Annotated in this window: 54 protein-coding genes (2 of these 54 only partly in view); 32 read left to right on the forward strand and 22 right to left on the reverse strand. The window is 61.5% G+C overall.

Annotation, left to right across the window (positions count from 1 at the left end; genetic code table 11):
* Together flgM and flgA are read right to left on the reverse strand one after the other, a co-directional pair.
* Positions 1-174, reverse strand: partial view of a flagellar biosynthesis anti-sigma factor FlgM gene (gene flgM / locus L6D81_RS03340; protein WP_236177890.1) — the 5' portion only. It extends 153 nt beyond the left edge of the window; only the first 174 of its 327 coding nucleotides appear in the window; it begins with the start codon at positions 172-174; its stop codon lies beyond the left edge, outside the window.
* Between the two features lie 206 nt (positions 175-380).
* The gene (gene flgA, locus L6D81_RS03345) at positions 381-1,142 is read right to left on the reverse strand and encodes a flagellar basal body P-ring formation chaperone FlgA (RefSeq protein ID WP_236177891.1); all 762 of its coding nucleotides are present in this window, start codon (positions 1,140-1,142) and stop codon (positions 381-383) included.
* Positions 1,143-1,224: 82 nt separating this feature from the next.
* On the opposite strand from flgA, the gene L6D81_RS03350 reads away from it, so the two are divergent.
* The 6 genes from L6D81_RS03350 to flgE all read left to right on the forward strand — a co-directional run bounded on the left by L6D81_RS03350 (position 1,225) and on the right by flgE (position 6,214).
* Positions 1,225-2,157 carry a chemotaxis protein CheV gene (locus tag L6D81_RS03350; protein ID WP_007960326.1) on the forward strand — a complete coding sequence of 311 codons (933 nt, stop codon included), beginning with the start codon at positions 1,225-1,227 and terminating at the stop codon, positions 2,155-2,157.
* Positions 2,158-2,204: 47 nt separating this feature from the next.
* Complete coding sequence (gene cheR, locus L6D81_RS03355; protein WP_007960327.1) at positions 2,205-3,032, forward strand: protein-glutamate O-methyltransferase CheR; 828 nt, start codon at positions 2,205-2,207, stop codon at positions 3,030-3,032.
* A 239-nt stretch (positions 3,033-3,271) separates the two neighbouring features.
* Positions 3,272-3,679 carry a flagellar basal body rod protein FlgB gene (gene flgB / locus L6D81_RS03360; RefSeq protein ID WP_007960328.1) on the forward strand — a complete coding sequence of 136 codons (408 nt, stop codon included), beginning with the start codon at positions 3,272-3,274 and terminating at the stop codon, positions 3,677-3,679.
* Between the two features lie 3 nt (positions 3,680-3,682).
* The gene (gene flgC / locus L6D81_RS03365) at positions 3,683-4,126 is read left to right on the forward strand and encodes a flagellar basal body rod protein FlgC (RefSeq protein WP_236177892.1); all 444 of its coding nucleotides are present in this window, start codon (positions 3,683-3,685) and stop codon (positions 4,124-4,126) included.
* Positions 4,127-4,141: 15 nt separating this feature from the next.
* Positions 4,142-4,870 (forward strand): flagellar hook assembly protein FlgD, encoded by a 729-nt coding sequence (gene flgD / locus L6D81_RS03370; RefSeq protein WP_236177893.1) that lies wholly within the window; start codon positions 4,142-4,144, stop codon positions 4,868-4,870.
* A gap of 30 nt (positions 4,871-4,900) precedes the next feature.
* Positions 4,901-6,214 carry a flagellar hook protein FlgE gene (gene flgE / locus L6D81_RS03375; protein WP_039772113.1) on the forward strand — a complete coding sequence of 438 codons (1,314 nt, stop codon included), beginning with the start codon at positions 4,901-4,903 and terminating at the stop codon, positions 6,212-6,214.
* Between the two features lie 519 nt (positions 6,215-6,733).
* Here the strand turns inward: flgE and L6D81_RS03380 are convergent.
* On the reverse strand, positions 6,734-9,628 hold the full coding sequence (locus tag L6D81_RS03380; protein ID WP_011335505.1) for a ribonucleoside-diphosphate reductase subunit alpha: 2,895 nt from the start codon (positions 9,626-9,628) through the stop codon (positions 6,734-6,736).
* 735 nt (positions 9,629-10,363) lie between these two features.
* Here L6D81_RS03380 and L6D81_RS03385 point away from each other — a divergent pair.
* Both L6D81_RS03385 and L6D81_RS03390 read left to right on the forward strand, forming a co-directional pair.
* Entirely contained in the window at positions 10,364-11,086 is a 723-nt protein-coding gene (locus L6D81_RS03385; RefSeq protein WP_201816000.1) for a response regulator, read from the forward strand.
* Entirely contained in the window at positions 11,083-12,693 is a 1,611-nt protein-coding gene (locus L6D81_RS03390; protein WP_236177894.1) for an ATP-binding protein, read from the forward strand. Before L6D81_RS03385 ends, L6D81_RS03390 begins: the two co-directional genes overlap by 4 nt.
* 6 nt (positions 12,694-12,699) lie before the next feature.
* Here L6D81_RS03390 and L6D81_RS03395 read toward each other — a convergent pair whose 3' ends face one another.
* On the reverse strand, positions 12,700-13,425 hold the full coding sequence (locus L6D81_RS03395) for a 4'-phosphopantetheinyl transferase family protein (protein WP_236177895.1): 726 nt from the start codon (positions 13,423-13,425) through the stop codon (positions 12,700-12,702).
* A 141-nt stretch (positions 13,426-13,566) separates the two neighbouring features.
* Positions 13,567-14,358, reverse strand: coding sequence for a dienelactone hydrolase family protein (locus L6D81_RS03400; RefSeq protein ID WP_236177896.1), 792 nt, complete (start codon positions 14,356-14,358; stop codon positions 13,567-13,569).
* Positions 14,359-14,498: 140 nt separating this feature from the next.
* Here L6D81_RS03400 and L6D81_RS03405 point away from each other — a divergent pair, with 140 nt between their 5' ends.
* The 3 genes from L6D81_RS03405 to L6D81_RS03415 all read left to right on the forward strand — a co-directional run bounded on the left by L6D81_RS03405 (position 14,499) and on the right by L6D81_RS03415 (position 17,228).
* On the forward strand, positions 14,499-15,104 hold the full coding sequence (locus L6D81_RS03405; RefSeq protein ID WP_115078893.1) for a hypothetical protein: 606 nt from the start codon (positions 14,499-14,501) through the stop codon (positions 15,102-15,104).
* Positions 15,105-15,207: 103 nt separating this feature from the next.
* Entirely contained in the window at positions 15,208-15,885 is a 678-nt protein-coding gene (locus tag L6D81_RS03410) for a response regulator transcription factor (protein ID WP_236177897.1), read from the forward strand.
* Positions 15,882-17,228, forward strand: coding sequence for an ATP-binding protein (locus L6D81_RS03415; RefSeq protein ID WP_236177898.1), 1,347 nt, complete (start codon positions 15,882-15,884; stop codon positions 17,226-17,228). Before L6D81_RS03410 ends, L6D81_RS03415 begins: the two co-directional genes overlap by 4 nt.
* Positions 17,229-17,333: 105 nt before the next feature.
* On the opposite strand, the gene L6D81_RS03420 is transcribed toward L6D81_RS03415, so the two are convergent.
* Both L6D81_RS03420 and L6D81_RS03425 read right to left on the reverse strand, forming a co-directional pair.
* A complete protein-coding gene (locus L6D81_RS03420) occupies positions 17,334-18,395 on the reverse strand; it encodes a S8 family peptidase (protein ID WP_236177899.1) in 1,062 nt (353 codons plus the stop codon).
* Positions 18,396-18,554: 159 nt separating this feature from the next.
* Positions 18,555-19,553 (reverse strand): AraC family transcriptional regulator, encoded by a 999-nt coding sequence (locus tag L6D81_RS03425; protein WP_236177900.1) that lies wholly within the window; start codon positions 19,551-19,553, stop codon positions 18,555-18,557.
* A 353-nt stretch (positions 19,554-19,906) separates the two neighbouring features.
* Between L6D81_RS03425 and L6D81_RS03430 the strand changes: the two genes are divergently transcribed.
* Entirely contained in the window at positions 19,907-21,241 is a 1,335-nt protein-coding gene (locus tag L6D81_RS03430) for a dicarboxylate/amino acid:cation symporter (protein WP_236177901.1), read from the forward strand.
* Between the two features lie 145 nt (positions 21,242-21,386).
* Entirely contained in the window at positions 21,387-22,568 is a 1,182-nt protein-coding gene (locus L6D81_RS03435) for a CaiB/BaiF CoA transferase family protein (protein ID WP_236177902.1), read from the forward strand.
* Between the two features lie 58 nt (positions 22,569-22,626).
* On the opposite strand, the gene L6D81_RS03440 is transcribed toward L6D81_RS03435, so the two are convergent.
* Positions 22,627-23,121, reverse strand: coding sequence for a SprT family zinc-dependent metalloprotease (locus L6D81_RS03440; protein ID WP_236177903.1), 495 nt, complete (start codon positions 23,119-23,121; stop codon positions 22,627-22,629).
* A gap of 158 nt (positions 23,122-23,279) precedes the next feature.
* Entirely contained in the window at positions 23,280-23,882 is a 603-nt protein-coding gene (locus L6D81_RS03445) for a Yip1 family protein (RefSeq protein ID WP_007957761.1), read from the reverse strand.
* Positions 23,883-24,171: 289 nt separating this feature from the next.
* Between L6D81_RS03445 and ttcA the strand changes: the two genes are divergently transcribed.
* Positions 24,172-24,996 (forward strand): tRNA 2-thiocytidine(32) synthetase TtcA, encoded by an 825-nt coding sequence (gene ttcA, locus L6D81_RS03450; protein ID WP_011335493.1) that lies wholly within the window; start codon positions 24,172-24,174, stop codon positions 24,994-24,996.
* A 68-nt stretch (positions 24,997-25,064) separates the two neighbouring features.
* Entirely contained in the window at positions 25,065-25,739 is a 675-nt protein-coding gene (locus tag L6D81_RS03455) for a DNA-3-methyladenine glycosylase I (protein ID WP_236177904.1), read from the forward strand.
* Between the two features lie 62 nt (positions 25,740-25,801).
* Here the strand turns inward: L6D81_RS03455 and L6D81_RS03460 are convergent, their stop codons facing one another.
* The 3 genes from L6D81_RS03460 to arsC are packed head-to-tail and all read right to left on the reverse strand — an operon-like array spanning position 25,802 to position 27,175.
* The gene (locus L6D81_RS03460) at positions 25,802-26,227 is read right to left on the reverse strand and encodes a DUF2069 domain-containing protein (RefSeq protein ID WP_236177905.1); all 426 of its coding nucleotides are present in this window, start codon (positions 26,225-26,227) and stop codon (positions 25,802-25,804) included.
* A gap of 1 nt (position 26,228) precedes the next feature.
* Positions 26,229-26,825 carry an NAD(P)H:quinone oxidoreductase gene (wrbA, locus tag L6D81_RS03465; protein ID WP_236177906.1) on the reverse strand — a complete coding sequence of 199 codons (597 nt, stop codon included), beginning with the start codon at positions 26,823-26,825 and terminating at the stop codon, positions 26,229-26,231.
* Positions 26,822-27,175, reverse strand: coding sequence for an arsenate reductase (glutaredoxin) (gene arsC, locus L6D81_RS03470; RefSeq protein ID WP_236177907.1), 354 nt, complete (start codon positions 27,173-27,175; stop codon positions 26,822-26,824). The genes wrbA and arsC overlap by 4 nt, the downstream gene beginning before the upstream one ends.
* Positions 27,176-27,289: 114 nt before the next feature.
* Here arsC and L6D81_RS03475 point away from each other — a divergent pair, with 114 nt between their 5' ends.
* The gene (locus L6D81_RS03475; protein ID WP_236177908.1) at positions 27,290-27,757 is read left to right on the forward strand and encodes a TlpA disulfide reductase family protein; all 468 of its coding nucleotides are present in this window, start codon (positions 27,290-27,292) and stop codon (positions 27,755-27,757) included.
* A gap of 69 nt (positions 27,758-27,826) precedes the next feature.
* On the opposite strand, the gene L6D81_RS03480 is transcribed toward L6D81_RS03475, so the two are convergent.
* Positions 27,827-28,231 (reverse strand): META domain-containing protein, encoded by a 405-nt coding sequence (locus L6D81_RS03480; protein WP_236177909.1) that lies wholly within the window; start codon positions 28,229-28,231, stop codon positions 27,827-27,829.
* Positions 28,231-28,665: a hypothetical protein gene (locus L6D81_RS03485; RefSeq protein ID WP_236177910.1), complete on the reverse strand. Its 435-nt coding sequence runs from the start codon at positions 28,663-28,665 to the stop codon at positions 28,231-28,233. Before L6D81_RS03485 ends, L6D81_RS03480 begins: the two co-directional genes overlap by 1 nt.
* 133 nt (positions 28,666-28,798) lie before the next feature.
* On the opposite strand from L6D81_RS03485, the gene L6D81_RS03490 reads away from it, so the two are divergent.
* Positions 28,799-29,239, forward strand: coding sequence for a hypothetical protein (locus L6D81_RS03490; protein ID WP_236177911.1), 441 nt, complete (start codon positions 28,799-28,801; stop codon positions 29,237-29,239).
* Positions 29,240-29,249: 10 nt separating this feature from the next.
* Here the strand turns inward: L6D81_RS03490 and L6D81_RS03495 are convergent, their stop codons facing one another.
* Entirely contained in the window at positions 29,250-30,239 is a 990-nt protein-coding gene (locus tag L6D81_RS03495) for a 2-hydroxyacid dehydrogenase (RefSeq protein ID WP_236177912.1), read from the reverse strand.
* Between the two features lie 83 nt (positions 30,240-30,322).
* Complete coding sequence (locus L6D81_RS03500; RefSeq protein ID WP_236177913.1) at positions 30,323-33,085, reverse strand: response regulator; 2,763 nt, start codon at positions 33,083-33,085, stop codon at positions 30,323-30,325.
* Between the two features lie 216 nt (positions 33,086-33,301).
* On the opposite strand from L6D81_RS03500, the gene L6D81_RS03505 reads away from it, so the two are divergent.
* From L6D81_RS03505 to L6D81_RS03535, 7 genes are all read left to right on the forward strand, one after another.
* Positions 33,302-34,024, forward strand: coding sequence for a response regulator transcription factor (locus tag L6D81_RS03505; RefSeq protein ID WP_236177914.1), 723 nt, complete (start codon positions 33,302-33,304; stop codon positions 34,022-34,024).
* On the forward strand, positions 34,011-35,435 hold the full coding sequence (locus tag L6D81_RS03510) for a HAMP domain-containing sensor histidine kinase (protein ID WP_236177915.1): 1,425 nt from the start codon (positions 34,011-34,013) through the stop codon (positions 35,433-35,435). Before L6D81_RS03505 ends, L6D81_RS03510 begins: the two co-directional genes overlap by 14 nt.
* Before the next feature lie 170 nt (positions 35,436-35,605).
* Positions 35,606-36,508: a cysteine synthase CysM gene (gene cysM, locus L6D81_RS03515; RefSeq protein WP_236178106.1), complete on the forward strand. Its 903-nt coding sequence runs from the start codon at positions 35,606-35,608 to the stop codon at positions 36,506-36,508.
* Complete coding sequence (gene rlmD, locus L6D81_RS03520; RefSeq protein ID WP_236177916.1) at positions 36,508-37,893, forward strand: 23S rRNA (uracil(1939)-C(5))-methyltransferase RlmD; 1,386 nt, start codon at positions 36,508-36,510, stop codon at positions 37,891-37,893. Before cysM ends, rlmD begins: the two co-directional genes overlap by 1 nt.
* A gap of 88 nt (positions 37,894-37,981) precedes the next feature.
* Positions 37,982-40,225 (forward strand): GTP diphosphokinase, encoded by a 2,244-nt coding sequence (gene relA / locus L6D81_RS03525; protein ID WP_007957789.1) that lies wholly within the window; start codon positions 37,982-37,984, stop codon positions 40,223-40,225.
* Complete coding sequence (gene mazG / locus L6D81_RS03530; RefSeq protein WP_236177917.1) at positions 40,222-41,064, forward strand: nucleoside triphosphate pyrophosphohydrolase; 843 nt, start codon at positions 40,222-40,224, stop codon at positions 41,062-41,064. Before relA ends, mazG begins: the two co-directional genes overlap by 4 nt.
* Positions 41,065-41,090: 26 nt before the next feature.
* Entirely contained in the window at positions 41,091-41,633 is a 543-nt protein-coding gene (locus L6D81_RS03535) for a DUF2058 domain-containing protein (RefSeq protein WP_011335479.1), read from the forward strand.
* 99 nt (positions 41,634-41,732) lie between these two features.
* On the opposite strand, the gene L6D81_RS03540 is transcribed toward L6D81_RS03535, so the two are convergent.
* The 6 genes from L6D81_RS03540 to L6D81_RS03565 all read right to left on the reverse strand — a co-directional run bounded on the left by L6D81_RS03540 (position 41,733) and on the right by L6D81_RS03565 (position 49,089).
* Entirely contained in the window at positions 41,733-41,921 is a 189-nt protein-coding gene (locus tag L6D81_RS03540; RefSeq protein WP_039772867.1) for a hypothetical protein, read from the reverse strand.
* Positions 41,922-42,199: 278 nt separating this feature from the next.
* Entirely contained in the window at positions 42,200-43,420 is a 1,221-nt protein-coding gene (gene fabB, locus L6D81_RS03545; protein WP_007957797.1) for a beta-ketoacyl-ACP synthase I, read from the reverse strand.
* Between the two features lie 11 nt (positions 43,421-43,431).
* Positions 43,432-43,947 (reverse strand): 3-hydroxyacyl-[acyl-carrier-protein] dehydratase FabA, encoded by a 516-nt coding sequence (fabA, locus tag L6D81_RS03550; protein WP_003227150.1) that lies wholly within the window; start codon positions 43,945-43,947, stop codon positions 43,432-43,434.
* Positions 43,948-44,194: 247 nt separating this feature from the next.
* Positions 44,195-46,096, reverse strand: a complete 1,902-nt coding sequence (locus tag L6D81_RS03555) for an ATP-binding protein (protein ID WP_236177918.1) — start codon at positions 46,094-46,096, stop codon at positions 44,195-44,197.
* A complete protein-coding gene (locus L6D81_RS03560; protein WP_236177919.1) occupies positions 46,093-47,025 on the reverse strand; it encodes an ABC transporter substrate-binding protein in 933 nt (310 codons plus the stop codon). The genes L6D81_RS03555 and L6D81_RS03560 overlap by 4 nt, the downstream gene beginning before the upstream one ends.
* Positions 47,026-49,089, reverse strand: coding sequence for a TonB-dependent receptor plug domain-containing protein (locus L6D81_RS03565; protein ID WP_373874286.1), 2,064 nt, complete (start codon positions 49,087-49,089; stop codon positions 47,026-47,028).
* Positions 49,090-49,345: 256 nt separating this feature from the next.
* Here L6D81_RS03565 and L6D81_RS03570 point away from each other — a divergent pair, with 256 nt between their 5' ends.
* From L6D81_RS03570 to L6D81_RS03605, 8 genes are all read left to right on the forward strand, one after another.
* Positions 49,346-50,371 carry an NAD(P)H-dependent glycerol-3-phosphate dehydrogenase gene (locus tag L6D81_RS03570; RefSeq protein WP_236177921.1) on the forward strand — a complete coding sequence of 342 codons (1,026 nt, stop codon included), beginning with the start codon at positions 49,346-49,348 and terminating at the stop codon, positions 50,369-50,371.
* 18 nt (positions 50,372-50,389) lie between these two features.
* Entirely contained in the window at positions 50,390-50,737 is a 348-nt protein-coding gene (locus tag L6D81_RS03575; RefSeq protein WP_236177922.1) for a DUF4389 domain-containing protein, read from the forward strand.
* Positions 50,734-51,186 carry a phosphohistidine phosphatase SixA gene (sixA, locus tag L6D81_RS03580; RefSeq protein WP_236177923.1) on the forward strand — a complete coding sequence of 151 codons (453 nt, stop codon included), beginning with the start codon at positions 50,734-50,736 and terminating at the stop codon, positions 51,184-51,186. The genes L6D81_RS03575 and sixA overlap by 4 nt, the downstream gene beginning before the upstream one ends.
* Positions 51,187-51,267: 81 nt before the next feature.
* The gene (locus L6D81_RS03585) at positions 51,268-52,923 is read left to right on the forward strand and encodes an AMP-binding protein (RefSeq protein WP_236177924.1); all 1,656 of its coding nucleotides are present in this window, start codon (positions 51,268-51,270) and stop codon (positions 52,921-52,923) included.
* 31 nt (positions 52,924-52,954) lie between these two features.
* Positions 52,955-53,398, forward strand: coding sequence for a hotdog fold thioesterase (locus L6D81_RS03590; RefSeq protein ID WP_085610695.1), 444 nt, complete (start codon positions 52,955-52,957; stop codon positions 53,396-53,398).
* A gap of 118 nt (positions 53,399-53,516) precedes the next feature.
* Complete coding sequence (locus L6D81_RS03595) at positions 53,517-54,323, forward strand: alpha/beta fold hydrolase (protein WP_039772855.1); 807 nt, start codon at positions 53,517-53,519, stop codon at positions 54,321-54,323.
* Positions 54,320-55,174 (forward strand): alpha/beta hydrolase, encoded by an 855-nt coding sequence (locus L6D81_RS03600; protein ID WP_236177925.1) that lies wholly within the window; start codon positions 54,320-54,322, stop codon positions 55,172-55,174. Before L6D81_RS03595 ends, L6D81_RS03600 begins: the two co-directional genes overlap by 4 nt.
* 127 nt (positions 55,175-55,301) lie before the next feature.
* On the forward strand, positions 55,302-55,908 hold the 5' portion of the coding sequence (locus L6D81_RS03605) for a DUF4892 domain-containing protein (RefSeq protein ID WP_236177926.1). The gene runs 200 nt beyond the window's last position; only the first 607 of its 807 coding nucleotides appear in the window; the start codon lies at positions 55,302-55,304; the stop codon falls past the right edge of the window.

Consider the following 55,908-nt stretch of genomic DNA (forward strand, 5'->3'; position numbering starts at 1 on the left):
TTGAGCCTCATTGCTGAGGTGTACCGATTCCCCGCTTTTTGCGGTACTGGCCTGTTCGGCCGGGGTATTCAGCGGCGCGGAGGTGCCGGTTTCGGCGGTTTCCTTGGCGTTGCTGGTACGTGTACTGCCCGTAAGTGACGAGGAGCTGTTCAAACGGCTGAAATCGATGACCATGTTAAAAACCTCTGGGAATTTGGACGCTTGCCATGTTCTCGGCCATCCCCTGGAAAACTTTAGGCTCATTTAGCAATGAGCTTGCATGCGCCGTAGCAGATCCTGCTGCGGCACAGTTTAGGGAACAGCTCTGGTCAGCGCCAGTTTTCTGCTTGAGTACTCAGGGGCTTTTCAAATATCCGTTCATCCTGCCGCTCACATTACCGCTACATGGCCACTTCCACCTGGCCGGGCGCGATCACCTGCGCCTTGATAACCCGTTGGGAATTGAGGTTTTTCACCCGAATCTGTTCTTTCAGGCCACCGTTGGACAGGGCTTCGCCCGGCATCCGGACGGCGAGGGTGCCGCTGCGGGCGATGATCACCACTTGATCGCCCTTGCGAACCACTTCCGCCTGTTCCAGATGCACCAGGGTAATGACTTGATCGGCGACCGTTGGTCGGGTCAATTTCTGCCCGATGGCTTCATCTACCGACGTCAGGAAACCCTGGTTGATCGTGCTGACGTCGCGCTCGCGCAAGGTCACGTCCTGGGGCTCGATAATGCCGGCGCGCTTGAGTGGCCGCGTGGTGGTGACAATCTCGCGAAACAGGCGGACTTGAGCGGGCACGAACACCGTCCAGGGGGAGGCGCCTTCGCAGCGGACCTTGACCGTGACACGGCCCAGAGGACGTGCCGGACTCTCCAGTGTCGCTGTCAATTCCTTGTCGCACATAGGCATGCGCATGCGTGGATCGAGCTGGTTGACCTCGATTTCATATCGGCCTTCCGTTTGACTGGTGGCCAGATAGTCTTCTACGGTGAATTCAAGAAAGCCCTGAGTGACGCCGATAAGCATGTCAGGCAAGGTAACCGCATCAGCAATGGCAGGGCTGCCAGCGAAAAACAGGCAAACGGCGGACATCGCGCAAAGCCCTCTGCGGAGGGGAGATGTCAGGCGTCGGAAAAATGTCGTTTGAGCGTTCATACGAGTTAAAAAGCAAGCGCCGTGCCGTTTAGCAATGAATGTGCGTCGCAACAACACTTGGCGTTGGTGTAGGAGTCTGGGCATGGCTGGTGTAATGGATTCGGTGAACCAGCGCACGCAACTGGTGGGGCAGAATCGCCTGGAGCTGTTGTTGTTCCGTCTCGACGGTCAGCAGCTCTACGGGATCAACGTGTTCAAGGTTCGGGAAGTGCTGCAGTGCCCGCAACTGACGCTGATGCCCAAGTCCAGTCCTGTCGTGTGCGGGGTGGCGAATATCCGGGGGGCGACCATTCCGATCCTTGATCTGGCGATGGCGACCGGCTCCGGTGCTTTGAAAGACAAGAACAGTCCGTTTGTGATCATCACGGAATACAACACCAAGACTCAGGGTTTCCTGGTGCGCTCGGTGGAACGTATCGTGAACATGAACTGGGAAGAGATTCATCCGCCGCCCAAGGGCACCGGACGCGATCATTACCTGACCGCTGTGACTCGGGTCGACAATCAGTTAGTCGAAATCATCGACGTCGAGAAGGTGCTGGCGGAAGTCGCGCCGACCCCGGAAGCGATTTCGGTCGGCGTGGTGGATGTCGAGACCCAGAGCAAGGCGTTGTCGTTGCGGGTGCTGACGGTCGATGACTCGTCGGTGGCGCGCAAGCAGGTGACGCGTTGCCTGCAGACGGTCGGTGTCGAAGTGGTGGCGTTGAACGACGGCAAGCAGGCGCTGGATTACCTGCGCAAGCTGGTCGACGAGGGCAAGAAGCCGGAAGAAGAGTTCCTGATGATGATCTCCGACATCGAAATGCCGGAGATGGACGGGTACACCCTGACGGCCGAGATCCGCAGCGACCCTCGCATGCAAAAGCTTCATATCATCCTGCATACTTCGTTGTCGGGTGTGTTCAATCAGGCGATGGTCAAGAAAGTCGGTGCCGATGACTTCCTGGCCAAGTTCCGTCCTGATGACCTGGCATCCCGGGTAGTCGACCGGATCAAAGCAGCAGACATCAGCTAAGGGCCTTCTGCCCCTGGCGTTCAACACGATTTAAGAGGCGGCATCATTTGTCTACGGGTAATTTGGATTTCGAACAGTTCCGGGTCTTCCTGGAAAAAGCCTGTGGCATTTTGCTCGGTGAAAACAAGCAGTATCTGGTGTCGAGCCGTCTCAACAAACTGATGGAGCAGCAAGGCATCAAGTCCCTGGGTGAGCTGGTTCAGCGCATCCAGACCCAGCCGCGCAGCGGTTTGCGCGAGCAGGTGGTCGATGCCATGACGACCAACGAAACCCTGTGGTTTCGCGACACCTATCCGTTTGAAGTCTTGAAGAACAAGGTGCTGCCCGAAGCGATCAAGGCTGCTCCCAACCAGCGTCTGCGGATCTGGTCGGCAGCCTGCTCGTCGGGTCAGGAACCCTATTCGCTGTCGATGTCGATCGACGAGTTCGAGCGGACCAACATCGGTCAGTTGAAGATGGGCGTGCAGATCGTCGCCACCGATCTGTCCGGCAGCATGCTGACCAACTGCAAGACCGGCGAGTACGACAGCCTGGCGATTGGTCGCGGTCTGTCCGCCGATCGTCTGCAGCGCTACTTTGACCCAAAAGGGCCGGGGCGCTGGGTGATCAAGGCGCCGATCAAGAACCGGGTGGAGTTCCGCTCGTTCAACCTGCTCGACAGTTATGCAAGTCTGGGCAAGTTCGACATCGTGTTCTGCCGCAACGTGCTGATCTACTTCTCCGCCGAGGTGAAGAAGGACATCCTGTTGCGCATTCACAGCACGCTGAAGCCCGGCGGTTATCTGTTCCTTGGCGCTTCCGAAGCGCTGAATGGTTTGCCGGATCATTACCAGATGGTGCAGTGCAGCCCGGGGATCATCTACCAGGCGAAGTGAAACACCGGCGACACAAGAAACGGGAGTCCTCAGGGGCTCCCGTTTTTTTATGCCTGAAGGTTTTGCCGGTGGCAGGTGGCGGCAGAAAAGCGGCATCCGGCGGAAACCGGTTGCCGCTTTTCTGGCATTGCCGCGTTGCCGGTTCCGCGCAAAGCCCCGTAATCCGGGGCTTTCTCAAACTGGCACGACGCTTGCTATAGCCCAGTTACGAAAAATCCGGTCACCTGAAGGTTCCCGACATGAGCATCAGCTTCGATAAAGCGCTCGGCATTCACGAAAAGGCTTTGGGCTTCCGCGCCCAGCGTGCCGAAGTGCTGGCCAACAATATCGCCAACGCCGACACCCCGAACTACAAGGCGCGGGATCTGGAGTTCTCCAAAGTGCTCGAAGCACAGAGCCAGAAGAACGCTAACGGCACCATAGCCCTGAACATGACCAACAGCCGTCACATCGAAGCTGAAGGCCTGGGCAATGGCGACGAGTCGCTGATGTATCGCACGCCGATGCAGCCTTCGATCGACCAGAACACCGTGGACGCCCAGCTGGAACAGTCGAACTACGCGGAAAACGCCGTCGGCTTCCAGGCCAGCTTCACCCTGCTCAACAGCAAATTCAAAGGGCTGGTGTCAGCCCTGCGCGGAGAGTAATCCATGTCCCTGTCCAGCGTTTTCAACATTGCCGGCAGCGGCATGAGCGCCCAGACCACCCGTCTCAACACCGTGGCCTCGAACATCGCCAACGCCGAGACCGTCTCGTCGAGCATCGACCAGACCTATCGTGCCCGTCATCCGGTGTTTGCCACCATGTTTCAGGGCGGCCAGAGCGGCGGCAGCAATTCGCTGTTCCAGAACCAGGACGCGGTCGGTCAGGGCGTGCAGGTGCTCGGTGTGGTCGAAGACCAGAGCAACCTCGAAGCGCGCTACGAGCCGAACCATCCGGCGGCCGACGCCAAGGGCTACGTCTACTACCCGAACGTCAACGTGGTGGAAGAAATGGCTGACATGATTTCCGCGAGCCGTTCGTTCCAGACCAACGCTGAAATGATGAACACCGCCAAGACCATGATGCAGAAGGTACTGACCCTCGGTCAGTGATAAGGGGCGACTGCCATGAGTGTTACCGATACCACCAGCAGCCTGACGATGAACGACATACTGGCCAACTCTTCGAAGAAGACCAGTAGCACCACCACCGGCGGCATCGCTTCGGCCACCAACAGCTCGACCGGCGGCCAGGCCCTGGGCAAGGACGCGTTCCTGCAACTGCTGGTGACCCAGCTGAAAAACCAGAACCCGCTCGACCCGCAGGACAACAGCGCATTCGTTGCCCAGCTGGCGCAGTTCAGCAGCCTCGAGGGGATCACCACCCTCAACAGCACCGTCAGTTCGCTGGCCGGCAACTACAACTCGTCGCAAGCGTTGCAGGCGTCGTCGCTGGTGGGTCGCAATGTGATTGTGCAGACCAACACGGTTCAGCTGGACGATCCGAGCAAAGGCATGACCGGTTCGGTCACCGTCCCGTCGTCGATTGCCGGCGGTACCGTCACCATCACCGACAGCAGCGGTGCCACCGTTCGTACCATCGATCTGGGCAGTCGCGCCGCCGGCAATGCGAGCTTCACCTGGGACGGCAAGGACAAGGACGGCAATCTGGTGAAAACCGGTACCTACACCGTCAAGGCCAACGCCTCGATCAACGGCACCGCGACCGACCTGGCGACCTACCTGCCCGCCACGGTCACCAGCGTGACGATCAGCCAGACCGGTGGCGAGTTGATGCTCAACCTGTCCGGCAAGGGCACCGTCGCCCTGTCCAAAGTACAAACCATTGGTATATAGAGCCGACCAACCGGCACAAAGGAGTGGAATATGTCTTTCAATATCGGCCTTAGCGGTCTCTATGCAGCCAACAAGCAACTGGATGTGACCGGCAACAACATCGCCAACGTCGCGACCGCCGGTTTCAAATCCTCCCGTGCAGAATTCGAAGACGTCTACTCGGCGACTCGCCTGGGCAGCGGCAGCAAGGTCATCGGTAACGGTGTGCGCCTGGCCAACGTTTCCCAGCAGTTCACCCAGGGCGACATCAACAACACCGGCAACGTGCTGGACATGGGGATCAACGGTTCGGGCTTCTTCACCCTGAGCAACAACGGTTCGATCTCCTACACCCGTGCCGGTACGTTCAAGGTCGACAAGGACGGCTTCATTACCAACACCGACTACACCTCGCGTCTGCAAGGCTACGGTGTGGATTCCAACGGCAAGATCATCAACGGCGTGTTGACCGATCTGAAGATCGACACCTCGAACCTGGCGCCGAAGTCCACCTCGCTGGTGACCTCGACCATCAACCTGAACTCGACCGCTCCGGTGATCGACGACACAGTAGCGGCCGGCAAGTTCGACCCGACCAACCTTGCGACCTACACCAAGTCGTTCAGCACTCCGATCTATGACAGCCAGGGCAACTCCCATGTCATGGATCAGTACATGGTGAAGACCGGCGCCAACACCTGGAAGGTCTACACCCTGGTGGACGGTCGCAACCCGGATGCTACCGGCAGCGATCCGAAAGTCACTGCGCCTGTCGCATCGACCATGACCTTTGACTCCACTGGCAAGCTGACTCAGGTCAGCACTCCGCCTGCCGTGATCAGCAGCGACCTGAAACTCACTGGCTGGGTACCGGGCACTGTCACCAACGGTGTGTGGACGGCCAACGGTGCTTCGGCTAACCCGGCCGGCATTACCATTTCGATGGCCAAGACCACTCAATACAACGCTGACACCGCGCGTTCGATCCCGACTCAGGATGGTTACGCCACTGGCCAGATCACCAACCTGACCATCGACGGTACCGGTACGCTGTTCGCCAACTTCAGCAACAACCAGAGCAAGGCCATCGGCCAGGTTGCGCTGGCGAGCTTCACCAACGAGCAGGGCCTGCAGCCGATCGGTGGTACCAGCTGGAAAGAGACTTTCGCTTCGGGTATTCCGGGCTACGATGCGCCGGAGACCGGTACGCTGGGTTCGGTGGTTTCGAACTCGCTGGAAGAGTCGAACGTTAACCTGACCAATGAGCTGGTTGATCTGATCAAGGGTCAGAGTAACTATCAGGCGAATGCCAAGACCATCTCCACTCAGAGCACCATCATGCAGACCATTATTCAGATGACCTGATTCTGAGTTTTGGCTGGTTAAGGAGCCCCTCTTTTTGAGGGGCTTTTTTTGCCTTGGGATTGAGGATATATCCGTTGCTCCGGGTGCTGCCGCTGGCGGTTTCGCCCTGACGGCGAGTCCCTTTTTCAGACGCCGGAATGCCGGCCCAGCAAAAAGGAACCAAAAGGCTGGGCCCCGGCGTTCGGCCCCTCGCTGGGGCTCGGTGTTCCTTCGTTCCGATGGGGCCGGCACGTCAAAAGCTTTACTCGAGCTAACGCTCATCGTGTTCAGTGGTGAAAGCAAAGGCAGGCGCGGGATGTTTGCTTTTTAAGACTTGAGTTCAACTCGGTATTTCACGTCGGCGTATCTTTTCAAAGCAACTCGGTCGGTTCCCTCTCCCTCTGGGCGGTCCGACGTTTCGGGAGGGCTAGGGTTAGGGGGCTTTTGCTTTTTCGCGGGCAAAAGAAAACCCCCGACAAACCAGAAGTCTGTCGGGGGTTTCTCGGATCAGGTGTTTCGCAACGCCTGATTCAGCTCAGCTTATTGGCAAGCTTCGCAATCCGGCTCGTCGATGGCGCAAGCCTTCGGTACTGGAGCCGGGCCGGCAGGGGCTGCCAGGACCGAGTCGTCGCCGTGGTTGCCGCCGCTGGATACAGCGTTCAGCTTGCCGGTGTTGATGGTCGACTTCTCGGTGCTGGTCGCGGCCAGGGCACGGAGGTAGTAAGTGGTTTTCAGACCACGGTACCAGGCCATGCGGTAGGTCACGTCCAGCTTCTTGCCCGAAGCGCCGGCGATGTACAGGTTCAGCGACTGGGCCTGGTCGATCCACTTCTGACGACGGCTGGCGGCGTCAACGATCCACTTGGTGTCCACTTCGAACGCGGTCGCGTAGAGCTCTTTGAGTTCTTGCGGGATGCGCTCGATCTGCTGAACCGAACCGTCGTAGTACTTCAGGTCGTTGATCATGACCGAGTCCCACAGGCCGCGAGCCTTCAGGTCGCGAACCAGGTAAGGGTTGATCACGGTGAATTCGCCCGACAGGTTCGATTTCACGTACAGGTTCTGGTAGGTCGGTTCGATCGACTGCGAGACGCCGGTGATGTTGGCGATGGTCGCGGTCGGTGCGATGGCCATGATGTTCGAGTTACGGATGCCTTTCTGTACACGGGCGCGAACCGGTGCCCAGTCCAGGGACTCGGTCAGGTCGACGTCGATGTACTTCTGGCCACGTGCTTCGATCAGGATCTGTTGCGAATCCAGCGGCAGTACGCCTTTGGACCACAGCGAACCCTGGAACGTCTCGTACGAGCCGCGCTCGTCGGCCAGGTCGCAGGAAGCCTGGATCGCGTAGTAGCTGACCGCTTCCATCGACTTGTCGGCGAACTCGACGGCAGCGTCGGAACCGTACGGGATGTGCTGCAGGTACAGCGCGTCCTGGAAGCCCATGATGCCCAGACCGACCGGGCGGTGGCGGAAGTTGGAGTTCTTCGCCTGCGGCACCGAGTAGTAGTTGATGTCGATCACGTTGTCGAGCATGCGCACGGCGACGTCGATGGTGCGCTTGAGTTTGGCGGTGTCCAGCTTGCCGTCGACGATGTGGTTCGGCAGGTTGATCGAGCCCAGGTTGCAGACCGCGATCTCGTCCTTGTTGGTGTTCAGGGTGATCTCGGTGCACAGGTTCGAGCTGTGAACGACGCCGACGTGCTGCTGCGGGCTGCGCAGGTTGCACGGGTCCTTGAACGTCAGCCATGGGTGGCCGGTTTCGAACAGCATCGACAGCATCTTGCGCCACAGGTCTTTGGCCTGAATGGTCTTGAACAGCTTGATCTTGCCCGGGTATTCGGTCAGGGCTTCGTAGTATTCGTAGCGCTCTTCGAAGGCCTTGCCGGTCAGGTCGTGCAGGTCCGGTACTTCGGACGGCGAGAACAGGGTCCACTTGCCGTCATCGAAGACGCGCTTCATGAACAGGTCAGGGATCCAGTTGGCAGTGTTCATGTCGTGGGTACGACGACGGTCATCACCGGTGTTCTTACGGAGTTCGATGAACTCCTCGATGTCCATGTGCCAGGTTTCCAGGTAGGCACAGACAGCGCCTTTGCGCTTGCCACCCTGGTTAACGGCGACGGCGGTGTCGTTCACCACTTTCAGGAACGGAACCACGCCCTGTGACTTGCCGTTGGTGCCCTTGATGTACGAGCCCAGCGCACGAACCGGGGTCCAGTCGTTGCCCAGGCCGCCGGCGAATTTCGACAGCATGGCGTTGTCGTGGATCGCGTGGTAGATGCCCGACAGGTCATCCGGCACGGTGGTCAGGTAGCAGCTCGACAGCTGTGGACGCAGGGTGCCGGCGTTGAACAGGGTCGGGGTCGAAGCCATGTAGTCGAACGAGGACAGCAGGTTGTAGAACTCGATCGCACGGTCTTCTTTCTGCTTCTCTTCGATGGCCAGGCCCATGGCCACGCGCATGAAGAAGATCTGTGGCAGTTCGAAACGCACGCCATCCTTGTGGATGAAGTAACGGTCGTACAGGGTCTGCAGGCCCAGGTAGGTGAATTGCTGGTCGCGCTCGTGGTTGATCGCCTTGCCCAGTTTTTCCAGGTCGAAGGAGGCCAGCACAGGGTTCAGCAGTTCGAACTCGATACCTTTGGCAACGTAGGCCGGCAGGGCCTTGGCGTACAGGTCGGCCATTTCGTGGTGAGTGGCGCTCTCGGCCACGCCCAGGAAGCCCAGGCCTTCGGCACGCAGGGTATCCATCAGCAGGCGGGCGGTCACGAACGAATAGTTCGGCTCGCGCTCGACCAGGGTGCGGGCGGTCATCACCAGCGCGGTGTTGACGTCGTTCAGGGCCACGCCGTCGTACAGGTTCTTCAGGGTTTCGCGCTGGATCAGGTCGCCGTCGACCTCGGCCAGACCTTCGCAGGCTTCGGTGACGATGGTGTTCAGGCGGCCCATGTCCAGCGGCGCGAGGCTGCCGTCGGCGCGGGTGATGCGGATCGACGGGTGCGCCTGTACCGGAGCTTCGGCGGTGGTGCGGGTGGCGCGTTCCTTGGAACGGGCGTCACGGTAGATCACGTAGTCGCGGGCGACTTTCTGCTCGCCGGCACGCATCAGGGCCAGTTCGACCTGGTCCTGGATTTCTTCGATGTGGATGGTGCCGCCCGACGGCATGCGACGCTTGAAGGTCGCGGTGACCTGTTCGGTCAGACGGGCAACGGTGTCGTGGATTCGCGACGAAGCGGCAGCGGTGCCGCCCTCAACTGCGAGAAACGCTTTGGTGATAGCGACGGTGATCTTGTCATCGGTGTAAGGAACGACAGTGCCATTACGCTTGATCACACGCAGTTGGCCAGGCGCGGTGGCAGCCAGATCCGAATTCGAATCGGCGGCCTGCGGCAAGGTGCCCTGCGGGTTCTCGCGAGTTGTGTCGGTTTGCATGGGTGTCTCCACGTTCTCTATGTTTGTTTGGGCACCATCACGGTGCCCACCGTTCCGTCCTGAAGCACTACAACCGGCAGTTGCCGGGTAACGACTTCGGGACAGTTCAGGAAGGGGGCCTTGTGGGCGCCGCTTCCATGCCGAAGTCTTCGGTTCGCGCGATACGCGTGAAACCGCATTCCTTTCGGGGAGCAGTTTCGGACTGCAACACCCGTACCGTTTACGCCGTGATCGGCTGAAAAACGGTAGCCATCCGCAGGCGCGGTTTGGTCTTCTGAAAATACGTTTGGTTCAACCCGACAATGGCAATAAAAAGCCTTGAATTCACTGTCCGGTTTGTGTTTGGTTTTTTGGCCTCAACCCCTACATGTAGGGTTTTTTCAAGCGCGGGCTACAAGATAATGCGTTTTGGGGGAGGATTGCAACGGACAGCCTGTGGATAACCCTGTGCGTAAATTGTGTGCGAAATGTCGAATTCACGTGTAGGCCGCGAACCTGCTGAGCTAGACCGTTTGTCACTGTTTTTCAGTTCGGAAAAACGCTTCAGCGGATTTTTAAGGGCGCGAACCCTATCACAAAAATCCGCCGTGTCCGAACGCATTTACCGACTTGTCTTCTGGCTGTACGCCGTTTATACAATCGGTCCATGTGTACGCATTCTTATCCTCCTTAAAGATGACAAAAAGACGGGAGGATCTTTCCTTTATATGCAGCATCGGCAAGCAGAGGTCACCCGTGGAGCAAGAAGCCTGGCAGGTATTGATAGTCGAGGACGACCAGCGTCTGGCCGAACTGACCCGTGAATACCTGCAAGCCAACGGATTGCGCGTGGAGATCGAAGGCAACGGTGCACTGGCGGCGGCGCGGATCATCAAGGAACAGCCGGACCTGGTGATCCTCGACCTGATGCTTCCCGGCGAAGACGGCCTGAGCATCTGCCGCAAGGTGCGCGACCGCTACGACGGGCCGATCCTGATGCTCACCGCGCGCACCGATGACGCCGACCAGATCCTCGGCCTCGACCTCGGCGCCGACGACTATGTGTGCAAACCGGTGCGCCCACGGCTGTTGCTGGCGCGCATTCAGGCGTTGCTGCGACGCAGTGATACACCGGAGCCGGCGGCAGGCAATCCGCGTCGGCTGCAATTCGGTCCGCTGGTGGTGGACAACGCGTTGCGCGAAGCCTGGCTCAGTGACAGTGGCATCGAGCTGACCAGTGCCGAATTCGATCTGCTCTGGCTGCTGGTGTCCAACGCGGGACGGATCCTGTCCCGGGAAGAGATCTTCACCGCACTGCGCGGCATTGGCTACGACGGCCAGGACCGCTCGATCGATGTGCGCATCTCGCGCATCCGCCCGAAGATCGGCGACGACCCCGATCACCCGCGCCTGATCAAGACCATCCGCAGCAAGGGTTATCTGTTCGTGCCGGAAGCCTGCGTAGAACTGCCGCTGTGAACTCGATCTTCCTGCGCATCTATGGCGGCATGTGCGCGGCACTGATTCTGGTGGCGGTGCTCGGCGTGCTGGCGCTGCACCTGCTCAACCAGGTGCGCAGCGAGCAATATCGCGAGCGCCTGGCCCACGGCACGTTTTCGCTGATGGCCGACAATCTGCAACCGATGAACGAGACCGAGCGCCATCGCGCCTTGCTGGTGTGGGAGCGGCTGCTCGGGATTCCGCTGGCACTGAAGACCTTTGCCCAGACCGATCTCGACCTGACCCAGCGCACCCGGGTGCAGCGCGGGCAGGCGCTGGTCGAGCAGACCGGCCCGCACGCGGCCAAGGTCTATCGACTGGTCAGCGACAAGGAGCAGTTGGTGCTGGTGGGCGAGGTGCAGCAGATCAGTGAGCAACTGGCCCGGGCGACCATTTACCTGTTGGCCGATGAGCTGGTGCGGGTGCCGGTGGGCGAACAACCCAAACGGTTGGCACAATTGAAGGAAGACAAAGGGTTCGGTTTCGATTTGCGGCTGGTCACGGTCAGCGATGCCGACATGGACGAAGACCAGAGCCGTCGGGTGTCCGAGGGCGATACGGTGATGGCGCTGGGCAAGGGCGGCGATTCGATCCGGGTGTTTGCGGGCATGGTCGGCACGCCGTGGGTGCTGGAAATCGGGCCGCTGTATCAGATGAACCCGTACCCGCCGCAATGGCTGGTTTTGATCGCTGCCCTTGGGCTGACCCTGATCGGTCTGATCGTCTATTTATTGGTGCGTCAGCTCGAACGGCGTTTGCGCGGGCTCGAAGCCGCCGCCACGCGCATCGCCAAGGGCAGCCTGGAAACCCGTGTTCCGGCCCGTGGCGCCGACTCGGTGGGCAAACTGGCAGCGGCGTTCAACGGCATGGCCGAGCACTTGCAGCAGTTGCTCGCCATTCAGCGAGAACTGGTGCGCGCGGTGTCCCATGAGTTGCGTACGCCGGTGGCGCGCCTGCGTTTCGGTCTGGAGATGATCGGCTCGGCCACCACCCCGCAGGCGCTGGAAAAATACCGCGAGGGCATGGACCACGACATCGAAGATCTCGACAAACTGGTCGACGAAATGCTCACGTACGCCCGGCTGGAGCAGGGCTCGCCGGCGCTGACCTTCCAGCGCATCGATCTGGATGCGCTGGTCAATCAGGTGATCCAGGAGCTGGCGCCCCTGCGTGCCGAAATTACGGTGCAGCGCGGCCTGTGCCTGTCGGCGGCCGATTGCGATGACGCCTGGGTCGAGGCCGAGCCGCGTTACCTGCACCGCGCCTTGCAGAATCTGGTCAGCAACGCCATGCGCCACGCGCGCTCGAAGGTCACGGTCAGCTATCAGGTCGGGCAGATGCGTTGCCGGGTGGATGTCGAGGACGACGGTCCCGGTGTGCCGGAAACCGCGTGGGAGAAAATCTTCACGCCGTTCCTGCGCCTGGACGACAGTCGCACCCGGGCGTCCGGTGGGCACGGGCTGGGCCTGTCGATCGTGCGGCGGATTATCCATTGGCACGACGGCCGGGCGCTGATCGGCAAGAGCAAAAGTCTGGGCGGGGCGTGTTTCAGTCTGAGCTGGCCGAGGAATCAGGAGCGGCGCTGAAGCCGCTTACGCCTCGATGCTGACCAGACTCAGCAACTGCCCGTCCTGCACGCCAAATTGCGCATCGAGCTCCGTACCGTTGCGCCATTCGCTGGACAGATCCGTCAACAGCCGCAGCCGCACCTGACCCTGTTCATTCCATTCCAGCACCTCGGCGTGTTCGAAGTAGAAGCGCTGCTGCACGATCGGGTACAGCGCCTTGAACAGGCTTTCTTTCACCGAAAAGGTCAGGGTCACCCACAACGCGATCTGATCCCGGGAAGCGGCGGCCATGCGCTGCAATTCCGGTGGGGTCAGGATCTCACCGGCCAGTCGCTCGGCGCGTTCGGCGTTGAGCAGGTTTTCCAGGTCCATGCCCAATCCGCGCCAGTGCCGTTTGTTGGCGACAATCGCCGCCGCGCGACCGGTGCTGTGGGTGATCGAGCCGCAGATGTGCGCCGGCCAGATGGGCGCGCGGTCTTCGCCGATCGCTGGAACAGTGCTTGAGCCTTCCAGTTGCTGCAACGCGGCCCGGGCGCAAATCCGCCCGGCGAGGAATTCCGCCTGCCGCTTGGCCACCGAACGCTGGATGCTCGGCGGCGGCTCGATGGCGCTACGACGAAAGTCATCGCCGAGCAGTTGCGACGGGTCGAAATGGGTACTCAGCAGCACGGTGTCAGGCAACACCGTCGGCAGCGGCCAATGGGCATCGAGCGGGGTGCAGCAGGCGGGGAGGAGAGGGCTGGCAGTCATGTCCGGCATTTTGCCGAGTTGTCCTCAGGCTGGATAGTGCCGACATGATCGTTCCCACGTCGAACCGTGATCGCTCCGACGCTGCGGCCTCGAATTGTGATCGTTCCCACGCAGAGCGTGGGAACGATCAGCAACAGGGATTCAGCCAAAGATTTTCTTGAAGAACGCCTGCATGTCCGCCCAGGATTTTTCATCGGCAGCCTTGTTGTAGCCGATATCCGGGCCGCCGTGATCGCCGTGGCTCAAACGATCCGCGTCGGGATTGCTGAAGCCGTGTTTGGCACCGTCGAGGCTGACGAATTGATAGTCGGCGCCGGCCTTGTCCATTTCCGACTTGAACGCCGTGACGTTGTCCGGGGTGACCATGCTGTCCAGTGCACCGTGTTCGACGAGGATTTTCGCCTTCACGCTGCCCGGCGCAGCCGGGGTCTTGGTGGCCAACGCACCGTGGAAACTCACCACACCGGCCAGCGGCACACCTTGACGCGCCGCGTTCAGCACCACGGCACCGCCGAAGCAGTAACCGATGGCGGCGATTTTATCCTTGTCGGTCTGTGGCTGTTTCTTCAGCAGATCCAGCCCGGCCTGAAAGCGCTTGCTGGTCGCATCGGTGTTTTGCGTGGCCGCTTGCATGAACGCCATCGCATCTTTCGGGTGTTCGGTGTTCTTGCCTTCACCGTACATGTCGATGGCCAGCGCGCTGTAACCGAGCCCGGCGAGATCACGGGCGCGGCGCTTGGCGTAGTCGTTCAGTCCCCACCATTCATGTACCACCACCACGCCAGGGCGCGGGCCCTTGATCGCGTCGTCGTAGGCGTAGTAACCGATCAGCTTTGTGCCGTCGGCGCTCTGGTAGGGGATTTCCTCGGTCTTGATCGCCGCTTGGCTGAGGCCGCTGAAAACAAGGAGGGCGAGGGTTAGAAGCAGGCGCATGATCGGGTCTCCTGACAATAAAGGGTCAAAACAGCCTAGTTCATTTCATTCAGGCCAGGTTCAGAGAGCGTTCAGGGGCGGTACAGGGGAGGGGCAGTAACCTTGCGCCATACCCGAAGAGCACAACTGAGGAACACTCAATGACTCGTTTGAACAAACTGCTGCTGGCTTTCACTGTCATGAGCGCAAGCATCGCTGCCCATGCCGACACCACCACCAACTTTGCCGGCCTGACCTTCGGCCAGACCAGCGACAAGATCAAGAAATCCAACGCCCTGAACGACAACCTCGGCCACCCGGACGCCACCGCGGCCATCGACGGCAACAACACCTACGGCCTGCGCCTGGGTCAGCAAAACAGCCAGGGTCGCTACTACGCCACCTACGACAATGTGTCCGGCTCGCACAATGGCATTAAACTGCGCCAGGAAAACCTGCTGGGCAGCTACGATCTGTTCTACCCGGTGGGTAGCAGCACCAAGCTGTTCGGCGGGGCCACGGCAGGGCTGACCAAGCTGACCCAGGACTCGCCGGGCTACAGCCGCGACAGCGACATCGGTTACGCCGTCGGCGGCCAGTTCGGTGTGTTGCAGCAAGTCTCGCAGAACACCTCGGTGGAACTCGGTTACCGTTACCTGCGCAGCAACGCCAGTACCGAGATGAAAGAGAGTGGCGGCAGCAAGCAAGGCTCGCTGGATTTGACCAGCAGCGCCCAGACTTACCTGTCGGCCAACTACGCTTTCTAAGCGATTGGCGTCAGGCCCGCGCCGGGTCGTCCTTCGAGGGCGACCCGGCGCAGCCATGTGAGGCGAAAGCCTTTGGAGTTGTCGATTTACCCGGGAGAGCGTCATGAAACTGTTGGTCGTCGAAGATGAAGCGCTGTTGCGCCATCACCTGCAAACCCGCCTGACGGAGAGCGGTCACGTGGTCGAATCCGTGGCCAACGCCGAAGAGGCGTTGTACCAGACCGGGCAATTCAACTTTGACCTGGCGGTGATCGACCTCGGCCTGCCGGGCATGAGTGGCCTCGACCTGATTCGCCAACTGCGCTCGGGCGGCAAGACGTTTCCGATCCTGATCCTCACCGCGCGCGGCAACTGGCAGGACAAGGTCGAAGGCCTGGCTGCCGGGGCTGACGATTATCTGGTCAAGCCGTTCCAGTTCGAAGAGCTCGAAGCGCGGCTCAATGCCTTGCTGCGTCGCTCCAGCGGTTTCACCCAGTCGACCATCGTAGCCGGCCCGTTGCTGCTGGACCTGAATCGCAAGCAGGCGAGCCTCGATGAGCAACCGCTGGCGCTGACCGCCTACGAATACCGGATCCTCGAATACCTCATGCGTCATCACCAGCAAGTGGTGCCCAAGGATCGGCTGATGGAACAGTTGTACCCGGATGACGACGAGCGCGATCCGAACGTGATCGAAGTGCTGGTCGGCCGTCTGCGCCGCAAGCTCGAAGGCCCGGCCGGGTTCAAACCGATCGACACCGTGCGCGGCCTCGGTTACCTGTTCAATGAGCGCTGCACTTGATCCGCTCCCTTCGCGTCCGGCTGATGCTCGCCGCCACCACTCTGGCGGTGTTGTTCATGCTCGCGTTGCTCCCGGCGATGCAGGGCGCGTTCAGCCTGGCGCTGCAGGACTCGATCGAGCAGCGGCTGGCGTCCGACGTCACTACGCTGATCTCCGCCGCGCGGGTTGAAAACAACCACCTGATGATGCCGGCACAGTTGCCCGACGAGCGCTTCAACCTCACCGACAATCGCTTGCTTGGCTACATCTACGACCGCGAAGGGCATCTGGTCTGGCGTTCGAAGGGCACCCAGGAAGAGAAGATCAACTACACACCGCGCTACGACGGCCTCGGCAACGAGTTCGCGCGAATCCGCGAGGCCAACGGTCAGGAATTCTTCGTCTACGACGTTGAAGTCAAACTGCTCGGCGGCAAGAGCGCAGCCTTCAGTATCGTGGCCCTGCAACCGGTGCGCGAGTACGAAACCACCCTCGAAGGCCTGCGGGAAAACCTCTACCTCGGTTTCGGTGCGGCGCTGCTGGTGCTGCTGGCGCTGCTGTGGATCGGCCTGACCTGGGGCTTGAAAGCCTTGCGCCGGCTCAGTCAGGAACTCGACGAAATCGAAGGCGGAACCCTCGAAAGCCTCAGCGAACAACACCCGCGTGAACTGCTGCGCCTGACCGGATCGCTCAACCGCCTGCTGCACAGCGAACGTCAGCAGCGCAGCCGTTACCGCGACTCCCTCGACGATCTGGCTCACAGCCTGAAAACCCCGCTGGCGGTATTGCAAGGCGTCAGCGAAGACATGGCCCAGCGTCCCGAGGACCGCGATCAGGCCTGGGTGCTGCAAACCCAGATCGAACGCATGAGCCAGCAGATCGGCTACCAGTTGCAACGCGCCAGCCTTCGCAAAAGTGGTCTGGTGCGCCATCAGGTGCGCCTGCGCCCGGTGCTGCAAAGCCTGTGCGACACGCTGGACAAGGTCTACCGCGACAAACATGTGCGCGTCGCTTTCGATCTGCCGGAGCACTGTTACGTGCCGATCGAGCAGGGCGCCTTGCTGGAGATGATGGGCAACCTGCTGGAAAACGCCTATCGCCTGTGCCTGGGCGAGGTGCGCATCAGCGTGCGCGAAAGCCATTGCGGACTCGACCTGTGCATCGAAGACGACGGCCCCGGCGTACCACCGGATCAGCGCGCACGGATTCTCGAACGCGGCGAACGCCTGGATCGCCAGCATCCGGGGCAGGGGATCGGGCTGGCGGTGGTCAAGGACATCATCGAGAGCTACAGCGCGAAACTGACGCTGGGGGATTCACCGATGGGCGGAGCGGCGTTCAGGATTCATTTCCCGACAATGTAAACGTTGACCTTTCGGCCCCTGCTGGCAGCAAATCGGCGATGACATCAGCCGCATTGCTTTCACTGCTATTGTGTCAGCCCGTCATGTTCGCCGGCCTCGGCCCCGTCAATCAACCATGGGCTGCGGGGCCGGGCGAGAAGCTGCTTCAAGATCCAGCAGGCCCCGACCGTACGCTTCACTGTTTGCATAGATGCCTGTCCGGTTCGCGGTGCTCAGCAGGCGTTCGCGGACTTGTTGCGGCGTGAGTTCCGGATAGCGGCTTTGCAGGGCTGCGAGCGCTCCGCTAACCAGCGCGGCAGCGGGCGACGTGCCAGCGGTCTCGGTGTATTGACCATTCTTGTTGGTGGTCAACAGGCCTTGGTCGGAACCTGAGTCACCGCCCGGTACAGCGATGCACCAGGCTGCCGCCACGCCGCAGTAGTTGGATTTTGCATTGATGGTGCTGCCGTCGCTCTTGAGGGCAACCACCGCGATCCAGCCTTTTTCAAGTTCAGGCAGGGCGAGCGGCAAACCAGGCTCGGCCAAGGGTTCCCGTTTCAACTCGTTTCCGGTCGGGAACACGAAGACTGCCCCTTCCTGAACCATATTCCGCGCTGTGGCCAATGATTCCGGCATGACCTGGTTGTAGCGCGCCTCATTGATCTCGGTCGCCGGGATGGCGTTGGCCCAGGAGTTGTTGAAGATTCGCGCGCCCTTGTCGAAACCAGCTTGCCAGGATTGGGCTATCTCGCTATCAAAGAAAAATGGTTCGTTGTCGTCACCGAAGCGATAGGGGATCAACTGAGCGCCGAAGGCAATACCGTGCATGCCTTTGTCGTCCTTGTTGGCCGCCAGAATGCCGGCCATCTGGGTGCCGTGACCAATTCGGTCGAGGGTGCCGACCCGGTTTTCGACATAATCGAATCCCGGATCCCTCAGCCTGCCCTGAAACTCCGGCAGATTGTCGTTTAAACCCGAGTCGACAACGGCTACAGCCACATCCTGACCGGTGCCGCCACGAGCATAGAGAGCCGACGCATTGACGATTGCCAGAGCTTTCTGAGCCCGATATTCAGGCGTCTCGTACGGCGTTGGATCAATGGAAGGCTGTACTGGATTTACCAGGCACCCCGTTAACAGGAATGGCAAGGCAAGTGTGGTGAGGGTTGCAATGGGTGATTGAAGCATGGTCGTTCCTTCATGAAGCTCCGTGCGCATCAGGCTTCCTGCCAGATGCAAAGGTTGCGGAGGGTGATTGTCTTGAAGGGGAACCCTATCAGCAGAAAGGAAGGTTCAGCAGGGAGGCAAAGTGCCCAGTTTGTTTCCTTCTATGGCGAATGACCTTTTTCAGAGTTCTTGCGCCCGATAAGCCCCTGGCGTCAGCCCCGTCCACTTCTTGAACGCCCGGTGAAACGCCGACGGCTCGGAAAACCCGAGCTGTTCGGCGATCTGTTGCAACGACAGATCGGCCCGCCCCAGGTGATAGATCGCAATGTCCCGTCGCAACTGATCCTTCAATTCCTGAAAACTGGTGCCTTCCTCGCGCAAATGCCGGCGCAGGGTTTGCGGGCTGATGTGCAGGTGCGCGGCCACGGCTTCCAGATCCGGCCAGCGCGCGCTGTCTTGGCTGAGCAAGCGCCGCAGCCGGCTGCTCAGGCTGTTGCCGTCGTCCGGGCGGGACAGCAGGTCGGCGGGGGAGCGTTCGAGGAAATGTTTGAGGGTGCGTTCGTCCTGCAACAGCGGCATGTGCAGGTAACGGCTGTGAAACAGCAGGCTGCTGTGCGTTGCCGAAAATGCCAGCGGGCAGGAAAACAGCAGATCGTATTCCGCCCCGTGCGCCGGTTTCGGGTAGCTGAAACTGGCCTGTTCAAGACGGATCCGCTGGCCGATCAGCCAACTGCCGAGGCGATGCCAGATCACCAGCAGGCTTTCGCTGAGAAAGTGATCCGGATCCCACAATTGCGCATCGTCGAGGCTCAGGCGCACCCATTCGTCTTCATGGGTCAGGGTCAGGCGCGGGGCTTCGGGGAATAGGCTGTAAAACAGCAAGCCGCGTTGCAGAGCCTTCTCCAGGCTGCGGCAATGAATGATCGCATGGCACATCATGGCGAAGCTGCCGGGTTTGCTCGGCGCGTTGCCGAAGCCCAGGTATTCGTCGTCCAGCGCCAGCCACAGGTTCTGGATCAGTTGGGTGAATTGCTCCGGGGGGATCCGCGCGCGCGGCTCGTCGAGCAGTTCGGGGCTGATGCCCAGTTGCTGCAGCAGGTCCGAATAGTCGTAACCCGAGCGCCGTGCGCCACCCAGGGCGGCGCGGGCAAAGTGACTGGCGATGGTGCGTTCGCGCATGGGCGGCAGATCCTTCCTCTGGCGACCGATGGTAGCGGCTGCCTTTGACCGGTAACAAGGCGGATTTCCGCCAAATTGTAGGACGAGGTCGCGGGAGTTGGCGGAAATCCGCCACACTTGAGTCACCGAACAGTGACACAGAAAAAACCGCATCCCCTGATATCAAAAGGCTTACAGCGATTTGCACCAAAGTGGCACGACGTTTGCGATAAGAGCGACAGAAGCGTGCGCCGAGCCGGTCCGGAAAAGCGCCGTTCGACACAACAAATCCCTCCAGTGCAGGAGGGTTCGCAATTCAAGTGTCGCGTTCAACAGATGGATGTTGCCACGCGGGACTCTTGAGGAACTTTGCAATGACGACTCGTCAGCCACTGTACAAATCCCTGTATTTCCAGGTGATCGTTGCCATCGCCATCGGCATCCTGCTCGGTCACTTCTACCCACAGACCGGTGTGGCGCTCAAGCCACTGGGTGACGGGTTCATCAAACTGATCAAAATGGTCATTGCGCCGATCATCTTCTGTACCGTTGTCAGCGGCATCGCCGGCATGCAGAACATGAAGTCCGTGGGCAAGACCGGCGGCTACGCGCTGCTGTACTTCGAAATCGTTTCCACCATTGCCCTGCTGATCGGTCTGGTCGTGGTCAACGTTGTGCAACCGGGCGCCGGCATGCACATCGACGTGACCACCCTGGACGCCTCGAAAATCGCCACCTATGTGACGGCCAGTAAAGACCAGAGCATCGTTGGCTTCCTCCTCAACGTGATCCCGAACACCATCGTCGGCGCGTTTGCCACCGGTGACATCCTGCAAGTGTTGATGTTCTCGGTGATCTTCGGCTATGCGCTGCATCGTCTGGGTTCGTACGGTCGTCCGCTGCTGGACCTGATCGATCGTTTCGCCCACGTCATGTTCAACATCATCAACATGATCATGAAGCTGGCGCCGCTGGGTGCGCTGGGTGCCATGGCCTTCACCATCGGTGCCTACGGTGTCGGCTCGCTGGTGCAGTTGGGCCAGTTGATGATCTGCTTCTACATCACCTGCATCCTGTTCGTGCTGGTGGTTCTGGGCTCGATCTGCCGGGCTCATGGTTTCAGCGTGCTGAAGCTGGTGCGCTACATCCGTGAAGAACTGTTGATCGTACTGGGTACGTCCTCCTCCGAATCGGCGCTGCCACGCATGCTGATCAAGATGGAGCGTCTGGGCGCGAAGAAATCGGTGGTGGGTCTGGTCATCCCGACCGGCTACTCGTTCAACCTCGACGGTACCTCGATCTACTTGACCATGGCGGCCGTGTTCATCGCTCAGGCGACCGACACCCACATGGACATCACCCATCAGATCACCCTGCTGCTGGTGCTGCTGCTGTCCTCCAAAGGCGCAGCCGGTGTGACCGGTTCGGGCTTCATCGTACTGGCGGCCACTCTGTCGGCCGTAGGTCACCTGCCGGTGGCCGGTCTGGCGCTGATCCTGGGTATCGACCGCTTCATGTCCGAAGCCCGTGCCCTGACCAACCTGGTCGGCAACGCTGTAGCGACCATCGTCGTGGCCAAGTGGGTCAAGGAGCTGGACACCGACGTGCTGCAATCCGAGCTGGCCTCGGGCGGTCGCGGTATCTCCGACGAGCGTGAAGAAGACGACCTGGGCGTGGCCGAAGGCCCGACCCCGAGCAGTGTGAAGTAAGCATCGCTTGAATGGAAAAACCCGCTTCGGCGGGTTTTTTCTTGCCTGCTGTTTGAGCGCAACGGTCAGCGCAACTGATGCATCCGGTAATTGCCCCATCGCCGATGGCTGCCTAGGCTGCAGGCATCGTTGATGGAGATTGCCCATGTCTGCACCGCTGGCCTCACTGAAAATTCTGGATTTCTCGACCCTGCTGCCGGGGCCGTTCGCCTCGCTGTTGCTGGCGGACATGGGCGCCGAAGTGCTGCGCATCGAATCGCCGACCCGCCTCGACCTGGTGCGGGTGTTGCCGCCTCACGATCACGGGGGCTCGGCCAGTCACGCTTATCTCAACCGCAACAAGCGCAGCCTGGCGCTGGACCTCAAGCAGCCCGAGGCGCTGGAGCTGGTCAAACAGCTGCTGGCGGACTACGACATCGTGCTGGAGCAGTTTCGTCCCGGGGTGATGGAGCGGCTGGGGCTGGGTTACGAGGTGCTGAAGGCGATCAATCCGAAGCTGATTTATGTGTCGATCACCGGTTACGGCCAGACCGGGCCCTACAAGGACCGCGCCGGCCACGACATCAACTATCTGGCGCTGGCCGGGCTCTCCAGTTATACCGGGCGCGCCGACAATGGGCCGTTGCCACTGGGCATGCAGGTGGCGGACATTGCTGGCGGCTCGCTGCACGGGGTGATCGGCCTGTTGGCAGCGGTGATTTCCCGCCAGCAAACCGGGCAGGGCACACACCTGGACGTGAGCATGACCGACTGCGCGTTCAGCCTGAACGCCATGGCCGGTGCCGGGTATCTGGCCTGCGGCGAGGAGCCGGGTTGGGAAGATCAGATGCTCAATGGCGGCAGTTTCTACGATTACTACCGCTCCCGCGACGGACGCTGGATGTCGGTGGGCAGTCTGGAACCGGCCTTCATGCAGCCACTGTGTACGGCGCTGGGAAGGCCGGAACTGGCGGCGCAGGGCTTGTCACCCAGACCCGAACAGCAACGGGCGCTCAAGGAAGCCTTGAAAGTCGAGTTCGAGAAGCATGACTTTGCTGAACTGTGCGAGTTGTTCGCCGGGATCGACGCCTGTGTCGAACCGGTGTTGAACCTGAGCGAGGCGGTGCAGCATCCGCAATTGCAGGCGCGGGAACTGGTGACGCCGGTGCCGCGTGGAGATGGCTCGGCGCAGGCGCAGATCGCGTGCCCGCTGAAGTTCTCCGAGGCATTGCCGGCGCCGCGGCATGTTGGCGCGGCGCTGGGGCAGCATACGGATCAGGTGTTGGCGGAGTTGGGGTTGAGCCCTGAGCGGATTGCCGAATTACGTGCCGCGAAAGTCGTCGCGTAGCTCGCAGCTCCCAGTTAGAAGATCGTTCCCACGCAGAGCGTGGGAACGAGATGGGGAATTACTCGACCCGCATCTCGCCACTGAACACCAGCGTGTGGCGACAGCGTCGGCACAAATAGCGCCGACCTTGCCGGACCAGGCTATGGCGCTGCGCCGAAAACGGAAAATCACTGTCGGCACACGGGCATTTATAGATGTAACGGGTCACGCTGCGACGTTTGACTTCATAGGTGTGGCAGCGATCCGGCGACAATTCGTAGACGCCACGCATGATCAGTTGCCACTCCTCGCCGTGGGGCTGGATGCGGTCGCCGAACAGTTGATGGGCGATCAGGTGCGCGACTTCGTGGGCCACGGTCTGCTTGAGGAAGTGTTCGGTGTTTTCCCGGTACAGCTGCGGATTGAAGCGCAGCAGGTTCTCGTGCAGATGCGCGACCCCGGCTTTTTGCCCGCGCAGCTTGAGGCTCACCACGGGGCGTTTGAAAGAACGTTTGAAAAAGGATTCAGCGAGTTGGAAACAGTCTTCGACGCGGGTATTGAGTTGCTCGGGCATGCTTGATGGATCTCCAGAGGTTTGGAGTATGCCGCAACCTTCCAGTCTTGCGTATCACCCGACTGCCGAATGGTCGCGACGTCTGTTTCAGGCATGAGAAGGCCGCCTTGCGGCGGCCTGTGTTGGCGGATCTTGTTCTTCTCGGGAGGAACCGCAGGCTAATTGGTGTAGACGGGCCCCACGCCCAGTCCCCAGACAATCACGGTGAACGCCATGATGGCCACCAGCACCACCAGACCCACCGCCAGTACCGAGCTGGAAAACAGGAAGCCCTCGTCAGACGGAATGTTCATGAAGGTCGGCAGCCCCACATACAGCAGGTAAACCGTGTAGCAGATGGCCGCCGTGCCGACGATCATCCCCAGCCACATGTGCGGGTACAGCGCCGCCAGCCCGCCGACGAACAGCGGTGTCGCGGTGTAGGTGGCAAATGCCACGCAACGGGCCAGGCTCGGGTTGGCGTCGTAGGTGCGGGCCATCCAGTGCACGAAGGCACCCATGACCGCGACCCCGCCGAGCATTGCCAGGTAGGACATGATCGTCATCCACAACGCGCTTTCGACGGTGAGCATCACCGGTGCGCGGTTGCCGATCACCCAGCCGACCTGAGTCGTGCCGATAAATGCCGAAACAGCGGGAATCGCCGCCAGAATCAGCGTGTGCGTCAGGTACATGTGGCTGATGCTTTCTTCCTGGTCGCCACGGATTTCCTTCCATTCCTGATCGGGGTGGGTAAAAAGTCCCACTACGTGATGGATCATGCCAGTCACTCCTCTCGTTATTGCCGTCGCCCCCCAGCGGAGCGCCTACGGACCAATGCGGCCGAGCAAATACAGGTCTTCAGATTGTGTGCGACCTTATGTCGCAGTATAGAAAGGTCTTAACCGCACAGGTGATAGGGGCTTAGAGCAAATCGCGCTGTAAAACGCCGGGGTAATCGCGTCGGGGTCTGTGCGTACGGGCGCTGCAGGTGGCGACAACCTGTGGCCACAAGCGAAGTGTTTTTGCGTAAAATGCCCGCCTTTCGTCACACCTCACGGATTTCGCGTCATGGGCACTCTTACGGTCAACCAGAACAAACTGCAAAAGCGCCTGCGCCGCCTGGCCGGCGAAGCCGTCACCGACTTCAACATGATCGAAGACGGCGACAAGGTCATGGTCTGCCTGTCCGGGGGCAAGGACAGCTACACCATGCTCGACGTGCTGATGCACCTGCAGAAGGTTGCACCGATCAAGTTCGAGATCGTCGCCGTGAACATGGACCAGAAGCAGCCGGGTTTCCCCGAGCACGTGCTGCCGGCCTACCTGAAAGAACTGGGCATCGAGTACCACATCGTCGAGAAGGACACCTACTCGGTGGTCAAGGAGCTGATCCCGGAAGGCAAGACCACCTGCTCGCTGTGCTCGCGCCTGCGTCGCGGCACGCTGTACACCTTCGCCGACGAAATCGGCGCGACCAAAATGGCCCTCGGTCATCATCGCGACGACATCGTCGAGACGTTCTTCCTCAACATGTTCTTCAACGGCAGCCTCAAGGCCATGCCGCCGAAGCTGCGCGCCGACGACGGGCGTAACGTGGTGATCCGTCCGCTGGCCTACTGCAACGAGAAAGACATCCAGGCTTACTCGGACTTCAAGCAGTTCCCGATCATCCCGTGCAACCTCTGCGGTTCCCAGGAAAACCTGCAGCGTCAGGTGGTCAAGGAAATGCTCCAGGACTGGGAGCGCAAGACCCCGGGGCGTACCGAAAGCATTTTCCGCAGCCTGCAGAACGTGATTCCTTCGCAACTGGCCGACCGCAATCTGTTTGACTTCACCAGCCTGAAGATCGACGAGACGGCGGCTTCGCGATTCGTCAATGTGGTGAACCTGTAAGCGATCCGATCGCTCGAAAGAAACGGCGCTCGCGGGCGCCGTTTTCAATTCATTTTTTAGGAGAGGGCATGCGCGACTACAAGTGGCTGCACGAATACTGTCTGAACCGCTTCGGTTCGGCGGCTGAACTGGAAGCCCATCTGCCCGTTCCCAAGACCCCGGCGCAACTGCGCAAGATCAGCGACGACCGTTACCTCTCGACCATGGCTCTGCGGGTGTTTCGTGCCGGACTCAAGCACAGTCTGGTGGACGCCAAGTGGCCGGCTTTCGAGGAAGTGTTTTTCAAGTTCGACCCGGAAAAAGTCGTACTGATGAGCGCCGAACACCTTGAGCGGCTGATGCAGGATGCGCGGATCATCCGCCACCTGGGCAAACTCAAAAGCGTGCCGCGCAATGCGCAGTTCATTCTGGACGTCGAGAAGGAGAAGGGCAGTTTCGGCGCGTTGCTCGCTGACTGGCCGGTGACCGACATCGTCGGCCTGTGGACCTACCTGAAAAAGCACGGCCACCAATTGGGTGGGCTGTCGGCGCCAAGGTTCCTGCGGATGGTCGGCAAGGACACCTTTGTGCCGAGCTACGACGTGGTCGCGGCACTGAATGCGCAGAAGATCGTCGACAAGGTGCCGAGCAGTCTTCGGGATCTGGCGACGGTGCAGAACGCGTTCAACCAGTGGCATGAAGAGAGCGATGGGCGGCCGATGAGCCAGATCTCGATGATGCTGGCGTACACCGTCAACCATTGAGAAGTACTGCACTTGATCGTTCCCACGCTCTGCGTGGGAACGATCTTGGCGTTGGAGCGCTGTCAGGTGACGGAAATCTCGCCTTCGCCGGCCAGTTTGCGGTTCAGCTGATACCGCCAGCGCACATACAGCAACGCCGAGCAGAACACTGCCAGACTGGCGATCATCTCCAGTACGCCAAACAGCTGCCGGCTCGGGTCGTACGCCGCCAGTGCGCCCTTGATGAAATACAGGTTCACCACAAAGCACATCCACGAATGCCCGCGTGCGCTGCCCATGATCATCCCCGGTGCCATGACCAGCCAAGGAATCAGTTCGATCAGCAGAATCACCCACGGCCGCGCGCCATGCAGGTCGGCGAACACCAGGTAATACGCGGCGAGCAATCCGGCCAGGCCGAAAAAGCACAGCAGACTGATCACTCGCATCGCCCGCACCCGTGGCTCCAGCCACTCGACCGCGGGCAGGACTTTCGGCTTTCTGGCCATCTCAGCTCCCCAGTTTCCGGGCCGTCTTGGCCAGGCGCGCACCGAGGGCGCGGCACAGCGCCACTTCGTGCTGATCGAGACCGCTCTTGCCGTCGGCCCCGGCGTGATGGCTGGCGCCGTACGGCGTGCCGCCGCCCTGGGTTTCCAGCAGCGCCGACTCGCTGTAGGGCAGGCCGGTGATCAGCATGCCGTGGTGCAGCAGCGGCAGCATCATCGACAGCAGCGTGGTTTCCTGACCGCCGTGCAGGCTGGCGGTAGAGGTGAACACCCCGGCCGGCTTGCCGACCAGCGCGCCGGTCAGCCACAGGTTGCTGGTGCCATCGAGGAAGTACTTGAGCGGCGCGGCCATGTTGCCGAAACGGGTCGGGCTGCCGAGGGCGAGGCCGGCGCAGTTCTTCAGATCATCCAAAGTGGCGTACAGCGCGCCTTCATCCGGAATGTCCGGCGCAACCGCTTCGCACTCGGTGGAGATCGCCGGCACGGTGCGCAGGCGCGCTTCGAGTCCGGCCTGTTCGACGCCACGGGCGATCTGCCGGGCCATCTCGTTGGTCGAACCGCTGCGGCTGTAATACAGAACCAGAATGTACGGCGCACTCACGGCAGCAGCTCCAGGATCTGCTCCGGTGGACGGCCGACAATGGCTTTGTCGCCGGCTTCGAGAATCGGACGCTCCATCAACTTCGGGTGCGCCGCGATGGCGTCGATCAATTGTTGCTCGGTGAGACTGGCATCGGCCAGGTTCAGGGTCTTGTACTCGTCTTCGCCGGTGCGCAGCAGTTGCCGTGCGCTGATTCCCAGCTTGCCGAGCAAGGCCTTGATCTGCGCGGCGTCCAGCGGTGTTTCGAGGTAGCGCACCACGTTCGGCGTCAGGCCACGGGCTTCGAGCAGTTCGAGCGCACCGCGGGATTTCGAGCAGCGCGGGTTGTGATAAAGCGTCAGATCGGTCATGGGCGGGTCGCTTCTTGCGTAGAGTGGCGGCTATTCTAACTGTGCAGCGCGCAATCCAGAACCTTGAGAGGCGAAGGGTCGCAGGCGCATTCAATTTTTCACAAGGAACACGACATGACACGGGCACTGGCAGCGGCATTGACGATCATCGGGGCGTTGATGCTGGGGGGCTGCGGCAACGACTACGGTATCGACCAGAACGGGCAGAAAGTGGCGTCCGAGCGCCTCGACAAACAATGGGTCGTGCTCAACTACTGGGCTGAATGGTGCGGCCCGTGCCGCACGGAAATCCCGGAACTCAATCACCTGGCCGAAGAGCTCAAGGGCAAGAAGATCGGCGTGTTCGGGGTCAACTTCGACAACGTGCAGGGTGAAGAACTGAAGAGCGCCAGCGAAAAACTGGGCATCAGGTTCACGGTGCTGGCGCAGGATCCGGCGGACCTGTTCGAACTGCCGCGCAGCGAAGCCTTGCCGGTGACCTACATCATCGACAACAAGGGCAAGGTGCGGGAACAGTTGCTGGGCGAGCAGACAGCGGCGGGGGTGATGGCGAAGCTTGAGGCGTTGCAGGCGACCAACTGATTCGTTTTGGCTGATCGTCGCTGATCGTTCCCACGCTCTGCGTGGGAACGATCATTCAGTGCAGCAGGATCAGCCTTCTTCCAGCCACCAGCGCAACGGCTTGCCTTCGGCCGGCCAGAAGCGCATCTGTTCGATCGGCGAGATGTCCCAGCGTTCCACATGCTCCAGGGCCTGGAGGAAGCGTTGCTCCTGCTCCATCAGCGCCGGGGCACAGAGTTTGCGGGTCTTGCCGATCTTGCCGAAGCTCAGCTTGTCGCCATCCAGGGTGTACGGCGCGAACCAGTGGTTGCAGCCGCCATTGCCATACGCCCGTCCATCATCGCCCAGGGTCACGGTCAGGTGGCTGTAGTCCATCAGCGGACGCTCGCCGATCCATTCCAGAATGTAGCTGCGGTTCTGTTGCAGTTGCACAGGCTCGGCGGCGCAACCCATCAGGCCGGCGCCGACAACAGCGGTCAGGGCCAGGTGTTTCATCACGCCGGCTCCTGGCATTTCGGGCACAGGTGCTTGTCGCCGACGGCTTTCCAGCCCAGCTCGGCGATGCGGGCGGTGGCGGCCGGTTTTTCCGCAGGCTTGCCCAGCTTGGCGTCCACGGCGAATTCGAAGCTCAGCGCCTTGGCGCAGCTGTCGCAGTTGACCTGCCAGGTGTGGATCGCCAGTTCACCGAATACCGGGCCGGTGGTCATGGCCGTCCATTGGCCCGGCGGGTTGATCAGGTGGCGGACGGTGTCGACGGTCAGGCGCATGGACAAGTCCTTGCTGCCTTTGAGGGTCACGACCAGCACGTCGCCGATGCGGATCGAGCCACCGTTGCCGGTGACCTGATAACGGCCCGGAACCAGGGCGCGGCATTCGGTGAGGGTGTGTTGCGGGTTCATCAGGGTGTAGCGGAAATCGTGTTCGACCATGGGTCCTCCAAATATGCGCGACATGCTAGCACGGGCTTGATTGCAGAATGATGCGCGCGTGCGACCTTCGATCCGGTTCAAATCGACACCGCAGTCGTGGCAAACTGCCGCCTTCATTTTCAAGGAACGGAACATGGCGCTGATCGAATGTTATGAATGCAAGCGGAGCATCAGCTCCGAAGCGACGGCATGCATTCATTGCGGGGCCCCGCTGGCAGAGGCGCCTGCTTCGCACGCCCAGACGGGCACGTCGACAATTTCCTTTGGCAGCCTGCCGCGCAACAAGGCTGTGCCCGAGGCTTATGTTCCGCCGCCGGCACCCGAGCGGCCGAAGATCATGCCGGCCGCGGCGGGGCGCCGCCGTCGTTCGCAGCCGGTCGAGCCGGTGCTGAACCCGGATGGCTCGCGCCCGGTAGAAGGCTGGCTGAAGATCATGGCGTTTCTGATGCCGCTGGTGTTTGTGTGGTTCCTGCTGCGCAGCGGGCACTCCCTCAAGCAACGTTTACTGGGATTCGGCTGGCTGGCGCTGTTGATCCTGTGCGTGGCGATTACCCCGACACCGCCTCCGGTCTGAGTCCGATCGTTCAGCCCTCGACCTGGTTCTGCGGCGTACCCGCCGCCCAGGTCGCGATGTTGTGCAGGGTGGTTGCGGCAATCGCGTCCAGCGCCTCGTGGGTCAGAAACGCCTGATGCGCGGTGACGATCACATTCGGGAACGTCAGCAGCCGCGCCAGCACGTCGTCCTGTAGCGGCAGGTCGGAACGGTCCTCGAAAAACAGCTGCGCTTCCTCTTCATACACATCCAGTCCCAGATAACCGAGTTGGCCGTCCTTCAGGGCGTCGATCAGCGCCGGCGTGTCCACCAGACCACCACGCCCGGTGTTGATCAGCATTGCCCCCGGTTGCATGTGCGCCAGCGAGTCGCGGTTGATCAGGTGTCTGCTCTGCTCGTTGAGCGGGCAGTGCAGGCTGATGATCCGCGCTTGCGCCAGCAGATCCGGCAGGCTCAGGTAGCGCGCGCCCAAGGCTTCGACGGCGGGATTCGGATGAGGGTCGTAGGCCAGCAGTTCGCAGCCGAAGCCGTGCATGATCTTCGCGAACGTCGCGCCGATCTGCCCGGTGCCGACGATGCCGACCGTTTTGCCTACCAGGTCAAAACCGGTAAGACCATGCAGGCTGAAATCGCCTTCGCGGGTGCGGTTGTAGGCCCGGTGCAGACGGCGGTTGAGGGCGAGGATCAACGCCACCGCATGCTCCGCCACCGCGTGGGGCGAGTAGGCCGGTACACGCACGACGGCCAGCCCGAGGCGTTTGGCAACGGCCAGGTCCACATGGTTGTAGCCGGCCGAACGCAAGGCGATCAGGCGTGTACCGCCGGCGGCCAGACGTTCGAGCACAGGGGCGCTGAGGTCATCGTTGATGAATGCGCAGACCACCTCGTGGTGTTCGGCCAACGCTGCCGTGTCGAGGCTGAGCCGGGCTGGCTGAAAGTGCAGTTCGATCCCGGCCGGGCAGTCGGCGGCGAGGAAACTGTCGCGGTCGTAGGTCTGGCTGCTGAAAACGATCGTGCGCATGAAATCCTCCTGGAGCATCGACGCGGGCGCAAATCACCCGCGACAACTGTAGCCGCGTCGGCGTTGATCGGCATTGCCGTGGATCAGGCGCTGATCTTCGCCTGGGCCGCCAGACGATTGATCGCCCGTTCCAATTCGTCCAGCGCGGTCGAGGCCTTGGGGTCCTGCTGCTTGAGCAGGGTTTCGCTGCGCTGGCAGGCGGCGCGCAATTGCGGCACACCGCAGTAGCGAGTGGCGCCATGCAGGCGGTGCACCCGTTCGAGCAGAGCGTTCTGATCCTGATGGTCGCGGGCGGTGCGGATGGCTTCGCGGTCGGCCTCAAGTGAAGCCAGCAGCATCGCCAGCATGTCCGCCGCCAGATCCGCCTTGCCGGCAGCCAGGCGCAAACCTTCTTCGTGATCGAGAATCGGCAGTTCCTGATGGCCCAGCAGGCTTTCACCGCCACGGTCTGGCGCCTGATTGCGCAGCGCCAGGCCAGTCCACTTCAGCACGACCTGCGCCAGTTGCCGTTCGCTGATCGGCTTGGTCAGGTAATCGTCCATGCCGCTTTGCAGCAGCGCGCGTTTTTCATTGGCCATGGCGTGAGCGGTGAGGGCGACGATCGGCAGCGGCGTGCAATGCCGCTCGCTTTCCCACTGGCGAATGGTTTCGGTGCTCTGGCGTCCGTCCATGCCGGGCATCTGCACATCCATCAGCACCAGATCGAAGCTTTCGCTCTGCACCGCCTTGACCGCGGCGTAACCGCTTTCCACGGCCAGCACCTTGGCGCCCATGTCTTCGAGCAGCGTCTGCACCAGCAACAGGTTGGCCGGGTTGTCGTCCACGCACAGCACTTTCGGCGCACGGCTCGACAACGGTTCGCCCGGTTCGCCCGGTTCGCTGCGCGGCTGGCGTGGATTGACCATGTCCGACAACGCCCGGCGCAGTTTGCGGGTGCAGGCCGGTTTCGATTGCAGCTGGCTGTGGGGGTTGGGCACGGACAAGTGATACAGCGTCAGTTCGGTGGTCGGGCACAATACCAGCACTCGGCAACCGAGGTGCTCAAGGTCCCAGATGTGCTGGTTGAGGCGTTCTGGCGGCATGTCGTTGCTGGTGATGCCGAGCACGGCCAGATCGATGGCCTGATCGGTCTGATGGGCGCCGGTGACCCCATTGGTCAGGCTTTCCAGGGTGTTGAACGGCGTGACGTCGAGGCCGCAGTCTTCCAGTTGATGCTGCAGGGCCTGACGCGCCAGTTCGTGGTTTTCCAGCACCGCCACCCGGCGCCCGAGCAACGGTGCGGCGGGCAGGTCTTCGGCGTCGTCGCGGGTCTTGGGCAGGTTCAGACTGATCCAGAATTCCGAACCTTCGCCCGGCGTGCTGTCGACACCGATTTCGCCGCCCATCTGTTCGATCAGGCGCTTGGAAATCACCAGCCCCAGACCGGTGCCGCCGGGTTGGCGCGACAGCGAATTGTCGGCCTGGCTGAAGGCCTGGAACAACGCGCGCACGTCCTGGTTCGACAGGCCGATGCCGGTGTCTTGAATGCTGATGCGCAACTGCACGCTGTCGTCGTTTTCTTCTTCGAGCATGGCGCGGGCGACGATCGTGCCTTCGCGGGTGAACTTGATCGCGTTGCTCACCAGGTTGGTCAGGATCTGCTTGAGGCGCAGCGGATCGCCGACCAGCGACAACGGTGTGTCGCGGTACACCAGACTCACCAGTTCCAGCTGCTTGGCGTGGGCGGCGGGGGCGAGGATGGTCAGGGTGTCCTGCAGCAGGTCGCGCAGGTTGAACGGAATATGGTCGAGCACCAGTTTTCCGGCCTCGATCTTCGAGAAATCGAGGATCTCGTTGATGATCCCCAGCAGACTGTCGGCGGACTTTTCGATGGTGCCCAGATAGTCGAGCTGGCGCGGGGTCAGTTCGCTTTTCTGCAACAGGTGGGTGAATCCCAGAATGCCGTTGAGCGGCGTGCGGATCTCGTGGCTCATGTTGGCGAGGAATTCGGACTTGATCCGGCTCGCTTCCAGCGCTTCCTTGCGCGCCAGATCCAGTTCGATGTTCTGGATCTCGATGGTTTCCAGGTTCTGGCGCACGTCTTCGGTGGCCTGATCGACGCTGTGCTGCAATTCTTCCCGGGCGTTTTGCAGGGTGCCGGCCATGCGGTTGATGCCGGATGCCAGTTCATCCAGTTCCTGACTGCCCAACGGCGGCAGACGGGTTTCCAGGTGACCGTCCTTGAGCTGCGCGACGGCCTGTTTGATCTGGCTCAGCGGGCGGTTGATCGTGCGGCCCATGCGCAAGGCCAGCAATGCGGCGCCGGCCAGTCCCGCGCCAATCAGCAACAGACTGGCGAACAGGCTCCGATAGCCGCGCAGCAACATGCCGTTGTGCGACAGCTCCAGTTCGACCCAGCCGAGCAGGCGGTCGGACTCTTGCGGGATCAGCTCGCCGGCGAGGTTGCGGTGTTTGCCGAAGACCGGCAGCAGATAGCGGGTGGCGTCGTTGCCGCTGCGTCGCAGCAAGTGCGCGCTGTCGCCGCTCGGCGCCTGATTGAGCATGGTCGGGCCGGCGTGGGCGAGGGGAGAGCGGTCGGGCCCGAGGAAGGTCACGGCGCGCACGTCCGGTTGTTCGAGGGACTGGGTGGCGATGCGCTCGAGCAGTTCGGCATCGCCGTGGCCCATGGCCGGTGCCACCAGCGGGGCCAGTTGCTCGGCAATCATTTCGCCGCGCTGCATCAGTTGGGCTTGCAGGTCGGACTGCTGCGTCCAGGTGAAATACCCGCCCAGCACCAGTGCCATCAGGCTGGTCGGCAACAGGGTCAGCAACAATACGCGACCTTTGATTCCCAGTTTCTTGAGCACGCCTTTCTCCTGCATCCCGCTGATCGTTGACTCACACGTGCGTCCGGCACGCGGTATCGGCGCAGTGTAGCGATTTGCTCAGGGACGTTGTCGGGAAAAATGATGTCGTTGTTCTTCACTTGGGCACCTGTCATCTGTCCGACAGGTCAAGCTTGGGTTGCCGGGCGCCGGGCAATCTTGAATAATCGCCCAACTGAGAATTATTTGCAGATAGTCATGACTCCTGTCTCTATTGGCCAACCCCGCATTCTTTCCATCGAAGACGATCCCGTCCTCGGTGCCTATGTCCATGAACAATTGGGCCGCAGCGGTTTTCAGGTGACCTGGTGCCAGAACGGCAGCGAAGGCCTGAGCATTGCCCGGCGCCAGCCGTTCGATGTGGTGTTGATGGACATTCTGTTGCCGGGGCTCGACGGTCTGAATGTCCTGACCCAACTGCGTCAGAGTCATTCCACCCCGGTGCTGCTGATGTCGGCGCTGGGTGCCGAAGCCGACCGCATCAGCGGATTCCGTCTCGGCGCAGACGACTATCTGCCCAAACCCTTCAGCATGGCCGAGCTACATGTGCGGATCGAGGCGATCCTGCGCCGGGTCGCCCTTGACCGTCGCCCGGCGGCCGTGGTCCCGGTGGTGCCGGTCGGCGGGCTGCGTTTCGACGACGAGCAGTGCGAGGTGTTCTACCGCGATCAGCCCGCCGGCCTGACCCGCAGCGAATACCGCCTGCTGGAAACCCTCAATCGCAACGACGAGGAAGTGCTGAGCAAGGCCTTCCTTTATCAGCACGTTCTGCAGCGCGGATACGCGGCCCATGATCGCAGCCTTGATATGCACATCAGCCAGATCCGCCGCAAACTCAAGTCGGTCGGTTACACCGAGCGCGAAGTGCGCACGGTGTGGGGCAAGGGTTACGTCCTGAGTGCCGTCGATGAAAGTGTCTGACCTGCCGGGCCGGCACTCGCTGTTCTGGAAACTCGCCTGCCTGCTGGTGGCGTTCTGTCTGTTGATGATCTGGCTGAGCTGGTCCTGGGGCTGGTATATGGAACAGCGCAATCAGTTCCTCTCCGATGACGCCCGTCGCACCCTGAGTCGTTATGCCGCCGAGGCGGAGCGCGCCTGGCAGCAAGGCGAGCGCGATGGTATCGATAGCTGGTTGCAGAGCATGGAGCTGCGCGAAGCCGGCTGGGTCGGCGTGATCGGCGGCAATCTGCAGTCGCTGGGCAGTCAGCCATTGAACGCTCAGGAGCTTCAGCGCCTGACCTTCCTGCGAGGCCTTGACTGGCCGATTCACAAAAAGGGCCGGCCGTGGCTGCGGGTACCGTTCCCCGTTGATCCGACCGCGGGCAGCCTGGTCATCGAGTTGCCCGAGCGATTCCTGCCGGGGAAATATCGGGTGTTCTGGCGAGTCATCACCAATGGTGTGATTCCCGGTCTGTTCACCTTGCTGCTGTGCGTCGGCCTGTATCGCCTGCTGGTGGTGCCGCTGAACAATCTGCGCGAGCAGGCCAATGCGTGGCGTGCCGATCAATTGAATGTGCGGTTGTCCAGCGGCATCACCCAGCGCCCCGATGAGCTTGGCGAACTGGCCCGTGCCTTCGACTCGATGTCCGAACGCCTGCAATCCACCGTGGCCCTGCAACAACAGCTGTTGCGCGACCTGTCCCACGAACTGCGCACGCCCCTGAGCCGGTTGCGGGTTGCCAGCGAAAGCGAGCAGCAGTTGCAACCGCTGCGCGAACGTATCGGTCGCGAAATCGACGTGATGCAGCGGCTGGTGGAAGACACCCTGCAACTGGCCTGGCTCGACACCGAACGCGCCCCATTGCCGGACGAAGCGATCCAGATTCAGGCGCTGTGGGAAATGCTCACGGAAAACGCCTGCTACGAAAGCTGCTATCCGGTGGGGCAGTTGCAGTGTGGCGTCGACGCTTCCTGCTGGGTGCGCGGCAATCTCAACACCCTGGCCCAGGCCCTGGAAAACATTCTGCGCAATGCGATTCGACATTCGCCACCGGGCGGCATCGTGCGGCTCGACGGTCGACGGGACGGCGATTACTGGCACCTGTGGCTGGAGGACGAAGGTGGCGGCGTGGCCGAAGCCGATCTTGAGCGGATCTTCTCGCCCTTCATTCGACTCGACGGCTCGCGGCCGGGGGATGGTGGGTTTGGTCTGGGGCTGAGCATCGCGAGGAACGCGGTGCAACGCCAGGGCGGAACATTGTGGGCCGAGAACGGCCCGTCGGGATTGCGCTTGAATCTGCGGTTGGTGGCGGATGACAGTGTTGTCGCTCCCGACGCCATCGCTGGCAAGCCAGCTCCCACAGTTGGCATGAGCCGCCCGCAGATTGTGTGAGCGGCACAGGAAAGTGACAGCACTGCTGACTCTTTTTAAAAAGTCGCACCACTGGCGCGACTTTTACTGCTTATTCCAAGAAACCATAAGCACCACACTTTGCGTGATATGGCCTGCGCAGGTTTGCCGGTATGATAGGCGCCCCCGCAGTCCGGATTGCGAAAAACGCCATGACCTTGCAGTACCCAACCATCGCCGATTGCGTCGGCAACACGCCGCTGGTGCGTTTGCAGCGCCTGCCCGGTGTCACCAGCAACACCCTTTTGCTCAAGCTCGAAGGGAACAACCCGGCGGGTTCGGTCAAGGATCGTCCGGCGCTGTCGATGATCACCCGCGCCGAGTTGCGCGGGCAGATCCACGAAGGCGATACGCTGATCGAAGCAACCTCGGGCAACACCGGGATCGCCCTGGCGATGGCCGCCGCGATCAAGGGTTACAAGATGATCCTGATCATGCCGGACAACTCCAGCGCAGAACGTAAGGCGGCGATGACCGCTTACGGCGCAGAGCTGATTCTGGTCAGCCAGGAAGAGGGCATGGAAGGCGCTCGCGATCTCGCCCAGCGGATGGAAGCCGAAGGCCGTGGCAAGGTGCTGGATCAGTTCGCCAACGGCGACAATCCTGAAGCGCACTACACCACCACCGGCCCGGAAATCTGGCGTCAGACCCAGGGCTCCATCACCCATTTCGTCAGTTCCATGGGCACCACCGGCACCATCATGGGCGTGTCGCGCTACCTCAAGGAGCAGAACGACAACGTGCAGATCATCGGCCTGCAACCGATGGAAGGCTCGGCCATTCCCGGCATCCGCCGCTGGCCGCAGGAGTACCTGCCGAAGATCTATCAGGCCGACCGCGTCGACCGCATCGTCGACATGGCGCAAAGCGAAGCCGAGGATGTCACCCGGCGCCTGGCCCGCGAAGAGGGCATCTTCTGTGGCGTGTCCTCGGGCGGTGCGGTGGCAGCGATGCTGCGCCTGTCCAGAGAAGTTGAAAACGCGGTGATCGTCGCGATCATCTGCGACCGTGGCGACCGTTACCTGTCGACCGGCATTTTCGACGCGCCCCACTGATGGCCAAGCATGAGAGAGGCCTGCGCTTCCAGCCCACCGGCGGCAGCAAGGCCGCGCAAATCCCGACCGGCAAAAAGCAGCGCCTGAGCATCGAGCGCCTGGCCAATGACGGTCGCGGCATCGCGTTTTTTGAAGGCAAAACCTGGTTCGTCCTCGGCGCCCTGGCGGGTGAAGAGGTCGAAGCGCGGGTGCTCGGTGCCCACGGCAAAGTGGTCGAGGCGCGCACCGAGCGCGTGTTCACCGCCAGTCAATTGCGCCGTCCCGCACCTTGCCAGCACGCCGGACGTTGCGGCGGTTGCAGCGTTCAGCATCTGCCCCACAACGAACAGCTTGCCCTGAAACAGCGCATGCTCGCCGAGCAGTTGTCGCGAGTCGCCGGTGCCGAGCCCCAGGAGTGGGCGGCGCCGTTGACCGGTCCCGAATTCGGCTACCGTCGCCGCGCCCGGATCGCCGTGCGCTGGGACAGCAAGGCCAAAAAGCTCGAAGTCGGTTTCCGCGCCGCCGGCAGCCAGGACATCGTCGCGATCAGCGAATGCCCGGTGCTGGTACAGCCCTTGCAACCGATCATGGCCCGTTTGCCGGAGATGCTTCGGCGCTTGAGCAAGCCTCAGGCGCTGGGGCATGTCGAATTGTTCAGTGGCTCGTCACTTGCCGTCCTGCTGCGTCACATGGCGCCGCTGTCCGAGGCCGACCTGACGATCCTCAAGGATTTCTGCGTGTTCCATGAAGCGCAACTCTGGCTGCATGGCGAAGGCGAACCGCAGCCGGTGGATGATGCACAGTCGCTCGGTTACCGCCTGGAACAATGGAATCTGCAACTGGCTTACCGGCCGGGGGATTTCATCCAGGTCAACGCCGGGGTCAACGAGGCCATGGTCGCCCAGGCGCTGGACTGGTTGAAACCGACGAGCGATGAGCGCGTGCTCGACCTGTTCTGCGGCCTGGGCAACTTCGCCCTGCCGCTGGCGAAAGCCGCGCGTGAAGTGGTGGCGGTCGAAGGCGTGCAGACCATGGTCGATCGCGCGGCGGCCAATGCCGCTAGCAACAATTTGCATAACACAAAGTTTTTTCAGGCCGATTTATCCCAGCCTTTGACCGATGCCCAGTGGATCGGAAACGGCTTTTCTGCGGTACTCTTGGACCCACCGCGCGACGGTGCTTTCGAGGTGGTGCGCAAACTGGCGACCCTGGGCGCCAAACGGCTGGTGTACGTGTCGTGCAACCCTGCAACTCTGGCGCGCGATACGGTCGAATTGATCAAGCAGGGCTACCGGTTAAAACGTGCCGGGATTCTCGATATGTTTCCTCAGACGGCACATGTCGAGGCCATGGCGTTATTTGAAGCGAGCCAGGATGGCTCGTCTGATCCGACTGGTCGTCCGTAGCGCTCGCCTTGGCCCCGCGAGCGCGAACGGGCATTGACGGTCAGTGATTTGACGCATTGAATCTGCGTCGTAGGGAAGGTAAAGCAAGATGGTACAGGTGAGAGCACACCAGCCGATCAACACTGACGGCAGTATCAATCTCGAGGCTTGGCTCGATCATGCGGTCAGTGTCGATCTGGCACTGGATCGCGAAGCCTTGAAAGAGGCCTGCGAGTACGCTCGCCAGGCCGAGCAACAGTCCAATGCGGCGAAGAATCTCTGGTCCGAAGGCAGCGGCAGTTTCAGCACCGGCCTCGAGATCGCCGAGATCCTTGCCGACCTCAAGCTCGATCAGGATTCGCTGGTGGCTGCGGTGCTTTACCGTGGCGTACGCGAAGGCCAGATTGAACTCGCAGCGGTCAGCCAGCGCTTCGGCCCGGTGGTCGCCAAGCTGATCGATGGCGTGCTGCGCATGGCGGCGATCAGTGCCAGCCTCAGCCCTCGCCAGTCGATGGTGCTCGGCACTCAGGGCCAGGTGGAAAACCTGCGCAAGATGCTGGTGGCGATGGTCGACGACGTGCGTGTTGCACTGATCAAGCTCGCCGAACGCACCTGCGCGATCCGTGCGGTGAAAACCGCCGACGACGAAAAGCGTAACCGGGTCGCAAGGGAAGTGTTCGACATCTATGCGCCGCTCGCGCATCGACTCGGCATCGGTCATATCAAATGGGAACTGGAGGACTTGTCCTTCCGTTATCTGGAACCCGATCAATACAAACAGATCGCCAAGCTGCTGCACGAGCGGCGGCTCGACCGCGAGCGCTTCATCGCCGACGTGATGACCCAGCTCAAGGACGAATTGCAGGCCACCGGCGTCGAAGCCGACATCAGCGGCCGGGCCAAACACATCTATTCGATCTGGCGCAAAATGCAGCGCAAGGGTCTGGAATTCAGCCAGATCTATGACGTGCGTGCCGTGCGCGTGCTCGTACCGGAAATGCGCGATTGCTACACCGCGCTCGGCATCGTCCACACCCTGTGGCGGCACATCCCGAAAGAGTTCGACGACTACATCGCCAACCCGAAAGAGAACGGCTACCGCTCGCTGCACACGGCGGTAATCGGTCCGGAAGGCAAGGTGCTGGAAGTCCAGATCCGCACCCATTCGATGCACGAAGAGGCCGAACTCGGCGTCTGCGCGCACTGGCGCTACAAGGGCACTGACGTCAAGTCCGGCTCGAACCACTACGAAGAGAAAATCTCCTGGCTGCGTCAGGTCCTCGAGTGGCACGAAGAGCTGGGCGATATCGGTGGCCTGGCCGAACAGCTGCGGGTCGATATCGAGCCGGACCGGGTCTACATCTTCACGCCTGACGGTCACGCCATCGACTTGCCGAAAGGCGCGACGCCGCTGGACTTCGCCTACCGCGTGCACACCGAAATCGGTCACAACTGCCGTGGCGCGAAGATCAACGGGCGCATCGTCCCGCTCAACTACAGCCTGCAGACCGGTGAACAGGTCGAGATCATCACCAGCAAGCACGGCACTCCGAGCCGTGACTGGTTGAACCCGAATCTGGGCTATGTCACCACGTCCCGGGCGCGGGCGAAGATCGTGCACTGGTTCAAGTTGCAGGCGCGCGACCAGAACGTCGCGGCGGGCAAGACCCTGCTCGAGCGCGAACTCAATCGTCTCGGTCTGCCGGCGGTGGATTTCGACAAGCTGGCCGACAAAGCCAACATGAAAACCGCCGAAGACATGTTCGCCGCCCTCGGGGCTGGCGATCTGCGTCTGGCGCAACTGGTCAACCTGGCCCAACAACTGGTCGAGCCGGAACGCGGCAACGAGCAGCTGGAACTGATTCCGCGCAAGGCCACCGGCTACAAGCCGGGCAAGCGCGGCGACATTCAGATCCAGGGCGTCGGCAACCTGATGACCCAGATGGCCGGCTGCTGCCAGCCGTTGCCGGGCGATGCGATCGTCGGTTACATCACCCAGGGCCGTGGCGTGAGCATTCACCGCCAGGACTGCGCCTCGGTGCTGCAACTGGCCGGACGCGAGCCGGAGCGGATCATCCAGGTCAGCTGGGGCCCGGTGCCGGTGCTCACCTATCCGGTGGACATCGTCATCCGCGCCTACGACCGTTCCGGTCTGCTGCGTGACGTCTCGCAGGTGCTGCTCAACGAGCGGATCAACGTGCTGGCGGTCAACACGCGCTCGAACAAGGAGGACAACACTGCGCTGATGTCCCTGACCATCGAGATTCCGGGGCTGGACGCGCTGGGGCGATTGCTGGGGCGGATTTCCCAGTTGCCGAACATCATCGAAACGCGGCGTAACCGGACTCCATGAAACCGACCTACAGCCTTGAAGACCTGCTGCACCTGATGAACCGTCTGCGCGACCCGCAGTACGGTTGCCCGTGGGACATCAAGCAGACTTACGCGACCATCGTCCCGCACACCCTTGAAGAGGCCTACGAAGTCGCCGACGCCATCGAGCGCGGCGATTTCGACCACTTGCAGGGCGAACTGGGCGATCTGCTGTTTCAGGTGGTGTATTACAGCCAGCTGGCGCGGGAGGAGGGGCGGTTCGAATTCGCCGGGGTGGTCGACAGCATCACTCGCAAGTTGATCCGTCGTCATCCGCACGTGTTCCCCACGGGCGATCTGTATGCGCCGCTGGACGTGCCGCGTCTGAGCGAAGAGCAGGTCAAGCAGCGCTGGGAGGAGATCAAGGCCGAAGAACGCGCCGAGAAATCCGCCGAGCCGCAGCAACTGTCGCTGCTCGACGATGTGCCTGCTGCGTTGCCGGCGTTGTCTCGATCGGCCAAGTTGCAGAAGCGCGCAGGGCAGGTCGGTTTCGACTGGCCGGATGCCTTGCCGGTGCTGGACAAGGTCCGTGAAGAGCTCGATGAAGTGCTCGAAGCCATGTCCGAGAATGACCCGCAAGCGGTGGCCGACGAAATCGGCGACCTGCTGTTTTCCGTGGTCAACCTGGCCCGGCATCTGAAGGTCGATCCGGAAACCGCATTGCGTGGCGCCAACGCCAAGTTCGAACGACGTTTCCGTTTTATCGAACAGGCATTGCGCGACACCCATCGACCCATGGAAGATTGCACCCTCGAAGAGTTGGACGCCCTGTGGGGCGAAGCCAAACGCCAGGAAAAGAATTCGCCCAGCTGTGGCTGAGCCGTTGCCCAAGTGAGTAAGCATCAATGAGCCTTTCCCTTCGCGACCAGTTGCTCAAGGCAGGACTGGTCAACCAAAAGCAGGCCAAGCAGGTCAGCAAAGACAAACAGAAACAACAGCGCCTGGCCCACAAAGGCCAGATCGAACTGGATGACTCCCAGCAACGCGCCGCCCAGGAGGCCATGGCCGAGAAGGTCAAGCGCGACCAGGAGCTGAACCGTCAGCAGCAGGAAAAGGCGGAAGCCAAGGCCCGCGCTGCGCAGGTCAAGCAGTTGATCGAGGTCTCGCGGCTGCCGAAGCTGACGACCGAGGATTACTACAACTTCGTCGACGACAAGAAGGTCAAGCGCATCTCGGTCAACACGCTGATGCGCAACAAGCTCAGCAGCGGCTCGCTGGCGATCGTGCACCATGCCGGCGGCTACGAAGTGATTCCTCGTGAGGCGGCCCTGAAGATCCAGGAGCGTGATCCACAGCGCATCGTGCAGCTCAACGAGAAGGTCGAGGAGGTCAATGCCGAGGACGATCCGTACGCGGCCTATGTGATCCCTGATGATCTGATGTGGTAAGCGGGTTTTGCCGGGCTGTGAAGCGGCCCTGAAATGCCCGATAACGACAAACCCCGCACTCATGGCGGGGTTTGTCGTTTTCAATGCTGTGGTTTGGCTTCAGGCGGATTTCCGGTCCCGCTGCTGTTCCTGCAGTTCCAGTTCGGCCTTGTAGTTGTGGGCGTCGATCTCGTTGTGGAACATGCCGACCAGCAAGTCTTGTTGATGCACATCCCAGATCCGTACGCCGGCGGCTACGCCTTCATGGGACATGTGTGAATCGTCGCGTTCAGTTACTTTTACAGTCATCTGCTAGCTCCAAATCTCAAGTTATCTGCAGCAAGGCGTGTGCAGGACTCCGTTATAGAATTTGTTAGTCTGCTAAGTAAACGCCCGATTTGTGCAATGTATTCTTGCGAAATCTGCAACAGCGCTGGAGCCCGCAGAAACCGCGACATTCAGTCGCAGGGCGGTAAGTTGCATGACAAACGTTTCATCTTGGCGCCGCTGAAAATGCTTTTCTCCAGGCGAAAAAAAACGCCCCGAACCAGTCGGGGCGTTTTCATGTGCGGCTTGGCGGAAGGGAATTACTTGCCTTCCCAACGCTTCAGCACGAGGGTGGCATTGGTGCCACCGAAGCCGAAGCTGTTGCTCATCACGGTATTGATGGTGGCGTTCTCGCGGGTCTTGGTCAGCACCGGCAAATCGGCCACTTCAGGGTCCAGTTCGTCGATGTTGGCCGAACCGGCGATGAAGTTGCCTTCCATCATCAGCATGCAGTAGATCGCTTCGTGAACGCCGGCGGCGCCCAGGGAGTGACCCGACAGGCTCTTGGTGGAGCTGATGGCCGGGGCCTTGTCGCCGAACACTTCACGCACACCTTTCATTTCCGCGACGTCGCCGACCGGAGTCGAAGTGCCGTGGGTGTTCAGGTAGTCGATCGGGGTGTCGACGGTGGACAGCGCCTGCTGCATGCAGCGGATGGCGCCTTCGCCGCTTGGAGCCACCATGTCGTAGCCGTCGGACGTCGCGCCGTAGCCAACGATTTCCGCGTAGATCTTCGCACCACGGGCCAGAGCGTGTTCCAGCTCCTCGACCACGACCATGCCGCCACCACCGGCGATGACGAAACCGTCACGGTCGGCGTCGTAGGCGCGGGAGGCTTGTTCCGGGGTGTCGTTGCGCTTGCTGGACAGGGCGCCCATGGCGTCGAACAGGAACGACTGGCTCCAGTGTTCTTCTTCACCGCCGCCGGCGAACACGATGTCCTGCTTGCCCATCTGAATCTGTTCCATGGCGGTACCGATGCAGTGAGCACTGGTGGCGCAGGCAGAAGCGATGGAGTAGTTCAGGCCCTTGATCTTGAACGGGGTGGCCAGGCAAGCCGAAACGGTGCTGCTCATGGTCCGCGTTACACGGTATGGGCCGACGCGCTTGACGCCTTTCTCGCGCAGGATGTCCAGCGCTTCCATCTGGTTCAGGGTCGACGCGCCACCGGAACCTGCGATCAGGCCGGTACGCGGGTTGGACACCTGCTCTTCGGTCAGGCCAGAGTCGGCGATGGCGTCTTTCATGGCCAGGTAGGCGTAAGCCGCTGCGTGGCCGACGAAGCGATAGATCTTGCGATCGATCAGCTCTTCAAGGTTGAGGTCGATGGAGCCGGAAACCTGGCTACGCAGACCCATTTCAGCATATTCCGGGTTGAACCGGATGCCAGGGCGGCTTGCACGCAGGTTAGCGGAGACGGTCTCTTTGTCATTGCCCAGGCACGAAACGATGCCCAGACCAGTGATAACGACGCGGCGCATGCGAATAACCCTTAGAAGTTGTCAGTGGAGGTGAACACGCCGACGCGGAGGCCTTCGGCGGTGTAGATTTCGCGACCGTCGACAGTCACCGAACCGTCGGCGATGGCCAGGTTCAGCTTGCCCTTGAGGACGCGCTTGATATGAATGTTGTAGGTGACTTTCTTGGCGGTCGGCAAGACCTGGCCGAAGAATTTCACTTCGCCCGAACCCAGCGCACGGCCGCGGCCTGGCAGGCCTTGCCAGCCCAGGAAAAAGCCGACCAGTTGCCACATGGCGTCCAGACCCAGGCAGCCCGGCATCACCGGATCGCCTTCGAAGTGGCACGCGAAGAACCACAGGTCAGGGTTGATATCCAGCTCGGCGACCAATTCACCTTTGCCGTACTTGCCGCCTTCTTCGCTGATCAGGGTGATGCGATCCACCATCAGCATGTTCGGGGCGGGCAGTTGCGCGTTACCTGGGCCGAACAGCTCACCGCGACTGCAGCGCAGCAGGTCTTCCCGAGTAAAGGCGTTTTGTTTGGTCATGCGAGCTCCTCAATAATCCCATGCGGCAGGTGGGGCAAATCTTCCCGGCCGATCGACGCGTTCATGCCTCGAACCGGCAGCCTACTCATAGACTATTGCGTTGTGGTGAAAGTCACAGCACCAAGGACATGAATGTACACTTGTGCACTGAAATTTTTAATCAAGCCCCTTTTGAGGCCCGTTCGGGTGCCTAAGACTGCCGCACTTTCGCTTTTCACGCCAGTCGCAGATGCTCGAAAAGGCCTCTCTACTGCACCCAGCGCTGCAGAATCTGCTGCAGGTCATTGCGTTTGAAGGGCTTGGCCAGGTAATCGTTCATGCCCGCCGACAGGCAGTTTTCCCGGTCGCCCTGCAACGCATTGGCGGTCAGGGCAATGATCGGCACCTGGCCGCAGCCGGGCAGGCGGCGGATCTGTCGGGTCGCCTCGTAACCGTCGATGAGCGGCAGGCGACAATCCATCAGGATCGCTTCGAAACGGCTGTCCCCGGCACTGCGCACCGCCTGCACGCCATCGGTGGCGACACTGACGGTAAAGCCGAGGCTGCGCAGCATGGCTTCGATCACGGTCTGGTTGACCGGGTTGTCCTCGACCAGCAACACGTTGCGTCCTTCGCCGTGACTGGCGCCGTTCAGTGTGCGCGGTGCCGCCAGTGCAGGCAGTGCCTGCTTATATAGAGCCAGGGGTATTTCCAGGGTGAACACCGAGCCGCGACCTTCTTCACTCTGGGCGCGCAAGGTGCCGCCCATCCGCTCGGCGAGGGTGCGGGCAATCGGCAGGCCCAGACCGGTGCCGCCATAGCGACGGGAAATCGAGCTGTCAGCCTGCTGGAACGCGTTGAACATCAGCTCCAGGCTCTCTGACGAAATGCCGATGCCGCTGTCACGCACCGCGCAGGTGAACCACAGCAACTCATGATCCAGCGATTGCCACTGCGCCTCGATACTGACGCTCCCCTGTTCGGTGAACTTCAGCGCATTGCCGACCAGGTTGACCAGAATCTGCCGGATCCGTGTCGGATCGCCCTGTACCTGCAAGTCGCGCATGTCTTCGGGAATCCGCAGTTGCAGGGCCAGTCCGCGTTGCGCGGCGCTGTGCTGGAACGACTGGGCGCAGGCGCCGATCAGGTCGGCGAGGTTGAACGGAATGTGCTCCAGCTCGAGTTCCGAACGCTCGATGCGCGAGAAGTCCAGAATGTCGTTGATCACCTTGAGCAAGTGCTCGGTGGACTCGGAAGCCAGCGCCGCGTACTCGACCTGCTCCTCGGTCATGTCGGTGGTTTCCAGCAACTGCAGCATGCCCAGCACGCCGTTCATCGGAGTGCGCAGCTCATGGCTCATCATCGCCAGGAAATCCGATTTGGCATTGTTGGCCTTTTCCGCCTCTTCGCGGGTCTGGATCAGTTGCGCCATCGCCTGATGCTGCTCGCGGCTGGCCTGTTCCAGCGCCTGGGCCAGGTTATTGATGTGCTGGGACAGGGCGCCCAGCTCGGTGTCATCGACAATCGGCAACGGGGTCTTGTAGTCGCCCTCCTGAATCGCCTTGACGGCATTGCCGATGTCGCGAATCGGCTGTGACAGACTGCCAGCCAGTCGCCGCGCCAGCACAAACGTGAAGAGCAGGGCGAACAACGCGAGAATCCCGGCCTTGAGCAAAATCTCCTGTTGCCGCTGACTGAAGGCATCGTTGGACAGGCCGACGATCACCCGCCCCAGATAATCTTCGCTGGACACGCCGGGGCTGCTCTTGCCGTCCTGAAAAAAATCGTTGTGCAAGGCGATGCGTTGCAGCCGCACCGGCGCCTGGAACACTTCGACCTGATGCGGACGATTGTGCGCATCCGCCGGTTGTTCGACGTAAGCGAGAATCCGGTTGGCGCTGTCCTGCACTTCCAGAAACCGCACGTTCGGCGTGGCCAGCGTGGCCTTGAGCAGACTTTCCAGGACTTCGTTGTTGCCGGAAATCACCCCGTATTCGGTGGCCGGTGCAAGCTGGTTGGCGATCAACTGGCCGGTGTGGTTCAGTTCCTGACGCAAATCCTGAATGCGTACGAAGGTGAAAAAGCTGATCAGCAGCAAGGTCAGCAACAGCGCAGGGCCCAGGCTGATCAACTGGGTGCGGGTGTTGATGTCCCAACGGCGGAAAATCATGGGCGGCGCTCTCCTTCGGCCAGCTCTGCGGCAACAGACGCTTCATTGATCGGTTCTATCCCTAAGGAACGAGCCACCTGCGCATTACTTGAGACTTTGAAACGCCCGGGGTAGAGCGTGCGCGGCCAGGTGGCCGGTGGCCGGTCCAGCAGTTCGTCGAGCACAGCCAGCCAATCGTTCTGATCGCTGTAGGCACTGGCCAGACTACCGGCACGGACGAACGCGACATTCGGCCCGACCAGCGCCAGTTGCCGAGAGTAACTGCTGAGCAACAGGTTCTTCGCGGTTTTCGGGTTGTACAGATCGGGGTCGTCGAGGCCCAGCAGCACGTCGCTGGCTTTGAGTACAGTCTGCAAGGGGCGGCTGTCGTGGGTGTTGTCCCAGCGTTGCGGGACGATTTGCAGATTCAGCGGCTGGGCGGCCGATTGAAGCTCCTTGAGCAGGAACTCACTGTGCTGATCGAACAGCACGCCGACTCTCCGGGCCTGGGGCAGAATCCGCCGGATCAATTGCAACTGACGACTCAGCGGCGGATCGGCCCACAGCAGGCTCAAGTGGGACGGTTGCGCGTCGCCGAAGCGTTGTCGGGCCTGCAAGCGGCTGATGCGCAGGACCAACGTCGCCGGGCCCTGGGTTTCCTGCATGCGCCAGTCAAGGCTCGGCAGATCCAGCAGGATCAGGCGCAGACTCGACGGCAACTTGCCCGGCGCCGGCAGGCTGGCCAGCGGCTGGAAATGCACGCGGTCGGTGGGGCGCAGCTCGCTCAGGGCCTGGACGAACGATTGCACCCCGGGGCTTTCTTCGGCGCCAGTCAGAAGAATGTCGGCCGCCTGCACCGCCATGCCATGCAGCCACGCTGTCAGGAACAGACAGAGCCCGGCCAGCCATTGGCCGAGCGTTGGCATCTTCCGTGACATGGCGTAACGCATCTAGAACTCCAGCTCGGCGCTGAAATACACCACGCGGCGTTCGTCGTAATTGTTGTCGACGAAGGTGGTCGGCTCATGGTCGAGGCGTTGTTGCAGCACGCCGGCCAGTTGCAGTTGGGCCTTGCCCAGGGCGATGCGTTTAGCGATCCGCGTGTCGACCCGCTCGAAGCGGTAACCGTTGAGCGCGTTGTCACCGTAATAGAAGAGGGCGCTGTTCCAGCCGTGGCCCCAATCGCGCAGCCAGCCTGCCGAGCCGCTGTTGCGCGCGGTGAATTGCTGATCCAGCGGATTGCTCGCCTCGGCGTCGACGAAGGCATAGGTCAGGCGCAGCCGATCGGCTGTACTCAGGCGCCAATCCAACTGGGTTTCGGTACCGCGAAAGCGCGAATCGTTGGCGTTGCTGGCGATGTACTGATTGTTGCGCAGCGGCTCGCTGATCATCCCGGTGATTTCGTCGTAGAACAGTTTCACGTCCAGCGCCAGGCCCCACTCCGGGAAGTAGCCGTTGTAGCCCAGTTCCCGCGAGCGCATGTGTTCCTGGTCGAGATCGCCGGGGCCCCGGGTCTTGACGAAGTAGCGGGCCGAAGACTGGCCATAGGCGGCGGGCCGCAGGTTGGTCACCTGATAACTCCAGTTGACGTTGTTCTCGAACATGTCCGGCGAACGGATGGCTTCCGAATACACCGCGCGCAGGCTGTGGCGCGGGTTGAACAGGTAGTTGACCGCAAACCGCGGCGTCAGCGAGCTGCCGATCAATTGCGTGTCTTCGAACATGGCGCCGCCCTGCAACAGCCAGTGTTCGCTGGCGCGCCATTCCAGCTGGCCGAAGGCGCGCCAGGTGGTGTCGTCCAGCGTGCCGTTGAAATAGGTCTCGGAATCGGCCCGGTCGTAACGATAGTTCAGGCCGCTGACCAGACGCAGGCTATCGGACAGGCTGAGGGTGTCCTGCAATTCCAGGTCGTAGCGCGATTCCCGGGCACTCTGGTCGATGTCGCCGCACAGTGTCTGGCGCGCGCCGTTGCGCCACTGATCCAGCACCTGATTGGCCAGGGTCATTTCCTGCGGCGTACCGGCGGGGGCGCCGGGGCCGGTGAACAAAGTCATGTTGCGGGCCAGGCGTTCGGTGTAGTTCGGGTTGAGTTGCCACAGCTCGGTCAATTGCGGGCTGAACGACACTTCGGCGTCGCAGGCGCGCCAGGTCTGCTGGCGATCCCAGTGTTGCGCCGAGCCTTGCACGTAAAGGCTGTGATCGGGATTGAGGTCCAGATTCCAGCGCACCGAACCGGCGTAGTCCTTGGCAACCACGTCGGAATTGTTCCCGGCAGCGGTAATCCCGGAGAACACCGGTCGGTAGGTGTAAGGCCGTTGATTGGTCCCGTCCTTGGCGTTGACCTGCCAGTCCAGACTCTGGTTGTCGCTCAGGGTCTGGCTGACCGCGAGGCTGAAGCGGTTCAGGCGGCGGTTGTCGCGGTAATCGGCGCCGGTACGGTCACTGTCGAAGCCGTCGTCTTCCTGGCCAGACAGCGACAGACGCAGGTCGCCGCCATTCCAGCCGGTGCTCTGGCTGGCATAGAAGTCGTTGATGCCGCGCTGGCCGCGCGTCAGCTTCAGTCGTGTGCCGTGGCTGTCCGCCGGGTTGCGGGTGATGATGTTGACCACTGCCATCAGCGCGTTGGCGCCGTAGCTGACGGTGTTCGGCCCGCGAAAGACTTCGATGCGCTCGATGTCTTCCATGGCCACCGGGATGTCGCTCCAGTCCACGGTCGCCAGACCGGCGCGGTACACCGAGCGGCCGTCGATCAATACCTGCATGCGCCGGGCTTCGCTGGCGTTGGTCCCGTGGTAGTTCACCGCCGCCTGATTGCCGCTGATGTTGCCGACCATCATCCCCGGCACCAGGCGCAGCAGTTCACTGATGTCCCGGGCACCGCTGGCGGCAATCAGTTCGCTGTCGAGCACGGTCATGCTGCCCGGGACTTCCGCCGGTGACTGTTTCAGGCGAGTGGCGGTCAGGATCTGCGGCAAGGCCTCACTGTCGACGAACAGGTCGTCCGCCAGCAGCATCGGGCTGAACAGCAGCGCCAGCAGCAGGGACGAACGCGGGGAAGGGGGGCCAGAAAACACGACGCAGCCTTGATAGCAAAGAATTGGCGCGCATGTTAACCGAGGTCGACGACTTTTCCAGTCACGTTGCAGGCATTTTCCTCGGTTTTATTGGTCTTCTTCCTACAAGTGCGGGTAATTGACGCCGGGGCTGTCCGAGAAGGGGACGCTCCGTATAATGCCGGCATCGCCACTGGTATGGATTAACGGATTACATATGACTGAACAGCGCCCGATTGCGGTCCTGGGAGGCGGAAGTTTCGGTACCGCCGTGGCCAATCTGTTGGCCGAGAACGGCCATCAAGTCCGGCAGTGGATGCGTGACCCCGAGCAGGCCGAGGCCATCCGGGTCAATCGCGAGAACCCGCGTTACCTCAAAGGCATCAAGATTCTGCCCGGCGTGACCGCGGTCACCGACCTGCAGGAAACCCTCGACGCCTGCGATTTGTGTTTCGTCGCGCTGCCGTCCAGCGCGCTGCGCACGGTGTTGGCGGCGCACGCCAATCGTTTGAGCGGCAAGATGCTGGTCAGCCTGACCAAGGGCATCGAAGCTCACACGTTCAAACTGATGAGCCAGATTCTCGAAGAGATCGCCCCGCAGGCGCGCATCGGCGTGCTGTCCGGGCCGAACCTGGCGCGGGAGATCGCCGAGCACGCACTGACCGCCACCGTGGTCGCCAGCGAAGACGAAGAACTGTGCAAGGCCGTGCAGGCCGCGCTGCATGGCCGGACGTTCCGCGTCTACGCCAGCGCCGACCGTTTCGGCGTGGAGCTGGGCGGGGCACTGAAAAACGTCTACGCGATCATCGCCGGCATGGCGGTGGCGCTGGAAATGGGCGAGAACACCAAGAGCATGCTGATCACCCGCGCCCTGGCCGAGATGACCCGGTTTGCGGTGAATCAGGGCGCCAACCCGATGACCTTCCTCGGTCTGGCCGGGGTCGGCGACCTGATCGTCACCTGCTCATCGCCGAAAAGCCGCAACTACCAGGTCGGTTTCGCCCTTGGCCAGGGTTTGAGCCTTGACGAAGCGGTGTCGCGCCTGGGTGAGGTGGCCGAAGGCGTCAACACCCTGAAAGTGCTCAAGGCCAAGGCCCAGGAGGTCGGCGTGTACATGCCGCTGGTCGCTGGCCTGCATGCAATCCTGTTCGAAGGGCGCACGCTTGAGCAGGTGATCGGTCTGCTGATGCGTGCCGAGCCGAAAACCGATGTCGACTTTATTTCCACCAGTGGTTTCAACTGATTCAGCAGGGAGCAGGCCATGAACGATCCGAAAACCGAAGCCAAATATGAATCCATTCTCCTGCGGGTGTTGTGGATGATTGTTTACATTCTGGTCTGGCAGGTGGCGCAGTTCATCCTCGGCGCGCTGGTGCTGGTGCAGTTGATCTATCGTTTGATCTATGGCGCCCCGAGCGCCAGCCTGATGAATTTCGGCGACAGCCTGAGCCAGTTTCTGGCGCAGATCGGCCGTTTCGGCAGTTTCCACAGCGACCAGAAACCCTGGCCGTTCGCCGACTGGCCGGCGCCACGTACCCCGGAAGGTGAAGCGCCACACGTTGTCGCGCCGGCACCACATCCGGCCCGGGATGAGGAACCCAAGCTATGAAACTCTGGGTATTGCGTCACGGTGAGGCCGAGCCCTACGGCTCGCGCCCCGATTCCGAGCGGGAACTGACCGACCACGGTCGCCAGGAAGTGTTGAGCAGCGCGGCCCGTTTGATGGGCCAGCCGCTGACGGCGATCTATGCCAGCCCGTACCTGCGGGCACAGCAGACGGCGCAACTGGTGCGCGAAGCGCTGGGATTCGAGCCGGAGATCCGCACGGTGGAGTGGCTGACCCCGGAAACCGATCCGGACAAGGTCGCCGAGCAACTGGTGTCGGTGAGCAACGTGCTGCTGGTCAGCCACAATCCTCTGATCGGTAATCTGCTCAGCTACCTGCAACACGGTGCGGGCTATCCGCCGGAAAAGGTCAGCACCGCCGGGCTGGCCGAGCTCGAACACAGCGAGTTGCTGATCGGCTCGATGACGCTCAACAGCCTTAAACATCCCTGAAATTTTTTGTATGAAATACTCAACCAAGCACTTGCTTGGTTGACTACGCTTGCTCCAGACCAAAAAACAGGAGCGAGTCGAATGTCTTCCGCCTTCCGTTTGCCGCTGGACGTGTTTTACGAACGCGAGGCCCGGCACCCGCGTCAGCGTTTTCTGGTGCAGCCGATCGGCGGCGGGCAAGTCGAGACACTGACCTGGGCCGACGTCGGCCATCAGGCCCGCTGTGCCGCGCATTGGTTGCGCTCCCGGGAGTTGCCGCCAGGCAGCCACATCGCCCTGATCTCGAAAAACTGCGCGCACTGGATCATCGCTGACCTGGCGATCTGGATGGCCGGGCATGTCTCGGTGCCGCTCTATCCGAACCTCACCGCCGAATCCGTGAATCAGGTGCTCACCCACTCGGAAAGCGTGCTGGCGTTCATCGGCAAGCTCGATGACTGGCCGGGCATGTCAGCGGGCGTACCGGCCGGCCTGACCACCGTCAGCCTGCCGCTGCATCCGCCGGGCACGTTCGATTTCAACTGGTATGACCTGCAACGCAGCTCGCCGATCCAGGACGACCCGCGTCCCGCCGCCGAGCAACTGGCGACCATCATTTACACCTCCGGCACCACCGGCCTGCCCAAGGGCGTGATGCACAGTTTCGCCAATCTCGGTTTCGCGACGACGCGCGGCACGCAGCTGTTCGGGCTCAATGAGAGCGACCGGCTGCTGTCGTACTTGCCGCTGTGTCATGTCGCCGAGCGGATGTTCGTCGAACTGGCGTCGATCTATACCGGGCAGACGGTGTTTTTCGCTGAAAGCCTCGACACCTTTCTCGACGATCTCAAGCGGGCGCGGCCGACGGCGATGTTCGGGGTGCCGCGGATCTGGACCAAGTTCCAGATGGGTGTCTACAGCAAGATCCCGGCGAAACGCCTGGATTTGCTGCTCGGTCTGCCTTTCATTGGCAAACGGATCGGCCACAAGGTGTTGGCGGGGTTGGGGCTGGATGCCCTGCGTGTGGCGTTGTCCGGTGCGGCACCGGTGCCGCTGACCTTGTTGCGTTGGTACCAGAAGCTGGGACTCGACGTGCTGGAGGTCTACGGCATGACCGAAAGCTGCGGTTATTCGCACATCTGCCTGCCGGGGCAATACATGGAGGGTTGGATCGGTCGGCCATGTCCTGACGTGGAAGTGCGGATCGATGAGTCCGGCGAAGTGCAGGTGCGCAGCCAGGCGAACATGCTCGGCTATTTCAAGGAGCCGCAGAAAACCGCCGAAACCCTCACCGAAGACGGTTTCCTGCGCACCGGCGACAAGGGTGAGCAGGACGCCGAAGGGCGTTTGCGCCTGACCGGGCGGCTCAAGGAAATCTTCAAGACCAGCAAGGGCAAGTACGTCGCCCCGGCACCGATCGAAAACCGGCTGGCGGTGCATTCGCGGATCGAGCAGGTCTGCGTGGTCGGCGATGGCCTGAGTGCGCCGCTGGGGTTGTGCGTACTTTCCGCCGTGGGCCGGGAAGAGCCCCGCGCGCCGCTGCATTCGAGCCTGGAAAAACTGCTGGAGGAGGTCAACGCCGTGCTCGACAAGCACGAGCGCCTGCGTCGGCTGGTGGTGGTCAAGGACAGCTGGGCGGTGGAGAACGGGTTCCTCACGCCGACCCTGAAAATCAAACGCAACATTATCGAAGACACCTACGGGGCGCGTTTCGAAGAATGGAGCGAGCGCAGCGAGGCGGTGCTGTGGCAGGATTGAGCGTCGATCAAAACAACAAAGGAAGCCTGCGATGACCTTGTGGCGCACCACTCCGAACATCGAGCAGTTGAACGCAATCCAGAAAAACACCATCGGCGAAGTGCTGGACATCCGCTTCGAAGCTTTCGACGAGGAATCGCTGACGGCCAGCATGGTCATCGACCATCGCACCCATCAGCCTTACGGCCTGCTGCATGGCGGCGCCTCGGTGGTGCTGGCCGAGACCGTCGGCTCAATGGCCAGTTACCTGTGCATCGACGCCAGCAAGTTCTATTGCGTGGGCCTGGAAATCAACGCCAACCACTTGCGTGGCCTGCGCAGCGGGCGGGTGACGGCGGTGGCCAAACCGATCCACATTGGCCGTACCACCCACGTCTGGGATATCCGTCTGACCAGTGATGAAGGCAAGGCCAGCTGTGTGTCGCGCCTGACCATGGCAGTGGTCCCGCTGGGAGAGCAACCGCCGGCGCGTTGATGGCCGAACCGTCATAGCCCTGACCGGACTGTCATCATTCCTGGCAGTTACGGTCATTGCTGTGAGACGCCGTCTTACGGACAATCAACGCCTGTTTTCCGCTCATGGATTTGCCGGTATGTCGCAACCGATCTTCTTCGCCCACGCCAACGGTTTCCCTTCGGGCACCTACGGCAAACTGTTCGCGGCGCTGGCGCCCGAGTACCGGGTTGCGCATCTGGAACAACACGCCCATGACCCGCGTTTTCCGGCGGGCGACAACTGGTACCACTTGGTCGATGAACTCATCCATCATCTTCAACAGCAAGATGAACCGGTGTGGGGCGTGGGCCATTCCTTCGGCGGCATGCTGCATTTGCACGCCGCACTGCGTTGCCCTGAACTGTATCGGGGTGTGGTGATGCTCGATTCGCCGGTGCTGACCCGCACCGATCAATGGGTGATCCGCGCCGCCAAGCGCTTTGGTTTCATCGACAAACTGACCCCGGCCGGCCGCACGCTGGGACGGCGCGAAGAGTTTGCCGACCTGGACAGCGCCCGTGGCTATTTTGCCGGCAAGACATTGTTCCGCAGCTTTGATCCGGAATGTTTCGATGCCTATCTGCAACACGGTTTGCACAAGGTCGGCGACAAATTGCGCCTGCGCTTCGATCCTGCGACCGAGATCAGCATCTATCGCGGCGTGCCGCACACCAGTCCTGCGCATACCCGGCAATTGAAAGTGCCGCTGGCGGTGGTGCGCGGGCACAAGAGCCGCGTCGTCATGAACCACCACACCCGCTTCGTCGGACGCCTGCCTCAGGGCGAGTCGCTGACTGTGCCTGGCGGTCATATGTTTCCACTTGAGCGCCCGCAGGACACCGCACAGTTACTGAAGAACCTGTTCAATCGCTGGGAGCGCCGGCAAGACAAGGATTGCGCATGAACACCGCTGTCGAAGAAGTGCGCCTGAGCCTGCCCCATATCGAACTGGCGGCGCACCTGTTCGGCCCGGAAGACGGCTTGCCGGTGATGGCCCTGCACGGCTGGCTGGACAACGCCAACAGCTTCGCCCGACTGGCGCCGAAGCTCAAAGGTTTGCGCGTCGTGGCGCTGGACATGGCCGGTCACGGGCATTCCGGGCACCGGCCGAACGGCGCCGGTTACGCACTGTGGGATTACGCCCATGACGTGCTGCAGGTCGCCGAGCAACTGGGCTGGAAACGTTTCGGCCTGCTCGGGCATTCCATGGGCGCCATTGTTTCGCTGGTGCTGGCCGGTTCGCTCCCCGAACGCATCACTCATCTGGCGTTGATCGACGGGGTGATTCCTCCTACCGACAAAGGCGAAAACGCCGCCGAGCGCATGGGCATGGCCTTACAGGCGCAGCTCGATCTTCGGGAAAAGCGCAAACCGGTCTACAACACCCTCGACCGGGCCATCGAGGCGCGCATGAAAGGGCTGGTGGCGGTCAGTCGCGAAGCCGCCGAACTGCTGGCGCAACGCGGACTGATGCCGGTACCCGGTGGGTACACCTGGCGCACCGACAACCGCCTGACCTTGCCATCGCCGCTGCGTCTGACCCAGGAACAGGCGATGGCGTTCGTGCAGCGCATTGCCTGTCCCGCGCAATTGGTGGTCGCCGCCGACGGCATGCTCGCCAAACATCCGGAGCTGCTGGAGCGTCTACCCTTTGACCGGACACAGCTGCCGGGCGGGCACCATCTGCACCTGAACGATGAGGCCGGGGCCGACCTTGTCGCAGACTGTTTCAATCGGTTCTTCGCCATTCCTTGACTTGCTCCCGGCAACTGTCGAGGCTGGTCAGGTTGAAATGGGAGACAACCAAGATGGATTTCTACACCGCTGCGACTTCGAACTGCCCTCAAGGCACCCAGGCCATGCCCCTGCGATGAGCCTGTCCATGCGATCTATCAGTCTGCTGGCGCTGTGCTGTTTCAGCCCCTTTCTATTGGCTGCCGACCTGCCGGGCAGTCAGGATCTGCCGATCGTGCCGCGTCTGGCCGATGCGCAGATCGTCGACTATCGCCCCGCCGTGGAGCTGGAGCGGATCTATCCGCTCGGCTCGATCCGCAAGATCAGCGGGCGGTTGCGTTTCGACGGTCAGGTCAGCGCCCGGGGGCAAACCACCTCGGTGACCTATGAGTTGCCGCCGGAACATTCCGCCACCGAAGCCTTCACGCTCGCTCGCGAAGCCCTGCAAAAACAGGATGCCCAGTTGTTGTTCTGGTGCCAGGCCCGGGACTGCGGCGAGAGCAGCCTGTGGGCCAACGAGGTGTTCGGCAACGCCAAGCTGTACGGTGCCGACGAGCAGCAGGCCTATCTGCTGTTGAGGCTCGCGGCCCCGCGCGACAACACGCTGGTGGCGCTGTACAGCATCACCCGTGGCAATCGCAAAGCCTATCTGCATGTCGAACAGTTCGAGGCGCTGGCACCGCTCGGTGAGTTGCTGCCGACCTCGGCCACGCTGCTGCGGGAACTGAAAAGCACTGGCGAGCTGGATTTTCCAG

Origin of the sequence: Pseudomonas sputi (assembly GCF_021603585.1) — a bacterium.
In the GTDB taxonomy this organism is placed as follows: Bacteria; Pseudomonadota; Gammaproteobacteria; order Pseudomonadales; family Pseudomonadaceae; genus Aquipseudomonas; species Aquipseudomonas sputi.

What these genes read in the sequence shown, in the direction of transcription:
- L6D81_RS03585 (WP_236177924.1), top strand. Translation starts at nt 51,268, where the DNA reads ATGTCTTCCGCCTTCCGTTTGCCGCTGGACGTGTTTTACGAACGCGAG.
- L6D81_RS03535 (WP_011335479.1), top strand. Translation starts at nt 41,091, where the DNA reads ATGAGCCTTTCCCTTCGCGACCAGTTGCTCAAGGCAGGACTGGTCAAC.
- flgC (WP_236177892.1), top strand. Translation starts at nt 3,683, where the DNA reads ATGTCCCTGTCCAGCGTTTTCAACATTGCCGGCAGCGGCATGAGCGCC.
- L6D81_RS03460 (WP_236177905.1), bottom strand. Translation starts at nt 26,227, where the DNA reads ATGGCCAGAAAGCCGAAAGTCCTGCCCGCGGTCGAGTGGCTGGAGCCA.
- L6D81_RS03560 (WP_236177919.1), bottom strand. Translation starts at nt 47,025, where the DNA reads ATGCGTTACGCCATGTCACGGAAGATGCCAACGCTCGGCCAATGGCTG.
- L6D81_RS03445 (WP_007957761.1), bottom strand. Translation starts at nt 23,882, where the DNA reads ATGATCCATCACGTAGTGGGACTTTTTACCCACCCCGATCAGGAATGG.
- L6D81_RS03485 (WP_236177910.1), bottom strand. Translation starts at nt 28,665, where the DNA reads ATGGTCGAACACGATTTCCGCTACACCCTGATGAACCCGCAACACACC.
- relA (WP_007957789.1), top strand. Translation starts at nt 37,982, where the DNA reads ATGGTACAGGTGAGAGCACACCAGCCGATCAACACTGACGGCAGTATC.
- arsC (WP_236177907.1), bottom strand. Translation starts at nt 27,175, where the DNA reads ATGACCGATCTGACGCTTTATCACAACCCGCGCTGCTCGAAATCCCGC.
- L6D81_RS03350 (WP_007960326.1), top strand. Translation starts at nt 1,225, where the DNA reads ATGGCTGGTGTAATGGATTCGGTGAACCAGCGCACGCAACTGGTGGGG.
- L6D81_RS03425 (WP_236177900.1), bottom strand. Translation starts at nt 19,553, where the DNA reads ATGCGCGAACGCACCATCGCCAGTCACTTTGCCCGCGCCGCCCTGGGT.
- L6D81_RS03430 (WP_236177901.1), top strand. Translation starts at nt 19,907, where the DNA reads ATGACGACTCGTCAGCCACTGTACAAATCCCTGTATTTCCAGGTGATC.
- L6D81_RS03395 (WP_236177895.1), bottom strand. Translation starts at nt 13,425, where the DNA reads ATGACTGCCAGCCCTCTCCTCCCCGCCTGCTGCACCCCGCTCGATGCC.
- L6D81_RS03590 (WP_085610695.1), top strand. Translation starts at nt 52,955, where the DNA reads ATGACCTTGTGGCGCACCACTCCGAACATCGAGCAGTTGAACGCAATC.
- ttcA (WP_011335493.1), top strand. Translation starts at nt 24,172, where the DNA reads ATGGGCACTCTTACGGTCAACCAGAACAAACTGCAAAAGCGCCTGCGC.
- fabB (WP_007957797.1), bottom strand. Translation starts at nt 43,420, where the DNA reads ATGCGCCGCGTCGTTATCACTGGTCTGGGCATCGTTTCGTGCCTGGGC.
- L6D81_RS03600 (WP_236177925.1), top strand. Translation starts at nt 54,320, where the DNA reads ATGAACACCGCTGTCGAAGAAGTGCGCCTGAGCCTGCCCCATATCGAA.
- L6D81_RS03435 (WP_236177902.1), top strand. Translation starts at nt 21,387, where the DNA reads ATGTCTGCACCGCTGGCCTCACTGAAAATTCTGGATTTCTCGACCCTG.
- L6D81_RS03555 (WP_236177918.1), bottom strand. Translation starts at nt 46,096, where the DNA reads ATGATTTTCCGCCGTTGGGACATCAACACCCGCACCCAGTTGATCAGC.
- flgE (WP_039772113.1), top strand. Translation starts at nt 4,901, where the DNA reads ATGTCTTTCAATATCGGCCTTAGCGGTCTCTATGCAGCCAACAAGCAA.
- L6D81_RS03570 (WP_236177921.1), top strand. Translation starts at nt 49,346, where the DNA reads ATGACTGAACAGCGCCCGATTGCGGTCCTGGGAGGCGGAAGTTTCGGT.
- L6D81_RS03420 (WP_236177899.1), bottom strand. Translation starts at nt 18,395, where the DNA reads ATGCTTCAATCACCCATTGCAACCCTCACCACACTTGCCTTGCCATTC.
- L6D81_RS03510 (WP_236177915.1), top strand. Translation starts at nt 34,011, where the DNA reads ATGAAAGTGTCTGACCTGCCGGGCCGGCACTCGCTGTTCTGGAAACTC.
- L6D81_RS03400 (WP_236177896.1), bottom strand. Translation starts at nt 14,358, where the DNA reads ATGCGCCTGCTTCTAACCCTCGCCCTCCTTGTTTTCAGCGGCCTCAGC.
- L6D81_RS03410 (WP_236177897.1), top strand. Translation starts at nt 15,208, where the DNA reads ATGAAACTGTTGGTCGTCGAAGATGAAGCGCTGTTGCGCCATCACCTG.
- L6D81_RS03540 (WP_039772867.1), bottom strand. Translation starts at nt 41,921, where the DNA reads ATGACTGTAAAAGTAACTGAACGCGACGATTCACACATGTCCCATGAA.
- L6D81_RS03480 (WP_236177909.1), bottom strand. Translation starts at nt 28,231, where the DNA reads ATGAAACACCTGGCCCTGACCGCTGTTGTCGGCGCCGGCCTGATGGGT.
- fabA (WP_003227150.1), bottom strand. Translation starts at nt 43,947, where the DNA reads ATGACCAAACAAAACGCCTTTACTCGGGAAGACCTGCTGCGCTGCAGT.
- L6D81_RS03490 (WP_236177911.1), top strand. Translation starts at nt 28,799, where the DNA reads ATGGCGCTGATCGAATGTTATGAATGCAAGCGGAGCATCAGCTCCGAA.
- L6D81_RS03595 (WP_039772855.1), top strand. Translation starts at nt 53,517, where the DNA reads ATGTCGCAACCGATCTTCTTCGCCCACGCCAACGGTTTCCCTTCGGGC.
- cysM (WP_236178106.1), top strand. Translation starts at nt 35,606, where the DNA reads ATGACCTTGCAGTACCCAACCATCGCCGATTGCGTCGGCAACACGCCG.
- flgB (WP_007960328.1), top strand. Translation starts at nt 3,272, where the DNA reads ATGAGCATCAGCTTCGATAAAGCGCTCGGCATTCACGAAAAGGCTTTG.
- L6D81_RS03380 (WP_011335505.1), bottom strand. Translation starts at nt 9,628, where the DNA reads ATGCAAACCGACACAACTCGCGAGAACCCGCAGGGCACCTTGCCGCAG.
- mazG (WP_236177917.1), top strand. Translation starts at nt 40,222, where the DNA reads ATGAAACCGACCTACAGCCTTGAAGACCTGCTGCACCTGATGAACCGT.
- L6D81_RS03405 (WP_115078893.1), top strand. Translation starts at nt 14,499, where the DNA reads ATGACTCGTTTGAACAAACTGCTGCTGGCTTTCACTGTCATGAGCGCA.
- sixA (WP_236177923.1), top strand. Translation starts at nt 50,734, where the DNA reads ATGAAACTCTGGGTATTGCGTCACGGTGAGGCCGAGCCCTACGGCTCG.
- rlmD (WP_236177916.1), top strand. Translation starts at nt 36,508, where the DNA reads ATGGCCAAGCATGAGAGAGGCCTGCGCTTCCAGCCCACCGGCGGCAGC.
- flgD (WP_236177893.1), top strand. Translation starts at nt 4,142, where the DNA reads ATGAGTGTTACCGATACCACCAGCAGCCTGACGATGAACGACATACTG.
- L6D81_RS03440 (WP_236177903.1), bottom strand. Translation starts at nt 23,121, where the DNA reads ATGCCCGAGCAACTCAATACCCGCGTCGAAGACTGTTTCCAACTCGCT.
- L6D81_RS03455 (WP_236177904.1), top strand. Translation starts at nt 25,065, where the DNA reads ATGCGCGACTACAAGTGGCTGCACGAATACTGTCTGAACCGCTTCGGT.
- L6D81_RS03565 (WP_373874286.1), bottom strand. Translation starts at nt 49,089, where the DNA reads ATGCTGCTGGCGGACGACCTGTTCGTCGACAGTGAGGCCTTGCCGCAG.
- L6D81_RS03575 (WP_236177922.1), top strand. Translation starts at nt 50,390, where the DNA reads ATGAACGATCCGAAAACCGAAGCCAAATATGAATCCATTCTCCTGCGG.
- L6D81_RS03495 (WP_236177912.1), bottom strand. Translation starts at nt 30,239, where the DNA reads ATGCGCACGATCGTTTTCAGCAGCCAGACCTACGACCGCGACAGTTTC.
- L6D81_RS03505 (WP_236177914.1), top strand. Translation starts at nt 33,302, where the DNA reads ATGACTCCTGTCTCTATTGGCCAACCCCGCATTCTTTCCATCGAAGAC.
- flgA (WP_236177891.1), bottom strand. Translation starts at nt 1,142, where the DNA reads ATGAACGCTCAAACGACATTTTTCCGACGCCTGACATCTCCCCTCCGC.
- L6D81_RS03475 (WP_236177908.1), top strand. Translation starts at nt 27,290, where the DNA reads ATGACACGGGCACTGGCAGCGGCATTGACGATCATCGGGGCGTTGATG.